Source organism: Faecalibacterium faecis (assembly GCF_040096475.1).
GTDB classification, from domain to species: Bacteria; Bacillota; Clostridia; order Oscillospirales; family Ruminococcaceae; genus Faecalibacterium; species Faecalibacterium taiwanense.
Genome location: NZ_JBBMEP010000012.1, coordinates 1 through 56,689 on the forward strand (window position 1 = coordinate 1; position 56,689 = coordinate 56,689).

General features: G+C 50.7%; 58 protein-coding genes and 3 pseudogenes (1 of these 61 cut by a window edge). 45 read left to right on the top strand and 16 right to left on the bottom strand.

Features of this window, described 5'->3' with window-relative positions:
• The 11 genes and pseudogenes from WMO17_RS07460 to WMO17_RS07510 form a co-directional block, all read left to right on the top strand.
• Window positions 1-375, top strand: a 375-nt coding sequence (locus tag WMO17_RS07460; RefSeq protein ID WP_349137807.1) for a Type 1 glutamine amidotransferase-like domain-containing protein, incomplete at its 5' end; no start/stop codon positions are given.
• A gap of 54 nt (window positions 376-429) precedes the next feature.
• On the top strand, window positions 430-948 hold the full coding sequence (locus tag WMO17_RS07465; protein WP_055264514.1) for a ClbS/DfsB family four-helix bundle protein: 519 nt from the start codon (window positions 430-432) through the stop codon (window positions 946-948).
• Window positions 949-1,195: 247 nt separating this feature from the next.
• Window positions 1,196-1,375: a hypothetical protein gene (locus tag WMO17_RS07470; RefSeq protein ID WP_226845240.1), complete on the top strand. Its 180-nt coding sequence runs from the start codon at window positions 1,196-1,198 to the stop codon at window positions 1,373-1,375.
• The gene (locus WMO17_RS07475; protein ID WP_349137808.1) at window positions 1,368-2,384 is read left to right on the top strand and encodes an AAA family ATPase; all 1,017 of its coding nucleotides are present in this window, start codon (window positions 1,368-1,370) and stop codon (window positions 2,382-2,384) included. The genes WMO17_RS07470 and WMO17_RS07475 overlap by 8 nt, the downstream gene beginning before the upstream one ends.
• 180 nt (window positions 2,385-2,564) lie before the next feature.
• The gene (locus WMO17_RS07480; RefSeq protein WP_055286760.1) at window positions 2,565-3,830 is read left to right on the top strand and encodes a plasmid recombination protein; all 1,266 of its coding nucleotides are present in this window, start codon (window positions 2,565-2,567) and stop codon (window positions 3,828-3,830) included.
• A 118-nt stretch (window positions 3,831-3,948) separates the two neighbouring features.
• Window positions 3,949-4,137 (top strand): transposase, encoded by a 189-nt coding sequence (locus WMO17_RS07485; RefSeq protein ID WP_349137809.1) that lies wholly within the window; start codon window positions 3,949-3,951, stop codon window positions 4,135-4,137.
• Window position 4,138: 1 nt separating this feature from the next.
• Window positions 4,139-5,905, top strand: a pseudogene (locus WMO17_RS07490) (helicase-related protein); the annotation flags it as partial.
• Window positions 5,906-6,424 carry an XF1762 family protein gene (locus WMO17_RS07495; protein WP_349137811.1) on the top strand — a complete coding sequence of 173 codons (519 nt, stop codon included), beginning with the start codon at window positions 5,906-5,908 and terminating at the stop codon, window positions 6,422-6,424. It begins immediately after the preceding pseudogene.
• The gene (locus WMO17_RS07500; protein ID WP_349137812.1) at window positions 6,414-10,451 is read left to right on the top strand and encodes a DUF3849 domain-containing protein; all 4,038 of its coding nucleotides are present in this window, start codon (window positions 6,414-6,416) and stop codon (window positions 10,449-10,451) included. Before WMO17_RS07495 ends, WMO17_RS07500 begins: the two co-directional genes overlap by 11 nt.
• Window positions 10,448-10,702, top strand: a complete 255-nt coding sequence (locus WMO17_RS07505) for a transposon-transfer assisting family protein (RefSeq protein WP_337679615.1) — start codon at window positions 10,448-10,450, stop codon at window positions 10,700-10,702. Before WMO17_RS07500 ends, WMO17_RS07505 begins: the two co-directional genes overlap by 4 nt.
• Window positions 10,695-11,498, top strand: coding sequence for a DUF4316 domain-containing protein (locus WMO17_RS07510; RefSeq protein WP_148871814.1), 804 nt, complete (start codon window positions 10,695-10,697; stop codon window positions 11,496-11,498). Before WMO17_RS07505 ends, WMO17_RS07510 begins: the two co-directional genes overlap by 8 nt.
• 82 nt (window positions 11,499-11,580) lie before the next feature.
• Here the strand turns inward: WMO17_RS07510 and WMO17_RS07515 are convergent, their stop codons facing one another.
• Window positions 11,581-13,188 (bottom strand): relaxase/mobilization nuclease domain-containing protein, encoded by a 1,608-nt coding sequence (locus WMO17_RS07515; RefSeq protein ID WP_337679612.1) that lies wholly within the window; start codon window positions 13,186-13,188, stop codon window positions 11,581-11,583.
• Window positions 13,160-13,552 carry a plasmid mobilization protein gene (locus tag WMO17_RS07520; RefSeq protein ID WP_337679610.1) on the bottom strand — a complete coding sequence of 131 codons (393 nt, stop codon included), beginning with the start codon at window positions 13,550-13,552 and terminating at the stop codon, window positions 13,160-13,162. The genes WMO17_RS07515 and WMO17_RS07520 overlap by 29 nt, the downstream gene beginning before the upstream one ends.
• A gap of 388 nt (window positions 13,553-13,940) precedes the next feature.
• Here WMO17_RS07520 and WMO17_RS07525 point away from each other — a divergent pair, with 388 nt between their 5' ends.
• The 4 genes and pseudogenes from WMO17_RS07525 to WMO17_RS07540 form a co-directional block, all read left to right on the top strand.
• On the top strand, window positions 13,941-14,102 hold the full coding sequence (locus WMO17_RS07525) for a hypothetical protein (RefSeq protein WP_306768907.1): 162 nt from the start codon (window positions 13,941-13,943) through the stop codon (window positions 14,100-14,102).
• Window positions 14,103-14,255: 153 nt separating this feature from the next.
• On the top strand, window positions 14,256-15,911 hold the full coding sequence (locus WMO17_RS07530; protein WP_349137813.1) for a recombinase family protein: 1,656 nt from the start codon (window positions 14,256-14,258) through the stop codon (window positions 15,909-15,911).
• On the top strand, window positions 15,908-17,440 hold the full coding sequence (locus WMO17_RS07535) for a recombinase family protein (RefSeq protein WP_349137814.1): 1,533 nt from the start codon (window positions 15,908-15,910) through the stop codon (window positions 17,438-17,440). The genes WMO17_RS07530 and WMO17_RS07535 overlap by 4 nt, the downstream gene beginning before the upstream one ends.
• A pseudogene (locus WMO17_RS07540) lies at window positions 17,424-18,629 on the top strand (recombinase family protein); the annotation flags it as partial. The gene WMO17_RS07535 and the pseudogene WMO17_RS07540, both read left to right, overlap by 17 nt.
• Window positions 18,630-18,762: 133 nt before the next feature.
• Here WMO17_RS07540 and WMO17_RS13235 read toward each other — a convergent pair.
• The 11 genes from WMO17_RS13235 to WMO17_RS07595 all read right to left on the bottom strand — a co-directional run bounded on the left by WMO17_RS13235 (window position 18,763) and on the right by WMO17_RS07595 (window position 25,122).
• Complete coding sequence (locus tag WMO17_RS13235; RefSeq protein WP_494337416.1) at window positions 18,763-18,909, bottom strand: VirB6/TrbL-like conjugal transfer protein, CD1112 family; 147 nt, start codon at window positions 18,907-18,909, stop codon at window positions 18,763-18,765.
• 81 nt (window positions 18,910-18,990) lie between these two features.
• On the bottom strand, window positions 18,991-19,206 hold the full coding sequence (locus WMO17_RS07550; protein ID WP_005934794.1) for a Maff2 family mobile element protein: 216 nt from the start codon (window positions 19,204-19,206) through the stop codon (window positions 18,991-18,993).
• 94 nt (window positions 19,207-19,300) lie between these two features.
• Window positions 19,301-19,516, bottom strand: a complete 216-nt coding sequence (locus WMO17_RS07555; RefSeq protein ID WP_005934794.1) for a Maff2 family mobile element protein — start codon at window positions 19,514-19,516, stop codon at window positions 19,301-19,303.
• A 131-nt stretch (window positions 19,517-19,647) separates the two neighbouring features.
• Window positions 19,648-21,417, bottom strand: coding sequence for a VirD4-like conjugal transfer protein, CD1115 family (locus WMO17_RS07560; RefSeq protein WP_349137815.1), 1,770 nt, complete (start codon window positions 21,415-21,417; stop codon window positions 19,648-19,650).
• The gene (locus tag WMO17_RS07565) at window positions 21,414-21,905 is read right to left on the bottom strand and encodes a PcfB family protein (protein ID WP_349137816.1); all 492 of its coding nucleotides are present in this window, start codon (window positions 21,903-21,905) and stop codon (window positions 21,414-21,416) included. The genes WMO17_RS07560 and WMO17_RS07565 overlap by 4 nt, the downstream gene beginning before the upstream one ends.
• A gap of 131 nt (window positions 21,906-22,036) precedes the next feature.
• Window positions 22,037-22,942: a DUF6017 domain-containing protein gene (locus WMO17_RS07570; protein WP_349137817.1), complete on the bottom strand. Its 906-nt coding sequence runs from the start codon at window positions 22,940-22,942 to the stop codon at window positions 22,037-22,039.
• Complete coding sequence (locus WMO17_RS07575; protein WP_040647224.1) at window positions 22,939-23,700, bottom strand: phage antirepressor KilAC domain-containing protein; 762 nt, start codon at window positions 23,698-23,700, stop codon at window positions 22,939-22,941. Before WMO17_RS07575 ends, WMO17_RS07570 begins: the two co-directional genes overlap by 4 nt.
• A complete protein-coding gene (locus tag WMO17_RS07580) occupies window positions 23,693-23,941 on the bottom strand; it encodes a hypothetical protein (protein ID WP_040650084.1) in 249 nt (82 codons plus the stop codon). Before WMO17_RS07580 ends, WMO17_RS07575 begins: the two co-directional genes overlap by 8 nt.
• Before the next feature lie 126 nt (window positions 23,942-24,067).
• Window positions 24,068-24,376 carry a DUF6050 family protein gene (locus tag WMO17_RS07585; RefSeq protein WP_349137818.1) on the bottom strand — a complete coding sequence of 103 codons (309 nt, stop codon included), beginning with the start codon at window positions 24,374-24,376 and terminating at the stop codon, window positions 24,068-24,070.
• A gap of 93 nt (window positions 24,377-24,469) precedes the next feature.
• Window positions 24,470-24,784, bottom strand: coding sequence for a recombinase family protein (locus tag WMO17_RS07590; protein ID WP_349137819.1), 315 nt, complete (start codon window positions 24,782-24,784; stop codon window positions 24,470-24,472).
• Window positions 24,781-25,122: a hypothetical protein gene (locus WMO17_RS07595; RefSeq protein WP_349137820.1), complete on the bottom strand. Its 342-nt coding sequence runs from the start codon at window positions 25,120-25,122 to the stop codon at window positions 24,781-24,783. The genes WMO17_RS07590 and WMO17_RS07595 overlap by 4 nt, the downstream gene beginning before the upstream one ends.
• Window positions 25,123-25,146: 24 nt before the next feature.
• Between WMO17_RS07595 and WMO17_RS07600 the strand changes: the two genes are divergently transcribed.
• From WMO17_RS07600 to WMO17_RS07630, 7 genes are all read left to right on the top strand, one after another.
• Window positions 25,147-26,031: a recombinase family protein gene (locus WMO17_RS07600; RefSeq protein WP_349137821.1), complete on the top strand. Its 885-nt coding sequence runs from the start codon at window positions 25,147-25,149 to the stop codon at window positions 26,029-26,031.
• Window positions 26,028-26,423, top strand: a complete 396-nt coding sequence (locus tag WMO17_RS07605; RefSeq protein ID WP_005934733.1) for a recombinase family protein — start codon at window positions 26,028-26,030, stop codon at window positions 26,421-26,423. The genes WMO17_RS07600 and WMO17_RS07605 overlap by 4 nt, the downstream gene beginning before the upstream one ends.
• Window positions 26,424-26,557: 134 nt before the next feature.
• Window positions 26,558-27,463: a recombinase family protein gene (locus WMO17_RS07610; RefSeq protein WP_349137822.1), complete on the top strand. Its 906-nt coding sequence runs from the start codon at window positions 26,558-26,560 to the stop codon at window positions 27,461-27,463.
• Window positions 27,418-27,864 carry a hypothetical protein gene (locus WMO17_RS07615; RefSeq protein ID WP_349137823.1) on the top strand — a complete coding sequence of 149 codons (447 nt, stop codon included), beginning with the start codon at window positions 27,418-27,420 and terminating at the stop codon, window positions 27,862-27,864. Before WMO17_RS07610 ends, WMO17_RS07615 begins: the two co-directional genes overlap by 46 nt.
• A gap of 88 nt (window positions 27,865-27,952) precedes the next feature.
• A complete protein-coding gene (locus WMO17_RS07620; protein ID WP_249236143.1) occupies window positions 27,953-28,264 on the top strand; it encodes a hypothetical protein in 312 nt (103 codons plus the stop codon).
• A 20-nt stretch (window positions 28,265-28,284) separates the two neighbouring features.
• A complete protein-coding gene (gene gloA2 / locus WMO17_RS07625; RefSeq protein WP_249236142.1) occupies window positions 28,285-28,677 on the top strand; it encodes an SMU1112c/YaeR family gloxylase I-like metalloprotein in 393 nt (130 codons plus the stop codon).
• Window positions 28,678-28,712: 35 nt separating this feature from the next.
• The gene (locus WMO17_RS07630) at window positions 28,713-29,255 is read left to right on the top strand and encodes a hypothetical protein (protein ID WP_349137824.1); all 543 of its coding nucleotides are present in this window, start codon (window positions 28,713-28,715) and stop codon (window positions 29,253-29,255) included.
• 310 nt (window positions 29,256-29,565) lie between these two features.
• On the opposite strand, the gene WMO17_RS07635 is transcribed toward WMO17_RS07630, so the two are convergent.
• A complete protein-coding gene (locus WMO17_RS07635; RefSeq protein WP_249236140.1) occupies window positions 29,566-29,907 on the bottom strand; it encodes a helix-turn-helix domain-containing protein in 342 nt (113 codons plus the stop codon).
• 256 nt (window positions 29,908-30,163) lie between these two features.
• On the opposite strand from WMO17_RS07635, the gene WMO17_RS07640 reads away from it, so the two are divergent.
• The 14 genes and pseudogenes from WMO17_RS07640 to WMO17_RS07705 all read left to right on the top strand — a co-directional run bounded on the left by WMO17_RS07640 (window position 30,164) and on the right by WMO17_RS07705 (window position 44,753).
• Window positions 30,164-31,153, top strand: coding sequence for an AAA family ATPase (locus WMO17_RS07640; protein WP_349137825.1), 990 nt, complete (start codon window positions 30,164-30,166; stop codon window positions 31,151-31,153).
• Window positions 31,137-31,646, top strand: a complete 510-nt coding sequence (locus tag WMO17_RS07645; protein ID WP_120121027.1) for a hypothetical protein — start codon at window positions 31,137-31,139, stop codon at window positions 31,644-31,646. The genes WMO17_RS07640 and WMO17_RS07645 overlap by 17 nt, the downstream gene beginning before the upstream one ends.
• Window positions 31,624-33,474, top strand: a complete 1,851-nt coding sequence (locus WMO17_RS07650) for a recombinase family protein (protein WP_349137826.1) — start codon at window positions 31,624-31,626, stop codon at window positions 33,472-33,474. The genes WMO17_RS07645 and WMO17_RS07650 overlap by 23 nt, the downstream gene beginning before the upstream one ends.
• 14 nt (window positions 33,475-33,488) lie before the next feature.
• Window positions 33,489-34,313, top strand: a complete 825-nt coding sequence (locus WMO17_RS07655) for a hypothetical protein (RefSeq protein ID WP_349137827.1) — start codon at window positions 33,489-33,491, stop codon at window positions 34,311-34,313.
• Entirely contained in the window at window positions 34,310-34,675 is a 366-nt protein-coding gene (locus tag WMO17_RS07660; RefSeq protein ID WP_178832583.1) for a hypothetical protein, read from the top strand. The genes WMO17_RS07655 and WMO17_RS07660 overlap by 4 nt, the downstream gene beginning before the upstream one ends.
• 207 nt (window positions 34,676-34,882) lie before the next feature.
• Window positions 34,883-35,872, top strand: a complete 990-nt coding sequence (locus WMO17_RS07665) for a hypothetical protein (RefSeq protein ID WP_349137828.1) — start codon at window positions 34,883-34,885, stop codon at window positions 35,870-35,872.
• Window positions 35,873-35,982: 110 nt separating this feature from the next.
• Entirely contained in the window at window positions 35,983-36,204 is a 222-nt protein-coding gene (locus WMO17_RS07670; RefSeq protein ID WP_349137829.1) for a DUF1972 domain-containing protein, read from the top strand.
• Window positions 36,191-36,343: a hypothetical protein gene (locus WMO17_RS07675; protein ID WP_349137830.1), complete on the top strand. Its 153-nt coding sequence runs from the start codon at window positions 36,191-36,193 to the stop codon at window positions 36,341-36,343. Before WMO17_RS07670 ends, WMO17_RS07675 begins: the two co-directional genes overlap by 14 nt.
• Before the next feature lie 168 nt (window positions 36,344-36,511).
• Window positions 36,512-36,724: pseudogene (locus WMO17_RS07680) on the top strand (NAD-dependent epimerase/dehydratase family protein); the annotation flags it as partial.
• A gap of 578 nt (window positions 36,725-37,302) precedes the next feature.
• Entirely contained in the window at window positions 37,303-38,511 is a 1,209-nt protein-coding gene (locus tag WMO17_RS07685) for a phosphoglycerate kinase (RefSeq protein WP_005945608.1), read from the top strand.
• Between the two features lie 115 nt (window positions 38,512-38,626).
• The gene (tpiA, locus tag WMO17_RS07690) at window positions 38,627-39,397 is read left to right on the top strand and encodes a triose-phosphate isomerase (RefSeq protein WP_005945612.1); all 771 of its coding nucleotides are present in this window, start codon (window positions 38,627-38,629) and stop codon (window positions 39,395-39,397) included.
• A gap of 97 nt (window positions 39,398-39,494) precedes the next feature.
• Window positions 39,495-41,021, top strand: a complete 1,527-nt coding sequence (gene gpmI / locus WMO17_RS07695; protein WP_349137831.1) for a 2,3-bisphosphoglycerate-independent phosphoglycerate mutase — start codon at window positions 39,495-39,497, stop codon at window positions 41,019-41,021.
• A gap of 230 nt (window positions 41,022-41,251) precedes the next feature.
• Window positions 41,252-43,852, top strand: coding sequence for a TetM/TetW/TetO/TetS family tetracycline resistance ribosomal protection protein (locus WMO17_RS07700; RefSeq protein WP_291015252.1), 2,601 nt, complete (start codon window positions 41,252-41,254; stop codon window positions 43,850-43,852).
• 1 nt (window position 43,853) lies between these two features.
• Window positions 43,854-44,753, top strand: coding sequence for an NAD(P)H-hydrate dehydratase (locus WMO17_RS07705; protein WP_120080150.1), 900 nt, complete (start codon window positions 43,854-43,856; stop codon window positions 44,751-44,753).
• Window positions 44,754-44,807: 54 nt separating this feature from the next.
• On the opposite strand, the gene yiaK is transcribed toward WMO17_RS07705, so the two are convergent.
• Window positions 44,808-45,809, bottom strand: a complete 1,002-nt coding sequence (gene yiaK, locus WMO17_RS07710) for a 3-dehydro-L-gulonate 2-dehydrogenase (protein WP_097777548.1) — start codon at window positions 45,807-45,809, stop codon at window positions 44,808-44,810.
• A 444-nt stretch (window positions 45,810-46,253) separates the two neighbouring features.
• On the opposite strand from yiaK, the gene WMO17_RS07715 reads away from it, so the two are divergent.
• From WMO17_RS07715 to WMO17_RS07740, 6 genes are all read left to right on the top strand, one after another.
• Entirely contained in the window at window positions 46,254-48,128 is a 1,875-nt protein-coding gene (locus WMO17_RS07715; RefSeq protein ID WP_294647600.1) for a beta-glucoside-specific PTS transporter subunit IIABC, read from the top strand.
• On the top strand, window positions 48,125-49,579 hold the full coding sequence (locus tag WMO17_RS07720) for a glycoside hydrolase family 1 protein (RefSeq protein ID WP_349137832.1): 1,455 nt from the start codon (window positions 48,125-48,127) through the stop codon (window positions 49,577-49,579). Before WMO17_RS07715 ends, WMO17_RS07720 begins: the two co-directional genes overlap by 4 nt.
• Window positions 49,580-49,618: 39 nt before the next feature.
• The gene (locus tag WMO17_RS07725; RefSeq protein WP_005945634.1) at window positions 49,619-50,455 is read left to right on the top strand and encodes a PRD domain-containing protein; all 837 of its coding nucleotides are present in this window, start codon (window positions 49,619-49,621) and stop codon (window positions 50,453-50,455) included.
• Window positions 50,456-50,537: 82 nt separating this feature from the next.
• The gene (locus tag WMO17_RS07730) at window positions 50,538-51,470 is read left to right on the top strand and encodes an AEC family transporter (protein ID WP_349137833.1); all 933 of its coding nucleotides are present in this window, start codon (window positions 50,538-50,540) and stop codon (window positions 51,468-51,470) included.
• A gap of 52 nt (window positions 51,471-51,522) precedes the next feature.
• Window positions 51,523-51,936 (top strand): SseB family protein, encoded by a 414-nt coding sequence (locus tag WMO17_RS07735; protein WP_337679581.1) that lies wholly within the window; start codon window positions 51,523-51,525, stop codon window positions 51,934-51,936.
• A gap of 39 nt (window positions 51,937-51,975) precedes the next feature.
• Entirely contained in the window at window positions 51,976-52,452 is a 477-nt protein-coding gene (locus WMO17_RS07740) for a pyridoxamine 5'-phosphate oxidase family protein (RefSeq protein WP_349137834.1), read from the top strand.
• 195 nt (window positions 52,453-52,647) lie between these two features.
• On the opposite strand, the gene WMO17_RS07745 is transcribed toward WMO17_RS07740, so the two are convergent.
• Window positions 52,648-53,559 (bottom strand): LysR family transcriptional regulator, encoded by a 912-nt coding sequence (locus WMO17_RS07745; protein ID WP_298637434.1) that lies wholly within the window; start codon window positions 53,557-53,559, stop codon window positions 52,648-52,650.
• Window positions 53,560-53,711: 152 nt separating this feature from the next.
• On the opposite strand from WMO17_RS07745, the gene WMO17_RS07750 reads away from it, so the two are divergent.
• The 3 genes in view from WMO17_RS07750 to pyrB are tightly spaced (at most 6 nt apart) and all read left to right on the top strand, a layout consistent with a single transcriptional unit that may run on beyond the window.
• Window positions 53,712-54,935, top strand: a complete 1,224-nt coding sequence (locus tag WMO17_RS07750; protein ID WP_097775311.1) for an argininosuccinate synthase — start codon at window positions 53,712-53,714, stop codon at window positions 54,933-54,935.
• 6 nt (window positions 54,936-54,941) lie between these two features.
• Window positions 54,942-56,243, top strand: a complete 1,302-nt coding sequence (locus WMO17_RS07755) for an adenylosuccinate synthase (RefSeq protein WP_120080162.1) — start codon at window positions 54,942-54,944, stop codon at window positions 56,241-56,243.
• Window positions 56,240-56,689, top strand: partial view of an aspartate carbamoyltransferase gene (gene pyrB, locus WMO17_RS07760; RefSeq protein WP_044954226.1) — the 5' portion only. Its footprint extends 498 nt past the window's final position; the window shows 450 of its 948 coding nt (coding positions 1-450); the start codon lies at window positions 56,240-56,242; the stop codon falls past the right edge of the window. The genes WMO17_RS07755 and pyrB overlap by 4 nt, the downstream gene beginning before the upstream one ends.

Here is a 56,689-nt window from a genome sequence, read left to right on the forward strand (position 1 = left end):
GTGATATATTTTACCGGCGGAAATTCTTTTTTCCTTATAGACCAGCTCCGTAAAACGGGAACGGATGAGCTGTTGAAAAAAGAATTGGCAAAGGGAAAACTGATGATTGGTGAATCGGCAGGTGCGATTATATGCGCTCCAAGCATCCAATATATCGAGCAAATGGATGAAAAGCCGAAGGACTACTCACAAGAAGATGATGCAGGGCTTGATTTGATTGATTTCTATGTTCTTCCGCATTATCTTACAGCACCATTTAAGAAAGTTACCGAGACAATAATGACTGAATTTTCGGATTTGAATCTATGCCCTATTAACAACCATCAGGGAATTGTAATTGATGGTGAAGGTTCAAAGGTTATTTGCAAAGACTAATTTGAAAAATCCTTTTTTTGAAACTGGAAAATCGGAAGCTGAGGAGATAGACTATTGAGAACATATGAGAATAAAGACGAGCTTAAAAACGAGATAAATAAAAGTTTTGCAAAGTATATTTCAGAATTTAATGATATTCCGGAGCATTTAAAAGATAAGAGAATTGATGAGGTCGATCGAACTCCGGCAGAAAATCTTGCTTATCAGGTTGGCTGGACAACTCTTGTTATTAAATGGGAATCAGACGAAAGAAAGGGTATTCCTGTCAAAACTCCTTCGGATAATTTTAAGTGGAATCAGCTTGGCGAATTATATCAATGGTTCACAGATACATATGCTCAGCTGTCACTGCAAGAATTGAAAGACAGATTGAATGAGAATATCAACTCTATTTATGTAATGATTGATTCTCTGAGTGAGGAAGAATTATTTAAACCACATATGAGAAAATGGGCTGACGAAGCAACTAAAACAGCTGTCTGGGAAGTATACAAATTCATACATGTTAATACAGTTGCTCCGTTCGGAACCTTTAGAACCAAGATTAGAAAATGGAAAAAGATTGCACTATAACTTCCAGTTTGCCAGTATCTTAGACAGAATATGAACAACGAAAAACATCGTAGCAATACGGTGTTTTTTTGTTACCTAAAACCAACAAATTCATACATAACCACAGGTTAGTACAAATACCTTGTGTGATTTTTTGAAAGGCTTAGAACGGGGATTTTCTCCGATTTTCGCCCCTAAAAGATACACAAAAAGGTTTCAAGTATCTTTCCTGTGGTTTTTTTATTTTCAAACGGAAAGGTGGATTGATATGCCAAGAATGAGCAAGAAACGGAAACAAGAATGGGCATTGTTTCTGAATGACCGTAATCGCATTACCTACAACGAACTTTGCAGAAAATGCAGGAATGACTGTAAGCAGAGTTTCCGCTGTATCGTGGTGCTTTGCCCGAAATATTTATCGAAAAGGAGAACAAATAAAAATGATTGAAAATGAAATGACTGTCAGCGTACCTCTTGAAGTTGTCAAGGCAAGCGAAATCGAGCCGAAAGAAGTGAAATGGCTGTGGTATCCGTATATTCCGGTTGGCAAGGTTACGCTGTTGCAGGGCGATCCCGGCGATGGAAAAAGCAAGCTAATGCTTTCCATTGCCGCCCTGCTCTCAAAGGGCGAACCTCTGCCCTTTACCGAAACGGAAGAAAACGAGCCTATGACTATCATCTATCAGACAACGGAAGATGACGCCGATGATACGGTAGTCCCTCGCTTCAATTCGGCTGGTGGGAACGGAGAAAACCTCATCTTCATCAAGGAAGATGAAAAATCTTTGTCCTTTGGGGATAACCGTATTCGTGAAGCGATTGAGATGTACCACGCAAAACTTTTAATTCTTGACCCGATGAGTTCCTATATCGGAGAAAGTTGTTCGATGAACAATGCCAACGAAACACGAGCCGAGTTTAATCATCTGATAGCGGTTGCGAAAGATACAGGCTGTGCGATTGTGATTATCGCTCATATGAACAAGATGAGAGATACCAATCCCCTTTACCGTACTAACGGTTCGATTGACATTGCGGGTGCTGCAAGAAGTATTCTTGCAATCACACGCACACCGAACAAGGAAGTACCTGCGGAAAGATATTTGGTGCAGGTAAAATCCAACCTTGCCCCGACAGGCTCTGCCATTCTGTTTGAAGTATCTGAGAAAGGTGTGGACTTTATTTCCGAAATGGAAATGACAGCGGAAGAAGCGTTCCAATCCCTCGCCCCGAAAATCGGCAGACCCAACGATAAGGAAGTCAAGGCGAAAGCATTTCTGATTGAAATGCTGAAAGACAGAGAAATGCTTTCTTCGGATTGTGAAGAAAAACTTGAAGCCGCAGGGTTCAGGAAATCGACCATTAAAAAGGCAAAGAAGAACGCAGGAGTTATCTCCCGAAAGAAAGGTTTTCTGTGGTACTGGTCTTTGCCGATGGGCGATATACCGAGAGAATAAATGCAGGCTGTCTGCTGATGGGACAGTCTGTTTTTATGATTGAGGTATCAAAGGAGGTCAAGGGGGAACACCCTTGCCCACGACATCTTTGCAGACGAAGTCTGAAAGTGTCATAGTGGGTTACACACATTCAAAGAATGTTGTGTAATGGCTTCGCCCTGCCGAGAAAGGAGAGCAAAAATGGCGAAAAACAACAAGGCGGATATGAGTTGTGCAAGGGTTAAAAAGTACACCGCTTCTGATGTGAGCAAGGCAGAAAGGCACAACGAACGCAAGAATGAAACCTATGAAAATATGAATGTGATTGAGGAACGCATACCCTATAATGTGCATTTCAAAAAGCCTTTTGCCCCGACCTATATGGAACAATTAAAGCAGATGGAAACTGACGGTATGGTGTCGCTTCGAGGGCTGAGGAAAGACGCAACGCTGTTCAATGAGATTGTGATTGATGTGAACACAATGTACTTCGAGCGTAACGGCGGCTACGAATATGCAAAGCAGTTTTACGAAGAAGCATTCCATTTTATCGAGGAAAAATTCGGTGCTGATAATGTCATATCGGCTGTTATGCACGCTGATGAAATCAATGTAGCGGCAACCGAGGAACTTGGAAAAGAGGTTTACCACTATCATCTTCACGCTATGGTTTTGCCTGTGGTGGAGAAAGAAATCCTATGGAGCAAGCGTTGCAAAGATGAAAAACTGCGAGGAACGGTTAAGGAAGTTGTTCATCAAATCAGCCATTCAAAGAAATGGAAATCGGATATTCCGCTGACCGACGAAAAAGGCAATCCGCTTCTCAGAAAGAACGGAAAACCGATGTTCCGAGCTTCATACAGTATTCTGCAAGATGAATTGTTTAACCATATGACGGAGCAAGGCTTCAAAGGCTTTCAGCGTGGCGAATACGGAAGTACAGCAGAACACCTGACTTCCCTGCAATATCAAATCAAGCAGGACAAGGAACGCTTGGAGAAGTTGCAGAAGCGCATTCAGCGTGAACAGATAAAATATGAGCCTGCCCGTAATGTTTCTAAAACCTATAACGAGATTGACCGTATGGGGCAGAAAACAATCACAGGTAAAATGGCAATCTCCAAAGAGGATTATTCTGAGCTTACTGCCCTTGCCAAGGAGGGCATTACAAGTCGTGCGGAAATTAGCGAATTAGAACAGAGTGCCAACTATTACCGACAGAAATATTTTGACTGTGCAAACGCACTCGAAAGAATGAAAACTAAATACAACGAACTGAAAGAAAAGTGCAGACCTTTTCTTCAAGCGTTGGAGCATTTCCCCGAAGTTGCTAAACTTTTTACCGAAAAAGTGAAGCAACTTTTTTCTTTTAAGGAAGCACAGGAACGAGCCGAAAAAGAAGCAAGGGAAAAAGAACGACAGGAGCGTATCAAGGCTCGAAGAAACAAGCGTGGTATGGAAAGATAACCATTTCCATTATACTCACGACTTAATGACTTCTTGATATATTGAAAATCTGCGGTTACTGGGTGCTCTAATGTGAATGCCCAGCAATCAAATTTTATGAAAGAGAGGAACTGACTATATGAAAGAACAGAAATATTCTTATTCACAGCGAATTGGAAAGACAACATTCATCGTAAATGTAAAGCAGTCCGAAAATGCCAAAAAGCCTTTGAATACGGTGTTTCAGGACATCTGCAAGCACGAGGTTTTGGGCGGCTTTTTTACGGACAAATCGTTTAATTTAGAAAATCCACAAAAAGTATCTTGACAAACTCGACCCCGAAGGAACCGGCTACCGTGCGAAAACACGTTTTGCCCGGTTCTTCAATTTGCCGGAGCTGATTTCTCTGTTCAAAGAATCCGCAGATGTGCAGACGGCGGACATGCTGAACCTACCTGTGCCGCAAGCAGAGTACATCAACGAAGTGCTGAAACCGAGCGAAACACAGGAAGAAATGGTAAGTTCCTTTGCAGACCGTGCCGAGGCCGTACGCAATGGAAATGTGAATCCCAGATTCGATAATATGCTCAAAATCACAAACGATGGTCGGAAATTGGCACTCGACCAGCGTCTTATGAATGAGATGCTGCCGGATGAGCCGGAGAGTAAGGTGAATCGCTGCGTGGACAATGCGTTCAAGGTCTGGGAAGAATCTGCCTTGGATAGAGGAACACAGTTGATTTTCTGCGATTTATCGACACCAAAGGCAGATGGCACATTCAACGTTTATGATGATGTGCGGGAGAAGCTGGTGGCGAGAGGTGTTCCCCGTGAAGAAGTGGCATTTATTCACGAGTATAACACGGAAACCAAAAAGGCAGAGCTTTTTGCAAAGGTGCGCGCCGGACAGGTGCGTATCCTGATGGGGTCTACGCCGAAACTTGGCGCAGGAACCAATATTCAGGATCGACTGATTGCCCTGCATCATCTGGATTGCCCGTGGAAGCCGTCTGATCTGGAACAGCAGGAGGGACGTATTCTCCGGCAGGGAAACCGGAATAAGCAGGTAAAAATCTATCGTTACGTCACTGAAAATACGTTCGATTCGTATATGTGGCAAATTCTGGAAAATAAGCAGAAGTTTATAAGCCAAATCATGACTTCTAAATCGCCTGTCCGTGCCTGCGATGATGTGGACGACACCGCGCTGTCCTATGCCGAAATTAAGGCACTGGCAACCGGCAATCCCTACATCAAGGAAAAGATGGACTTGGATATTCAGGTCAGCAAACTGAAGCTGCTGAAAGCCAATCACACCAGTCAGATTTATAGTCTGGAATCCGATATTGCGCGTCGCTATCCACGAGAAATTACTGCGACACAGGGTCAAATCGAAGCACTGAAAACGGATATGGAAGCGGCAAAACCGCTTCTGGCGCAGGACAAAGACCACTTCTCTATGGAAATCAGCGGTAAGGTGTACAGCGAACGCAAGGAAGCAGGTGCAGCCATTATCGAGGCTTGCAAGGCTTTGAAAGCAGCAGGCACCGAGGGCAGAATCGGCAGCTACGGTGCGTTTGAACTGCATTCCCGGTTTGACAACTTCGATAAGGTGTTCCGCCTGTCCATCAAAGGCGTGTGGAACTATTCGATGGAAGTCGGCAAAGACCCGCAGGGTAACATTCTGCGCGTTACCAATGCGCTGGCAGGCATTGAAAGAACGCTGCCGCAGGTGGAACGCAGACTGGAAACCTTGGAACAGCAGTTGGCGCAGGCAAAGGAAGAAGCCAAACGTCCCTTTGCGCAGGAAGCGGAACTGGCTGAAAAATCTGCGCGCCTTGCGGAGCTGAACTCTCTGCTCAACATGGATGAAAAGGGCAGTGAGGATGCGCTGGGAGTGGACGAGGATGCAGCCGAAACCGAAGTTGCAGACAGGCCGCGCCAGCCTGTGAACTATGCAGGCCGCGTTGCAGAGCGCACTGCGGACAATGTGCGGAAACCCTCTGTGCTGGCGCAGCTTCATGCAAAACAGGCAGAGCGCAGCGCAGAACCGCAGAAATCCCAGAAGCGGAAAAGTCACGATATGGAACTGTAAATGAGAGCCGCCCCGTCAGTTTTGTCTGGCGGGGCATTTTTTTTGAAGGAGGGCATTTGCTTGACATTAACACCGATCAATTTGAAAACGGCAAACGCATTTGTGCAGCAGCATCACCGCCACCATAAACCGACGCGGGGACATAAGTTCTCCATCGGCGTATCGGATAATGGTGCGCTGGTGGGCGTTGCTATCTGCGGCAGACCTGTGGCGCGGCGGCTGGACGATGGCTATACGCTGGAAGTTAACCGTCTGTGTACAGATGGAACACCGAACGCTTGCAGCATCCTGTATGCGGCGGCGTACCGTGCAGCACGGGCAATGGGTTACAACAAAGTGATCACCTACATTCTGGATACGGAAAATGGAGCATCTCTGAAAGCTGCCGGGTACACCTGTGAGGGCAGAGCCGGAGGCTTGGAATGGAACGGCGCGAAGGCACCGAAACAGGCTGACCAATATCCGCGCCAGATGAAAACACGATGGGTCAAGAAAAAGGAGGGCTTGCATGGCAGTTGACCGCAAACAGCAGATGAAAGAAATCACGGAACGGCTGGAGCAGGGCGTAAAGGACATTTTTACATCGGAAATGTACACGACGTATCTGCGCACGATGGCAAAATTCCACAATTACAGCTTCAATAATACGCTGCTGATCGCTATGCAGCGGCCTGATGCCACACTGGTGGCAGGGTTTAACGCATGGAAGAATAAGTTCAACCGTTACGTCAAAAAAGGCGAAAAGGGCATCCAGATCATTGCTCCGGCTCCCATCAAGGAAGTGGAAGAACGCGAGAAAATCGACAAGGATACGGGCTTGGCTGTGCTGAACGAAAACGGTGAACCGGAAATGGAACGTGTGGAGTATGTGGTTCCGCGCTTCCGAGTGACGACGGTTTTTGATGTTTCACAGACCGATGGGGAACCGATTCCATCGCTGGAAGTGAACGAACTGACGGCCAGCGTCAAAGACTATGCGCTGCTTACGGCGGCAATCGAGCAGGTATCGCCTGTGCCGATGCGGTTTGATGAAATCGAAGGGGATGCCAAAGGCTATTACAGTGATGCAGACAAAGAAATCTGCATTCAGGTCGGCATGGGCGAGAGCCAGACCATAAAAACGATGATTCACGAAGTCGCTCATGCGATGCTGCATAACAGCGATTTCATGAAGCAGCGCGGCGAAGAAAAAGACAGGCTCACGAAAGAAACCGAAGCTGAAAGCATTGCATTTACGGTCTGCTCGGCTCTGGGTATTGATACGTCCGATTATTCATTTCCATATGTGGCAAGCTGGGCCAGCGGCAAGGAGATGAAGGAACTGAAAGATTCGATGGATACGATTCGATTGACCGCAGCCGACTTTCTGGAAAAGCTGGAAGCGGCAGTCGCGGAAAGGCGCGCAGAGCGCATGACCGCGATGCAGTATGCGGAAAAGCTGATTGCCAATAAGGAGCAGGAAAAAACGATTTTTGATGATGAGCAGCGCAACCTCATTGTGAATTTTGCTTTCAAGCTGGATGACCGGGCTGCAACGGAAGAATTGGTGAACGGTCTGGCGGCGGCACTGGCCGAGGATGACAAAGAAGAAGTCAACCGCCTGATGTACGATGTGCAGGAGAAAATCGAAAATCTCCCGGATGGGATGATTGGTCTTTCCGAAATGCACGACTATGGCTACCTGAAAGATGATGTGCTGCCGCTGACGAAAGAGGGCGCACGGGAATGGCATCGGCTGGGTGAGAGGATTTATCCGCTGTTTCGTGATGGCACAGCAGGCGATTATGTAAGCCAAGAGGAAATCGAGCAGCACGATGGCATTTTCGGCATTAAGGCAGACGCATGGGATGCGATTCTATTGGAACAGCGGGAAGATTATGCAGAGGACGAGTATGCACGCCTGGATTTTCAGCTGACAGTGATAAACCGTGAACAGGCTTTACGACTGTATGACGAGGGTAAGCAGATTTATCTTGTCCGCATCAGCCCGTGGCCGATTCTTGTCACGGCGCGAGAGGAAATTGAGCGCGGAAGTGATACCTTCCAGATTGCAATAGCAGATTTGGAGCAGGAGCGGAACATGACAGAACAGGAAAATATGCTGCTCAATAGCGGCGAAAAGCAGTTCGGTATTTATCAGATCACAGAACGTGACCCGGAACATAACTATCGTTTCATGGGGCTGGACTATGTGCAGAAGAAAGGCATAACGGTTTCCCGTGCAGATTATGACCTGATCTATACCGCGCCGCTTACGGAAAAGGACACGCTGGATGGCATTTATGAACGGTTCAATATCCAGCGTCCGGCAGATTTTACGGGTCATTCGCTGTCGGTCAGCGACGTGGTGGTACTCAATGATGGCAGTACAGTCAAAGCCTACTATGTGGACAGCATTGGATTTGCAGAACTGCCGGATTTTTTCAAGGAAAGGAATCTGGATTTGCAGAAAGAAAACCTTTTGAACGAAGAACTGCAGGAAATCGAAATCTTTGATAAGCCGGGTCTTTTCAGTAATGGCCGACTGCGGGATGAAGATGTGCCGGAGGGCTTATATCGCTATGATCTGCGCGGTTCGGACTACGACCCAGGCCAGCCCATTACAGTGGAGAAAACTGTGGTGGTGAACCATGCGGCATCTGTTCTGATGGCCGAAGAACTTGACCTTGGCGCGGAGGGGCGGCTGGAACTGGGTGAGGAAGGGCTGAACTTCACGGGCGCAGAGTTGACCGTGCGAGAGTTCATGGAGGAACAGCAGCAGAAAAACAATGGACTGATCCACGGCGATTCCGACCATATCGCAGTCGAGGGGCATATCGGCACATGGTACGCTATTGATGAAACGGAGATTGGCGGCGAGAAGTTCTTCCTGCTGGAGCATGAGGAACACGGCGACATGGCGGCTTGTGTTGCAGTCAATGAGTGGGGCAAGTTGGTAGCGGAGGATTTGTGGAACGGCTTCGATGAAGATTTTCAGGAGGCCGTGCAGAAATATTTCTCTGAAAAATGGAATATGCCGAAAAAAGAAGATGTGGTATCGGAGATCATTGAAAAGTCTGTGCCTGTGCCGGACAACAGCGCACAGGATTATTCGGATGTGCCTGTCTACTACGAGCCGTTCAGCTATGCCAAAGAAAATGACGAGGTGGATTTGTACCGTACATCCTATCGGCTGAACAGCGAGTGCAAGCAGGCAATCCATGAAGCGATTGCGGATAATTATGACGGGATGTACCTTGGCGATGGTGCAGTCGATCAGGTGGTGCGGCAGTACGGCATGGAGCGTGTGGGCTACATTCTGGCGAACACGCTGCATCATAAAAGTTGCGATGGCCGCTTTTCTCCCGGCAATAAGAAATGGGCAGAGCAGGTCAGCACCCCGGAACACGATGCAGACCGCATGACCTTCCGCACGGACTGGGTGGTTGACAGCCACCCGGCTATTCTGGATGGCTTTACAACGATGTTCCGGGAAGAACTGGATGCGCAGAAAGAACTGGAACAGGAGCGGCCTTTCGTAAAGCAGTTCTATGTGGTCGAAAATTTGCAGGCCGCGCCTTTGAAAATTGAGCGGTTCGGAAATCTCGACGATGCAATGTCGCAGTATCAGGCACTTCCGAACCATTGCATGAAAGCCTTGGGTGTGGAGAAGAATCCTGATCCTCTGCCGGGTTCGCTGGATATTTTGCAGTGCAGGAACGGCATTGACACCATTGTGGAGGACTACAAAACGGTTCCGGGCTGGGATAACCCGTATATCCAGAATCATGTTGTCCAGCCGTTGCAGGGGGCCTTAGCCGTGCAGGATGTGGAACTGGCCTACGAATTGCCGGATGCCTATTTCCATATCCAGACCTGTGACGATGGCTTCGACTATACCTTATATAATAAGGACTTCACAGAACAGGATGGCGGCATTCTTGAAACGGACGGAGATAAGCCTGTGCAGGAGGCTATGACGGAACTGCTCACAGAGTTCGGCTGCGATGCGGCAGAGGGTAAAGTCATGGATGCGGCAGAACTGCGGGAACAGGCTGATACGGCGGCTGAACAGCAGGCAGAAGGTTTGAAAGAAAAACTCGCTGCAGAAAGACCTGCGCTGGAAGAAACGCTCAGCTTTTATGTTGCGGAGTGTTTGGAGTTTACGTTTGCGGGAGAGTTCCACGACCATCTGACGATGGAAGAAGCCTTGGAAGCCTACGACAAGATTCCGTCTGAGCGGATGAACGCCGACAAGTGCATTGGATTCTGCATCGAGGAAGATGGTGGCTTTGTTGGAATGTATGAGCTGGTCGTGAACGATAAAGTGCAGCGCGAGAACATCAACTCCATCAACTACTTCAGGGATGATAAGCTGGTGCAGCAGGCTATCTCTGATATGGAAAAGCTGATGGCGACACGGCAGCAGAGTAAGGAGCAGGAACGCGGCAATACGAAAAAGTCTGTTCTGGATGCCCTCCGCAGTCTGAAAGCAAAAAAGCAGGAGCAGCCTGCACAGGAACAGGATAAGCCGAAGAAAGCGAAAAAGAAAGGGATGGAGTTATGAGCAATGTACGCTTTGATGAACTGGAATTGATGCTGATGGCGATGTTTGAGCAGAAAACGCTCAAAGGTACGATTCAGACGCTGACGGAAGTTCAGCAGCTTGTGGAAGAGGATGCAGAGATGGCTGTGCTTGTTCAGCAGAGCATCCAGAAGCTGCAGCAGCTGAACGAGCAGCAGTTCAAAGGGCTGGAACTGGAGTGGTATAAACCGGATGAACCGAATCAGAAAGTAGAAAGGGTGGCAGATGAATAAACAGGTCAGAGTATTCCAAATCAAGGAGATTCATCATAAGCAAAGGGCAAAATCTTATGCACAGCAGATAGAGGATGGTTTTCTGATTCATCATCAGAATTACCAAAGTGCTTATAAGGGGCAGGTAGGACCGAGTGAAACACCAGTTACAGTTCGGGGGCGTCTGGAAGAACAAAGGCCAAATACATTTATCGGCCGTCCGTTCGGAGTCAGTGATGTTATGGTATGGGATGAAGAAGAAAAGCGAAAATTCTTCTATGTCGATAAAGACGAGTTGGTTGAGTTTGGCGGTTTTACGGATATAGACTCTGCCGGAAATGTTGTTGCCCTCATGGTTCCCAATTACCAGGTTGATGGAAAAACAGGAACATGGCTCCCGTATGATAGTGAAGTTGTAGAGGGTGTCTGCTTCTTTATGATGCGGAATGAGCAACGCAGAGATGCTGTTTCTCCAATCGTGGTAGACAGTAAAGGTGTATTTGTGACAGAGGCACCGAATGGCTTTGAAAATGTTCGGGCCACTATTACAGAATATGTTCGCCGCGCTGAAAGGAAACAGCAGGATGTGACAGAACATGAAAAGTGCCTGACGAATGGAACGTATGAACGGGCGCGGGAGTCTGGCACAGAGCAGAACTACAATATGATTGATGGTTGTGTCAACAACAACCCGAAAAAGCCGCGTGTCATTGGCAACAGAGTTTCAGTGTTGGATCGGCTGCATATCAAACTGGAAAATCGAAAGCAGAAAGAACAGGGACAGCAGCAACAGCAGGAGAGAACCCTTAAAAACTAAAAATCTGTTTCCGTAAAGCAAGCCAGCCACAGGACTTTCATTCAGAGTGAAGTCTTGTGACTGGCTCTTTTTATGCAGTTTTTTAAAGAGATGGTTCGTGACTGCGTTTAGGATGTGTACGGCTATGTTGCTGTGTATGTCCTGTATCAAGGATCATATCAACATTCTGACAAGCGGTTTGTAGTTCATGGTAGTAGTCCTTGAAATAGGCATAGCTTTCATATTGTACCGCTCGCGTGGAAAGCAGTTTTTCTTTCTCAGCCCGCAAGTCCTTCATAGTGGGAATCGTGCCATCCGGGGAACTGCGTTTTAAGAATTGAGCGGCTTCCTCATATTTGGCAATTTCCTCTTGATGCTCAGAACGGTAAATCTTCTTATTGTTGGCCTGTAGAAATTCTTTATATGTGGCTTTTGTGGAGAGATACTGCCCCAGATAGTGAATCTGTTCATTCAACCGTTTCAAATCGGCATCCGTTGACTTTGCGGTATTGCGGGCATCTGACATTTTAGCGGAGAGTTCATCCCGCGCCTTTTTCAATTCGTCATAGCTGTCATAGCCGTGCTGCTGTATATAGACGATGGTATTTGCCATCTGTTGCAAATTGGAAATCTTGACTTTTTGTGCATAGGCGCGGCTCTGCTGGGCCTTTACGCAGTCTTGCAGATTCACAACCAAACGAAGATTCGATTTGATATAGAGAACGGCAATGGGGTCAGCAACACTCCATTGCTGTTTTTCTCTTTCAGCGGTGAGCGCATTGCTTTCAAAAAGCATCAGAAGATGATTGCGGTCAAAACTGGTTCCCAATGTTCGCGCAGAAATATATTTTTCCCTGTTCGGTAAAAGATAGCTGAATCGCCCACGGTGATCCTTGACAGAAATACCGGATTCAGCTTGAAGCTGTCGGCTGAACTCTTCAAATGATTTTGCACGCTTTGCTGCTGCAGTAATGGAATCCCGCAGTTTGTCCTTTTCGGTTTGAAATTTGGTTCGCATGGGTGTGAAGCCTTCTGCAATAAGTTCGGCGTTCAATTTGTCCAGATTGATCTGCCCGCGCTGTCTAGCATAATATTCCTGCTGCGTGATTTTGTTGACAGATGGGGAGAGCAAATCAACTTGATTGAGATTTTCTCTCATGCAGATGTTCATAAGAGACTGCTGTAAATGCTTCAAGTAATCTTTTGTTAGGTGGTGCTTGTAGCCGGCTTTACAGTCGATGGGACGTTCCATAAAGCTTTTTTGCGGAACATCCAGCTTTCGCAGACTGTTGATTACGATATGTACATGGATATTGCCGCTGCCGTTATGCCCGTCCATGTGGGTACAGACCAATGCCTGATGGCCAGGAAAATTTGTTTTTACATATTCCATGCCGATGGCTTGCGCTCGTTCTCCTGTGAGTCCGCATTCATCTTTATCCGCAGGATCGAAGCTGATGAGATAATGATGTGTCTTGATTTCATCATAATTCTGATTTTTATGGTACTGTGCATTGAGCATTTCACACTCTACATCAAAAAGTTCCGGTTCACAATTTATGCCATCCAGCAGAATATCCCGGCGGAGCACCCAGTTTCCATTTGCATCCAGCAGAGGTTTCTTCAAGACCTCATCGTGCTCATATTTCAAATAGTCGAGTGCCGCACCGTAGTCTGCGCTTTTACCTGCGACGTGTTTTAAGATTGCCACGATAATCACCTGCCAATTCAGCAATATCTTTCCGCATGGAGCGGAGGTCGGTCATGCAACGATTGATCTCTTCCAACATAGCGCGAGATTGGATACCACCGCTGTTAAAGAAGGCTGCAATCTGGTTCAGATTGTTTCCGATATGAGAGAGCTGCCTTGCAAAATCTCGCAGTTCTGCAATGTCGGCAACGATGTTGTAATGAACGTGAAGTTTTTCGGTTATGGCCTGTTTCCTTACATAAACGGCAACGGGATAGCCAGCCTGTTCAGCAGAACACGAAACCAGTGCGTACTCCACATCGGTAAAACGAACCATTACATTCTTAGTCCGTTTGATGCTTTCATCCTTTTTGGGGCGAGCCATAGTGTGATCCTCCTGCATTTTATAGTTGCGAAGCAACTCCCGATAAGCCGTAGGCGTTCGGCTGCGAACACATTCATGTGGAGCCAGATAGCCAAAATCCAAGATTTTGTGCGTACCGTGGGGATGGGGAACGGAATCCCCATCAAGATTGCCGGGAATGAAAAATCACGAAAGTGAGTTTTGAGTTACCATAGGCGAATCTTGCTCTAAGACAGGGAAACCCTGGTGTTGCAGTATAGGCCTTGCCATCAGAAAAAGAAGTGCTTCTATAAATAGGAATCCGCAGCCTTTATTTGGAATACACTTTCCAGATTTTTTTGAATTTCTTTCAAAAACTGTATTCCAAAATGCCCTTCTGGATTCCTATTAGTAAAGGGGGATTGATCCGATGAAGCAGAAAGAGCGACTGGACGAAAAAGTGAAGCAGGAGCGAACGGAGCCTGACCATCACAGAAAAATCATTATTAAGGGCATCACCGTGTATGAATCGTTCCGACCAGAAGGCAGTGAACTGTGGGACTGCCTCTTGCAGAGTATGGGGAAACACTGAAAAAAAGATTTTTTAAAATTGTGCGCTACAGCTTGATTTTCGTGCCGCAGCTTGGTAGAATACAGACGGGTTAAGTAAATATGTGCAATCAAAAGCCATTAACTTTCTGGATTTTACCATGCGAATTGCGTGGAGACAGGAGGTTTAATGGCTTTGTTTTTTTATAAGGAAAAGAATAAGGACATACGAGCAGCAGCCTATCTGAGGTTGTCTATCGAGGACGGAGATAAGGCTGAAAGCAACAGCATCGGAAACCAGAGAGAACTGATCCGGGATTTCGTTGCAGAACGACCAGAACTGCATTTGGTAGGAGAATATGCAGATGATGGTTACACGGGAACTAATTTTGAGCGACCAGGCTTTACGCAGATGATGGAGGACATCAAATCCGGCAAAATCAACTGCATCATAGTCAAGGACTTGTCTCGACTTGGCCGTAACTACATTGAGATGGGAAAGTATCTGGAACAGATTTTCCCAATGATGGGGATTCGGTTCATCGCCATCAATGATAACTACGATAACGCAAACACTGAGAGCAGTGATTCGGATAGCATCGTGGTTCCCTTCAAAAATCTGCTGAATGATTCCTACTGCAGGGACATTTCCATTAAGGTTCGGAGCCAGTTGGACATTAAGCGGCGCAAGGGAGAGTTCATCGGCGGGTATGCAATGTACGGTTACTGCAAAGATGAACGGAACAAAAGCCGGTTGGTGGTGGATGAGTATGCAGCAGATGTTGTTCGTTCTATCTATCGCAGAAAATTGGAAGGCATGAGCGCAAAGGTTATTGCGGAACAGCTGAACAGCGAGGGGGTTCTGGCTCCCAGTGAGTACAAACGGCTGTGCGGATTAAATTATCACAGCGGTTTCAAGGCTGGAACCCATGCAAAGTGGCAGGCGATTCAGGTACTTCGGATTTTGAAAAATGAAGTTTACACCGGAACGATGGTGCAGGGAAAACGGCAGAAAATTAATTACAAGATTAAGAAAATCCGTGACGTAGAAGAATCCGGCTGGATCAAAGTTCCCAATATGCACGAGGCCATCATTCCGCAGAAATTGTTTGACACCGTGCAGGAAGTTTTGAAGCTGGACACCTGTGCATCGAAAGGACAACAGACAGTCAATCTCTTTTCAGGTATGGTTCGGTGCGGGGGCTGCGGACAGAATATGGTGCGGCGCACTGTATCAAAAAATGGAAAGAAGTATGTTTATCTGCACTGCATCACAAATCATAACGGTCTGGGCTGTTCTTCACACCTTATCAGCGAAAGTAAATTAGCAGAAGTGGTGCTGGCTGCATTGCAGGGAAAAATTCAGCAGATCAGTGGACTGGAACAGCGGCTGGATGAAATCAACGAGATTCCTAAAAATCAACGCAGGTTAAAATCGGTAGAAGAGCACATGAAAATGCTTGAACAGGAAGAACAGAAATACCAGACCCTGCGCCGTCAGCTTTACGAAGATATGAGCAGCGGCATTGTCAGTAAGGATGAGTATAAAGAGTTCAGCCGTTCCTTTAACGAAAAAGTCGAAAATATCTGTAAGGCAAAAACGGAAATGAACCGACAGCTGGATAGCCTGAGCAATTTGGATGTGGAACATTTGCCGTGGATCGAAGATTTTAAATCCTATCAAAACTTAACGAGTTTGAATCGCCGTGTTCTGGTAGAACTGGTGGAAAGCATTACAGTCTATGATAAAGAGCACATTCACATCCAATATCGCTTCGACCAGGAAATCCGCAATGTGCTGGAATATTGCAACAGCGTTCCGACAACAGAAACGGAGGGGAGTACAGTATGAAATGTGTAAGCTATACTCGGACGATGCCTTGGAAAAACCATACAGGTGAACTGACGATTGCCGACCAGAATCAGCGTATTGCAGAATACTTAGCTGAACATAAAGAAATGGATTTACAGAAAAAGTATTCTGACCGTAAGGGTGTAGAAAACGCAAGTGCGGCATTTGACAAAATGATTGATGATGGAGCAGAGCGAAAATTTGACTGCATCATTGTAGCATCTATGTATTACTGTGGGCCTGGCTTTCCTGCGGCGCGTCAGTCAATCAAGGAAACTCTCTATGAGACAGGCGTTGATCTGATCGTTCTGGAAGAAGGACTGGATACCAGAACTGCCAGTCGAAAAGAGGTTGAGGACTATTTTGAGGAGAAACGCTGCGAGATGCACGCAGAAATCATGTTTGCATGGAGGAAGAAGCAGGGCGCAGGATTCCGGCTGACCAATTCCGTTCCGTATGGTTATATCCGCAGGAATGGTGAAAGCAACATGGTAAAGGATGAAGAGGTTGCTCCGTATCTGAGCGAAGTTTTTTCCAGATATGCATCGGGACAGAAGATGGGCGATATTGCAAAATGGTTGAATGAACAGAATGTCGAACCACCGATGAGGCACAAAAAAAGAATTCAGGGAAAACCATATGAGGGAGAATCTGATCTGTGGACATCGGATAATCTGAGGGGATTGTTCAGAAATCCAACATATACGGGTGCAACGGCAAACGGAAGCCGTCAGATTATTGCAGAGAACTGCCATGAGCCGTACATGACAAAAGAACAGTTTTATGCGCTTCCTTGCAATATGCAGCAGAGTGAAAACAAAATATCAACTCGGAAAAAATATAAAAAACCGAATCCTCTTGCAAAGCGCATCATTTGTACCTGTGGACGTCCACTTTATTGGCATAAGGATAAGAAAACGGGAGAAGAACTATTCTATTGCAGCTACTGCCGTGCTCATAAGGAGAATGGAAAGGAATTGAAAGCTCCGGCTGCATCTGTATATAAAAAGGTGATAGATGCTATGGAGAGAGAACATCGGGAAGAAGAAAAGATGTACTCCGCAATTCAGCAGGGAGCTGGCAGAAAAGCAATTGAAGCAGTAAGAGCTGATAGTTCGATGCAGATGAAGACCATTCTGGCTGAACTTAATATGGAACAGTTTCGCCGTGTACCGTTGTATGAAAGCTATATGGCTGATGAAATCACGGAAGAACAATATCAGGCTGAAGTGCTGGATTATGAAGAAGCCCATCGAAAGCTGAATGAACAGCTTACAACAATCATGGAAAATACAATGGTATGGGAACGGGCATTGAGTTTGCGAAATCCGTGGATTCAGCAGATGGAACAATATAAGACCCCAGAGGCACTGGATCGTAATTTTGTGAAAAAGTACATTGAACAGGTCGTGGTTACATTTTTAGGCGATAGACAGGCAGAAATCAGTCTAACGATGAAAACAGAGGAATGGAAGCAGATGCTTGAACGGATAGAATTGGAGGGTACAGACGATGGCACGAAAAAGTAGAAAGAATTTGCTCCAACCGGAACAGGCAACGGTTTCAGTGCAGTTCCCGGAATTGGATGAAGAAAAGATACCAACTGCAATCTATGGACGGCTTTCGGTGGAAGATGATGAAGATAACGAAAGCATGGAAACACAGATTGCACTGGTGCAGGATTTTATTAACCGTAGCAGTGAATTAAATTATGTAGATACGTATTTTGACAATGGATTTACAGGAACAAATTTCAAGCGCCCGGCCTTTACCCGTTTGATGAACGATGTGCGGCAGAAAAAAATCAAGTGTATCGTTGTAAAAGACCTATCGCGTTTTGGCCGTAACTATCTGGAAGCGGGATACTATATTGAAACCGTATTTCCATTTCTAGGTGTTCGCTTGATTGCTGTCACCGATCATTTTGATAGTACGCGCAAAGAGGATATGGAAAGCCTGGCTCTCCCGATTCGGAATATGGTCAACACCATGTATGCGAAAGACATTTCCAAAAAGGTGTGGACTTCCCTGCAGCGTAAAAAAGAAGCCGGCTATGCAGTCGGAAGTGATGCTCCGTTTGGATATATTCGGAATCCAGTGACAAAACGAAATGAGATTGACCCGGAAACAGCCTTTTATGTACAGTTGATTTTCCAGTGGGTACTGATGGGCGTAGCGATTTTTGAAATCGCCAGACGGTTGACTCTGCTGAAGGTTCCAACCCCACGGGAGTGGCATCGGAAAATTGTTGAGGGAAAGGAAGTTGTTACTTATAAAAAATGGGGCGAAACCTCGGTACGGCATATGCTGGCAAATCAAACCTATGTGGGAGATACCATCAACAATAAAAGTACACAGAGATTTTTTGCTGGGCAGGACAAACGTGACTTGTCGAAAGAGCAGTGGTATGTGGCAAAAAATACACATCCAGCCATCATTGCAAGGGATGATTTTGAAAAGGTGCAGGAGATTCTGACGAAGAATCAGAAGGTGTTCAAAACAGTAAGAGCTGAATCGGAACAGATTCGCACGGAGTATCAGAATGACCTTGCCGGAATGGTGTTCTGTGCAGACTGCGGCAGATCGATGGATTTTGATAGGCTTCCGCATGGAGCAGAAGAAAGTAAAAAGGTTTGTTACTATATTTGCAGAGCAAGGCAGGCGGATGATAAGTGCATCGGACACCAGATTACGGAAAAGTTGTTGAAAGCTCTGGTAATGGATCAGCTGCATCTGTTTATTGTTCGGCTTAGTGATAAGCGCAAAGTTCTGGAAGAGCTGCGAAAAATCGAAGATATGCAGAATCCTGTCTACCGTGCAAAAAGTGAGATTATGAGCCTGACGGATAAAGTTAGCCAGATAGTCCCCGGATCATCTGGTACACGCCGCCGTTCCAGCCGGACGGAGTTTGCCCGACCTCGGCGGCAATCGTTCCTACCTTCTCGTTGACATCGGTGAACATATTGGTCAGGTTGCTCTCGATCCATCCGATCAGCATATCCTTGAGAGCCTGTTCGATCTTTTCTAAAATGCTGCCCAATATTTCACCACCCTTCGGTTAAGCTGGGCTTGCCGTGGATTAGCCGAACAAACCGGAGAGCAGGGGGATGAGGGTCGTGCCGATCAGCACCACACCGCCGCCAGCCATGAGCTGCTTGATGCCCTGAGACTTAGCGCCGGGGTTGTCGTTGCCGTAGCCTTCCATGAGGTTGACAACACCCCACACCGCAAGACCTGCGCCGAGGGCGATAACAAGCGTCTGGAGAACCGTAACTGCCTGATTGATAAATGCCATACTTGAATTTCCTCCTTAAATCGTTGGTGAATTGTGAAGGGCGAGTGCCTTTTCCAGCACCCGCCCCGATGGTTACTTCTGTGCGGCTGCCGGATTAACCGAACAGACCGGAGAGCAGAGGGATGAGGGTCGTGCCGATCAGCACCACACCACCGCCAGCCATGAGCTGCTTGATGCCCTGAGACTTGGCGCCGGGGTTGTCGTTGCCGTAACCTTCCATGAGGTTGACAACACCCCACACTGCGAGACCTGCGCCGAGGGCGATAACGAGCGTCTGAAGAACCGTGACAGCCTGATTGATGAAAGCCATAGATTTCCCTCCTTGATTTGAAAAAGATTGGTTGTGTATTTTTGAAAATGAGCATAAAAAAAGAAGCCCCGTCGCTGTTCTGCTTTGGGAGCCATCAGGCTTTACCCACTGCGCAGTGCAGCGACGGGGCTTTAATCCGCTTCGACCTCGCCCATATCATAGAGGTCGAATGTGTCATCGGGCTTGACTACCAGCTTGTGCTTCCGGTACTTCTCGATGTCAAAGGTGTTCCGCTTGTCGTAGTCGGAGAGCTGCCGGTACTTTGGATGCTTTGTAATGTCGTATTTGTTACTGAGAAAAGGTCTCACGCCTCGAAGCTGCAAAATACACTTGGCTCCGTCCATGACGGCGATCTCATCCTGAGACATCAGTTCTTTGCCGGTTTTCTGATAATTCAAGCCGTAGGAGTTGTTGTTGGAACGGGTTTCTGAGGTGTTGTAAAGGTCGATTGTCTCCTTGCCCAGCACCTCGCTGATTTCCTTGAGCGTGGATTTCTCCTTACCGCCAAGAAAAAGTGTGCAGTCGCAGTTACCTGTGATGGTGTCAGCCGCATCCTTGTAGATGGTCTTGAGCTGAGACTGGGACTGCAAGATGATTGACGCCGAGATTTCCCGGCTTCGGATGGTGGCGATGAGCTTATCAAACTTCGGGATTTGACCGATGTTCGCAAACTCATCGAGCAGACAGCGCACATGAACGGGAAGCCGTCCGTTGTAAACGTCATCTGCTTTGTCGCAGAGAAGGTTGAAGAGCTGAGAATACATGATTGCCACGACGAAATTGAAGGTGTCATCGGTATCGGAAATAATGACGAACAGCGCCGTCTTCCGGTCTCCGATGGTGTCCAGTTCCATCTCATCGTAGCTCATCAGCTCCCGCAGCTCTGCAATGTCGAAGGGCGCAAGCCTTGCGCCGCAGGAAATCAAAATCGACTTAGCGGTTTTGCCCGCCGCCAGCTTGTATTTGCGGTATTGCTTGACCGCAAAGTGGTCAGGGTCGCGGGCTTCCAGCTCATCGAACATGACATCCACGGGGTTCTTGAAGGTCTCATCGTCCTCTCTGGCTTCCGAGGCATTGATCATTTCGAGCAGGGTAGTAAAGTTTTTCTCGTGGTCGGGTGCCTCGTACCAGATGTAGCCGATGAGAGCCGTGTAGTAGAGCTTTTCCGCCTTGACCCAGAAATCTTCGCCGGACTTATCGCCGTCTCCCTTCGTGTTGACGATGATCGTATTGACCAGCTTGAGGATGTCCTTCTCACTGCGGATGTAGCTGAACGGGTTGTAGTGCATGGATTTCCGAAAGTTGATGGTGTTCAGCGACTTGATGACGTAGCCGCCTTTTTCAAGCATCCTGCCGCACTCTACCAGCACCGTTCCTTTCGGGTCAGTCACAACATAGCTGCTGTGCATCTGCATCAGGTTTGGCTTCACGAAAAAGCGCGTCTTACCTGAGCCGGAACCGCCGATGACAAGGATATTTTTGTTGCGGGCGTATTTCGGCTGCTTTGGACGGCTGTTCATGGTCAGGAACTCCGTCTGCGTCAGAATGACATTGTTGGAAAACTCCGGGTCCATGTACGGCTTGATGTCCTCCGGCTTACCCCAGCGGGCAGAGCCGTACTCTTCGCCCTGCCGGAATTTCTTGCGGTTCTTACCCTTGACGTAAACTGCCAGCTTGAGCAACACGCCAGCCGACAGACCAATGAGCAGATCAACGGGATGAAAGCTGGGAAGCGGATTTGCAAAGGCTGTGCCGAACACGGCAAAACCGTTTGTCAGCTTGTCGATGAACGCTGTGCCGGGTGCAAGGCGGAACACAGCGGCAATCTTATCCGCAAAGTAGAAGGCGAAGACATACGGAAGATTCAGAAGAACGAGCTTCTTCACATCGGGCTTGTTCACAGCTCCACACTCCGATCCTTGGTCTTGACCTTAGCTTTCTCTTTGTGCTGCGCCTTGCTCTGTGCTTTCTCCTGATCCAGCTTGTGCCGGATGGACGGCTGTTCCTTCTGCTTGACAGTTTTGGCAGAGAACTCCTTGAAGGCGGCGGTCATGACATCAACGTCCCGTCCTTTGAAAAAGACAAGGTAGCTGGGCGGCTCAACGGAAACGTCCTTCTTGAGCGCAAAGTCCAGACCGTATTTGCTGGCAGTCCGCTCGAAAGACTTGATGTTGCCATCCGTCACTTCAATGTTGGAGATTGCGGCGTTCTGGCTCATCAGATGCTTGATGGACTGCTTGCCGCGATAGGTTTTGGGCTGCTGCATCTGCTTCTGCGCCTTCTCGATCTCCTGCACGAACTTGTCCAGTGCCTTTTTCAGCACCTCGGCTGAGATTTTGCCGCCCTTGATCATGATTGCAACAACTTTGGTGTTGACTTCATCCTGCATTGCGGCGTTTACCTCCTTTCCTTGGAATGATTATTGGGACTGCTGCCGAAGCTAAGGCGGCACAATCCGGCGATGGATGATTTTCATTTGCACTTGTCCTCCTTTCCGAGCAATGCTCACGATGGTATTCATTAAAGAGTGCCTTCACAAAGGCTATAATCGTAGGTCTTCGGCTTCTTTGACCCTGCCGATCTGTCCTGCCCGTAGAAATCATGATTGACGAGCGCGGAATAGTAATTGTCTATCGTCAGAGAGGCGTTATACAGAGCGGTTAAAAGGTATGCCCGGATATTGCGGATGTCTGACGGGTTCTTGTTCATTGCTTCCAGAACGTACTCTATGTGGCTGCTATTCAGCTTGAGAAAGCGGGACTTAACCACTTGCTGCGGCATATCCTCGCCATTGATACGGATGGTCGGAGCGGTAGAGCAGACGGCATCCAGCATGATGTCCATGATCTCCCGGAAGCGGTCTTTATCGAACTTCGGATCCTGACAGAGAATGTTGTAGTCAAGATTCTCTTTGATAATCTCTTCATACTCGCTTCGCTCATCCATCCTGTCCATCCCATCAAGATTGATGGATTGATAGTTCTTTGAGAGAGTATTTCTTTCTTGGGTAATTACTTGATCAGTATTTATTTGTGCGGACTTATCCCCGCGTGGATTATCCACATCTGGCTTCTCCACACATGGATTTTCCGTGTGTGGTATTTCCCGTTCTGGCGTGGACTCCTGCGGCTCTTCGTATATCTCAAAGATTGTGCTGCTCATCCTGCCTTTACCGTCTCTCTGCCGGTGCCGGACAAGGTAGCCGTGCTTTTCAAGCTCACGGAGCGCGGAGAGAATGGCATCCGGACCTTCCTTGCAGATTGCAGAAAGTCCCTTGGTTGAGAACTTCCAGCCATCATTGAACGAGAGCATCTTTGAGAGAAGACCGACCGCCTTGAGTGACAGGCTCTTGTCTCGGAGGTGGAAGTTCGCCATGACGGTATAGCCACGATTTTTATTTACGCGATAGACTGCCACGAAAATCACCTTGCCATCTTGGAAAGCAGTTCTTCGCCGCACTTTTTCTGGAACTTCATTCGGATGACCTCCTTGCCCTTCGGCGTGAAGTAGGTCTGAGAACCGGTGTAGCAGAACGTCACAAAATCGCGGACGATGAACAGTCCGGCATTGCTGTCCTTGTTGTAGGGAAGTAGCTGCCCGGAAGGAGAGCGGAACAGGTACTTTTCTTTGAGAAGGAACTGGACGAACTTGCGCTCCGGGATTTTCAGTTCCTTCGCCGTCGTTCGGATATTGGTGCAGTCATCCGGATTGATGAAGGCGTCGTAATAATCAGCTTTGGGCTTTGCCGTGATCAGCTCACACTCAAGAGCCTTTACGCGATTCTTTTCCAAAATCAACGCCTGAGCAAACTCTACAATGACCGCAGGTTCCTTCTGAATGCGTTCCAGAAGGGAGTCCGTCATGTAGCCGCCGGTCTTGCGAATGGTAGGAATGACCTCATCAAATACCCACAGTTCAAACTTTTCAGCCGCAGGAAGTTTGCTGCGAATAATTAGCCGATAAACGTCTCCTTCCGGGATGAAGTTGATACTCTGAACTTTCCCGCTGATAGGGGTAGAACGTTTCGTTATAGCCCTGCAATGGTCGTTGACCGCCTTGTTCGGGTTGGTGTAACCGAGTGCCTTTGCAACATCTGCTGCACAGAACAGAACTTTTTCTCCTTCGAGGATCGTTCTTACCTCACCAAACTGTTCATTCTTGAAGATTTCGATTTTGTTATCCATGACTGGCTTCCTTTCCGGCATCAGATGTGCCACTTTGATTTTTGAGGGTTGAAACGGGATTGCAGCAGTAGGGACACTCCGCAAACACGCAGGACTGATATTTCCAGAAGGGACGATGAAAGCGGCAGCTTCGGCACTCAGGGAGAATGCCATCCACACCGCTGTCATAATGCTCAAAGCCGGGTGTGGTCTGCATCAGCAATTCCAGTGCTTGCAGATCACCGGCTGTCATGCGTTTCATACTTAAAAACTCCTTTCTTTCGCCGCATCGCCAGCAAATATTGCGGCTTTTGGGCAACAAAAAAAGAGGGTTTGCTTCTTACTCCAAATTGGAGAAGAAACAAACCCTCTTCGTTTACGATGTAGTTCAGATGATTTCGCGGATGGTATGAATGACACCGAGCAGCAGCCCGATGAAGAAGGCAAGTCCTCCGATAAGACCGCCTATGATTAAGTTCAATGCGAAGATGCCGACTGAGCCGGAGATACCGTAGCCGCTGGGAACGAGCCAGAGGCACATCCTCCGGATGCCGAATGGAAAGCCGACGCAGATCCACATAAGGAAGTAGTCACATACGCCGTCAGGCATATAGATCGGCTTGAGAAATGACGCGAGGCAGAACGCAAGCGCGATTGGAAGCAGAACCTCCTTCAAGAAGACTTTGATAGCACCCACTATATCCTCCTTCTGCCGGAAGTGTGCAGCAGCACCCTCCGGCTTGCTTGATTATTGTGAAAGTCCTTTGTTTTCGGTCAAAAAAAGAAGGGACTAAGCCAGAATGCCTTGATTTTCAAGGTCTTTCTGATTTAGTCCTATTATCGCACAATAATCTTTTACGATAATGGTATCAATCTCGCCACTGCGCACACCATCCATCATTTTCTGAAAGCCCGGTCTGTCGAAATTGCTGCCTGTGTAACCATCATCCACAAAATCCATCACAGGCAGATTTTGCAGACTCTCTTTGTGGGAAATATACCGCTGGATCAGTTCTTTCTGGTTTTTGATGCTGTTGCTCTTGTCTTTTCCATCTTTACCCAAATCACCGTCTGCCCTTGAAATGCGCTGATACGCTGCAATCATTTTCCCGCACTCTCCTTTCCAAGGTCCGCAAACACATCTTGAAATCCAAATACAATGCGAATCCGCTTATCTGCACTCACTTCGATTCTCTGCACAAGGGATTTTACCAGCTGAGCATCAAATCCAAAGTCATCCAGATGCTCTTCCAAGTTGGAAGTCATATTCAGATATTCTCTGATCTGTTGTTCTACTTCCACCTTTTTGGCTTCTGCTCTCTGCAGTGCTGCTCGCAGGCCGTCATACTGTTTGGAATAATCTTCCCGAATCAATTGATAATCTTCAGAATCCACCACGCCTGCCACATAATCTGCATAAAGCTGTTCTCTTTTCTTTGCCATCCCGACAAGAAGAAGTTCAGTAACATGAGCGAGAAAATCAGTTGGGAAACCGTGATGGTCTACAACATCCTCAAAAACCTTGTTTACACCGGAACGCTGGTCAGCCGCAAGATGAAGTCCTGTGGTGTCGGCTCAAAAAAGCGTGTTGTCAATGAGCCGATCATCGTAGAAGGTACGCATGAAGCGATTATCAGCAAGGAAGACTTTGAGCTTGCTCAGAAGGTCATTCGAGGTGGAGGACGGAATCCCACGCGCAAGCAGCATGACTATCCGCTCAAGGGACTCGTCCGCTGCGGTAACTGTAAACGTGCTATGACACGCCGAAAGAACAAGGCTGGCATTCGATACTTCCAGTGCATTCACTCGGTCAACAACGGAAACACAGACTGTCCGGTTGGCAGGAGCTTTCCGGAAATGGATATTGAGAAGGTTGTCTTCCATGCCCTTACTCAGTTTCTTGCTTTGGCACAGAAGGAAGCAATACAGAACCGCGAAGTCGGTGATCTGCGGAAATCTGCCATCAAGGAATGTGCTGATAAAATCCGCACTCTGCAAAAGCAGAACGAGCAGAACAAGGCGTCCAAGCTGAGGCTCTACGAGAAGTATGCAGCCGGAAGCATCACGAAGGAGGCGTACATTCAGCAGAAGGCGGCAGCGGATGTGAAGATTGCTGAAAACGATGGAGCAATCCAGCGCAGTCACGAGCGGATGAAGGAGCTTGACTCCGAGACCGCCTGTTCAGATGAAAAGCTGGATGCGGTCTGCGAACAGTACGCCGACTGCAAAGCTCTGACCTATGAGCTGACCCACGCATTCATTTCTGCGGTCTACATTTACGATCTTGACAACATAGAAATCGTCTGGAAGTTCAAGGACTTCCTCACTACATCAGAAGGAGAAGCCAAATGAAAGTATTTCTTTATATCCGCGTTGCCTGTGCGGATCAGCTTGCGGCAGCAGACCAGCGGGAAGAGCTGGAACGCTATGCGAAGGACAAAGGCTATGAGGTGGCTGCTGCTGTGGCGGCAGACGGCATCTCCGGCGTCCATACGGAAGGTATCATGAACTTCCTGCTGAACGAAGCAAAGCGTCAGGACATCGGTACGATCCTCACCCGCGACACCTCGCGAATCAGCCGGGACACTTCCTCTTTCATGAGGTTTGAGCGAAAGTTCCGGGAGAACGGCATCCGGTTCGAGTATCTGTCCAAGCCTGACAACGAGCTTCCGGTCACTCCGATGATGGAGGCGTTTGAAGCGGCGTATAAGAAACGTCGCACAAAGAACGGCAAAAGAGCATAGAGAAAACTCAAGCCGTTCATGGGTGGTTGTCCACCTATGAACGGCTTGTAAATTCTCAAAATTTTTTTAGTCCCTACTTGACACAAGAAGACCTGTCTCGTTTTGGACGCGATTACATTGGTGTGGGCGAATACATGGAGCAGATTTTTCCACTACTGGGTGTCAGGCTCATCTCCGTCAATGACAACTATGACAGCAGCAATTATAATGGTACAACCTTGGGGATGGATTTGGTTGTCAGCAACCTGGTAAACACCATGTACTGCCGAGATGCAGGAAAGAAACTTCGGACAGCCAACCGAGTGAAGTGGCGCAAGGGTATTTCTACAGCGTCTGCTGCACCGTTTGGTTATCAGTTTGACCCGAATAGAAAAGGATCATATATCATTGACCCTCCAGCGGCAAAAATTGTCCGTCGCATTTTTGACCTTGCGATTCTGGGATTGGGAACGCGAGAAATAGCGATGGCATTGAATGATGAAAATGCTCCTGTGCCGAGTGTTTATAACCGGGAGCATAAGGCGTATGGAAAAGAAACGACTTACACGATTGCACCTGTGATTCTTTGGGATAGTTCTCGCGTCTGGAAGATTCTCACGGCTTATGTGTACACCGGAGCGATGGTTCTGGGAAAAAGTCAAAGATTGATTTCCGGCAAGAAAATCATTCGCATTGTTCCAAAAGGGCAACAATACATTACGGAAGGAACCCATGAAGCTATCGTCAGCCGGGAAGAATTTGAAAAAGCGCAGCTTGTCATAAGAAATAACGGACATAGAGTAGTGATGGGAAGCGTGGATTTTCCCCTTAAGGGAAAAATTCGATGCGGTAATTGCAGACGAGTCCTGGGATATGACTACAAACAGGCTTCTCCCATATTCTGGTGCAGAGAGGGAATGGAACTTATCGGTCAGACCCAATGTTCATCGGAAATATATCAGGCCAGTGATATTGAAAATGCAGTGTTTCAGGCATTAAAAAAGAACTTTCTCTATTGGACTCACTCTATAGTGATATTAAAAAGGAAGAACAGAGCTTAAAAGAAGCCAGTAGAAAGGCAAGCCGCCGAAAAACTTTGATGGAGCAGGAACTGAAAAATCTGAAAGGTGAGAAGATGCGGATGTATGAGGAGTACGCGGCAGGAACGCTCTCCCTGGACAATTATAAGAGCAAAAAACTGGAATGCGATAGGAAGATTGCAGAAGTGCAGGACAAAATCGAACAATTCAAAGCGGAAGAATCTGTCAAGAGCGTTGTTCCAGGGACGGTGCGGGCAGCAGCAGAACAGGCAGAAAATTTTCTGCACGGCACGAGACTTACGGCAAGCATGGTGTCAGCCTTCATTGAAAATGTTTATGTGCATGAGGGTGGGCGTATCGTAGTACGGTTTAAATATGAGCAGAGTATACAGGATGCCGTGAGAGCATTACACACAGAATGAATTTCAAAAAGGCGAAGTTGCCCATGATACAACATCAAAGAGTATGTTATAATATGGGCAACAGACCAACCGGAAGGAGAAGGACGAAATGAGTATAACCCGAAAGCTGGCAAAACTGATATTGACCTTATTGACCCTGCCGCTACTCGTCGTAGTATGGCTACTGAAATGGTTCGTGACGTTCCTTCATTGCTGTTCGGCATGGATATTCTATCTGCTGGGCAGTGTGCTGCTGGCAACAGCAGTGCTTTCGTTCCTGATGAAACAATCGCAGGGGATAGAAGCACTTCAAATGCTGATCGGTGGATTTGTGATTTTTATGATTCCGCAGGTGGTCGGCAGTGTGGTGGTATTTTTGGAACTGGCAACAGCAACGATTCGGCAAGTATGGTACATATAAGGAGAGGTGAAACCTAGAAAATGAAATTAGCAGCGATTCATCATGTAGCAATCATCGTTTCAGATTATGAGAAATCGAAAGACTTCTATGTGAATAAGCTGGGATTTGAGATTGTACGAGAAAACTTCCGTGAAGAACGGAATGACTGGAAACTGGATTTGCGTGTTGGTGAGGGTGCTGATGCGATTGAGCTGGAGATCTTCGCAGAGCCGAACCCACCTAAGCGCGTGAATCGACCGGAAGCCTGCGGACTACGGCATTTGGCGTTCCGGGTGGATGATGTGGAAGCCACTGTAGCAGAACTGGAACAGATGGGGATAGGATGTGAACCGATTCGATTTGACAGCTACACCCAAAAGAAGATGACATTTTTCTTTGATCCAGATGGTCTGCCATTGGAACTGCATGAATAAATGCTTGGAGAATAACAATAGGATGGTGAGCAAAATTGGCAAGATGGGAACGAGAAGGGATTCCGCATAAAGGATGGAAAGAAATAGGAATAGAAGATTTGGGTGAGGATTTAGAATTTGGCGATGACGTAGAATACGAACAGTGCGAAATGTGTGGACAAGAGAAAATACGCTACGTTCACATTTTACAGCATTCTGATTTTAATGGCGAACTGCGTGTGGGATGCGTATGCGCAGAACACATGACGGACGATTATATCAACCCTCAAAAGTCTGAGAGAGAACTAAAAAATCGCTTGAATCGCAAGAAAAATTTTATGCGCAGAGAATGGCAGGAACGCGCGCAAGGAAAATATGTGCTACGGTATAAGGGCGAAAATATAACGATTATGAAAAGTAAGTTTGGAGCAGGTTGGGGTGTTCTCTATGGAGGACAAAGTGTGTTTCGATATAATAATCGTAGAATTGATGATTTTCATACGGCTAGGCTAATTGCATTTGACCTTTTTGATGAGCAATATGAATCCAGAGGAGAAGTTCAGCCATATTGGGATGGTATGCGCTGGCTTTATTATTAAAGCTGTACGCTGATGGAAAAGTAAACAAAAGGTAACACCCGTCTAGGTGAGAGGATGTAAATCTTCTCGACTAGGCGGGTGTTTCATTCCGTAGGAATGGGAAGGTTACAGATTGAAAAGGTCTAACTAGCTACCGAGCAGCTATGCAGAAAAGTGGTTGCAGCGACTTCTTGATCTAAGGTGGATATCGAGTTTCAGCTACCACAAACGAAGGCTCACATAAACCACAGACAGCACCCAGGAGGATTCGAGGGTGCGTCTGCAGCTTATGCGGGCTTTTTTTATTTTGTGATTTTAATACGGATGGATGTTAAATTCCAAAGCTGACAAGAGTGGCCTTTAACTCCCTCGCCGTGCGGATAATGATTTCCTGCTCAGTTTCGTTGCAGTCTAATAAGAGGCGATGTAAATCGGAATCAGAGGAAGAAAGAGAATAATCGAGGCTGTCAACCAGTAACGCATCGACAGAAATATGTAGAGCATTGGCGAGATCAACCAAGATTGGCAAACTGGGGGTCTTGACTCCGTTTTCAAGATAGGCAATATATTCACGACTACAGTTGGTCAAATCGGCAAGCTTTTCCTGAGTCATGCTGAACTTTAAACGATAAAAACTGATTCGTTTACCTAAAGCAATGCGATTAACGGACATAGAAAACATTCCTTTCTTACGCCCGCATAAGACATTACCATTATTTACGCTTTTAGTCGTAATAACAAGAAGAGAATAATGAGTTCAGAGTACATAAGTGTTCACCCTCATCAATCGTGTATTCTGAAAGCAAAATGTAAACCACCTGTTTACATTCTGGAGCACGTGTAAACAGGTGGTTTACAGAAAAAATCATCTGAAAAGAGTATAATAAAAGCATGAAATCAAGCTGCGAAAATAAAGTGGGGAAAACGAAATGGAACGGCTGCTGACACTGTATAGCGAAGTTCAGTCAACGGATGTACGGTGGCTGTGGTATCCCTTTATTGCAATCGGAAAAATCACACTGCTGCAGGGTGATCCCGGCGATGGAAAATCTACCATGATGATGAATCTGATTGCGGAACTTTCAACAGGAGGTAAGACCCCGGACGGATGCAAAATTGGTGCGCCGCAAAAAGTGATTTATCAGTGCTCAGAGGATGGCGTTTCAGACACGATAAAGCCCCGTCTGGAACGCTGCGGAGCAGACTGCGGGAAGATCGCTTTCATCAATGAAGAAGTCTATAACGGCCTTACATTGGACGATGAGCGCATCCGTCAGGCAATCATTGAATTCCGGCCTCGATTGGTCGTGATCGATCCGATTCAGGCTTATCTTGGCAGCGATTCGGATTTGCAAATCGCAGGCAGAGCGCGGAAACTCATGCGCCGCCTTGGAATGTGGGCTGCTGGTTACGACTGCGCTATCGTTCTGATTGGACACCTCAACAAAAAAGAAGGCTCCAAAGGGCTGTACCGCAGCCTGGGAAGCATTGATGTTGTGGCAGCAGCACGAAGTGTCCTGCAGGTGGAACGGGATGCCGAGAACCGTGATATAAGAATCGTACATCAAATCAAAAACAGTCTTGCGCCTACGGCAGAAGACATCCGCTTTTCCATTTCTGCCGACAAGGGCTTTCGATGGCTGGAATGCAGGCCACAGCTTTTTGAAAAACAACAGCCGGACGCCGAACCTAAATTTGATACAGAGCAACAGAAAGCTGCCTACTGGATCAAGCATTTTCTTGAAAAAGGCGATATGAGCGCGAATGAAATTTATTGCCGTCTGGACAATGAGGGTGTCAGCAAACGAGTGGCACGGATGGTAAAAACAGAAATGGGAATCCACTGCTACCAGAAAAAGCGGAGATGGTATTGGAGTGTTCAGCCGGAAGAAGGTGCTGTGAATGGACCACAGGTATAAAGTTGGCGGCTATGTGAAACTTGCAAAATTGTGGGAGCGCTCTAAGGATGCAGCAGTAGCCTATCACAGTTCCTACTATGCTGAAAAGTTTAAAACTGATAGCGATAAAAAGCTGGTTGGTGTTTATATTGACATCACAGGGAATAAGGAAATTTATAAACGCCCGGAAATGGTGCATCTGCTCAAAGATTGCAAAAATGGTTCCATAAATCTGATTTTCTCGCAGACAAGGGCCTATCTTGCAGCAAATACCTGTGATTTCTGTTTTTTGCTGAAATATCTGTTTGACTTGCCGATGCGAGTGGATATTGTTACAGACGATGATGACCAGAGAATCGACACCATTCTTGACGTTGATAACCAGCGGCAGAGTCTGAAAGATTTGGCTGAAAAATATACATCGATCCGAAGGAAAGATTATCTTGAGTGGAGAATCCGACTGGAACATGAAATGACAAAGGCTGAAAAAAATGAACGTGGAAGGACAGTATAATCCAAAAGACGTAGAGTGTATTCCGGTAGAAAACCTTGAAGTGCTGCCGAGTGGGGCAGACTGGCAGAGCCGACATCTGGAATCTGAAAGGCGAAAAGCAGAGATTCGTGACAGAATCCATAAGCAGACAGAACAGGGGCAGAAAACGGCAAAAGATTACTTTCGTCCGGCGAAACCGACACCGTCGATTTACGACAGCGACCTGAAGCGTGTGGCGGTTTATGCCCGTGTCAGCACTTCCAGCGAAGAACAGATTTCTTCCATTGAAAACCAGACTCTATATTACACCAAAAAGATTGCAGAAACGGAAAACTGGAATTTGCAGGATATTTACAGCGATGAAGGAAAATCGGGTACTTCACTGCGGAAACGGGATGCGTTTAAGCGCATGATGCGAGATGCCAAAGACCAGAAGATGGACTTGATTATCTGTGCCAGCATTTCGCGGTTTGCGCGAAATTTTTCGGATTGTATGACGCAGATTGCAGCATTGAAAACCATGCACCCGGCACATCCCATTGGCGTGTACTTTGAAACTGAAAACATCTACACGCTGAATCCAAGCAGCCAATATAGTTTGGACATTCAAGCACTTCTGGCAGATTGGGAATCGGGCAACAAGAGTCGCCGGATGATCCTTTCGTATGACCAGCGTATTATGACAGGCCAGTACCCGGTGGCCGACCTGATGGGATATCGGCATACGAAGGATGGACGGTTGGTAATTGAGCCGGAAGAAGCAAAGACGGTGCGGTTTATTTTTCTGGCGTTTATCCAGGGCTATAACTACGATCAGATCGCGGCAGTGCTGACACAGAAAAAGCGCAGCACCCTGCGCGGTAGGCAGGAGTGGAACGGCATGATGGTGGCAAACATCATGAAAAATGAACGCCGCTGGGGTGATCTGGAAGCTAGGAAGAGCATTGTGGTAGATTACAAACTGGGCAAGGTCACGAAGAATAACGGCAATCGCTGCTCTGCCTATGTCCCGGAACATCACGAAGCGATTGTTTCCCCAGAAATCGCACGAGCTGCACATCTTGTGGCATCCAGCAGCAAAAAGTGCGGGGTGCAGGATATTGTGGTAATCCGGCAGGGAGCATTGAAAGGCTTTGTGGGCATCCATCCGAACTGGAGCGGCATCAATGCTGAAAGTATCCGCAGCCTTTGCCTGAGCACCTATCTGCCGGAAGAGGTGATGAAACTGAACGATATAGCAGAGATGAGGGCTGGGGCAACACTGGGAAAGGCACTTCAATCTGAATATATGACGGTTTCAGGTACTTGCTTTATCAACCAGAGTAGCCCGGTTATGACGATTTCTAAAAATGGAATCCGTTTCAGCAAGGCCTGCCATAGCCGGTTGGACGACTGCGAGTATGTGGAACTGCTCTATCATCCGATTCTGCAGGTCGTGATTTTGCGAAAGAGCGATCATGGCTCTTCAACGGCGATGCACTGGCAAGATGACAATGACGTTCATAGTGCCTTTTCAGCCAGAGCATTTTCTGGACTGGTCTTCCAAACATTGAACTGGAGAAGGAATTGCCGCTACCAGTGCCGTGGTATCTGCCGGGGTCAGGGAAATGCAAAATTTCTGATTTTTGAATTAGATGAGTCCCGGATTTTGACTGGGAAAAATCAGTATGAACAAGAAAATTGTTCGATGAATCTGAAATGCCGGTTATATCGGAGTAAATGGGTTCAGAGCATTACAGTTAATGATGTGATGGAATCTGGCCAAGTCGTAGAAAATCCCATGATTGGTGCAATTCCAAGCAAAAATGAAGTTCAACGTGAACTGGATGATCTTTTGATGTCGATGTAGGAGGAACTTATAGAATGGAAGAAAAAAGCAGTGCGCAGGAACTGAGCGTTCGGGAAATCTCCTTGATTCGTGAACTTGCACAGATACGGAAAGAACATAAAAGAGAACTGGAGTACGAAAAGTTCGATGGCTATGAACTTCCGCCGCGCACCCAGTTTTCCATGCTGAATAAACCTGCAGTGAGCATAAAATATGGTGTTATGAAATTTAATATGGCATGCATTCGGCTTTTTGAAGGAATCAAGTATGTCCTTCCGATTTTGCACCCTAATAAGAAGCGGCTTGCGTTGATTATGTGCCCGGAAGAGGACAGCGCGTCTGTTGAATGGGCACGACAGAAAGGCGAAAACTGGGTGAATAAGGATATTACATCATTGGAATTTGTAGAAAATATCTTCAGGCTCATGAACTGGAATCGGGAATGCCGTTATAAAGTGCTTGGACGAGTGGCTAATTCAGATCAGGGCCTTTGTATGTTGTTCGATCTGGAAGAAGCAATCATGTTCACACCGAAGCCACAGGAATATGCGGACCCGCTTACTGGCGAAATGAAGAAAAAACAGATGAAATTCTTCCCGGATACTTATAGGAATCGCATCGGAAAATCTTATAATGACTACATTGCAGATCATCAGATGAACATGTTTGAGGATTTTATTGGATATCAGGGGTCAGCAGTATTGGATGAGCCAGTACGGGAGGAAGATTCATTTTCAAAAGAGTCGATGTCCCAAGAAAGCGAAATCTCTGAAAATATATTACTGCCGGATTTAGCAAAACAGTCTGAAAGTATAGAACAGCAGAGCGGTGAGATTGCTGAGAGAGGAATGCCAACATGAGTTCTGAGCGAATTATGAATTTGCTGGTGACGATTCCGGCGGAAAGTCGGAGAATGAATGTGGGGAAAGATGTTATCCGTATTCTTGGAAGTCCGGCCTATATTTGCATTTTGCAGAGGAAAGATCGGCAGTCTATTGCAATTACGCCATGTGCTGCCGAACATCCAATGTCCTTTAAGGTCCCGGACAGGCTGCTGACCGACGGACAGTGCCGGATGAGGATCAATGGAGTACAGTTCGTCCAGGCGTTATTAGAGGCAAATGGTCTTGCTGCAGGGAAAGACTATCAGTTTAAGGGAAGGTATGAAGCTGAGAAAAACGCAGTTATCATATCGCTTGAAAAAGATGAACGGGAATGTTAGAAAAGACGGAAAAATCTGGAATACAGGTGTGGCACTATTGAAATATTTTGCTGGCCTGAATTCAAATCAGAATGGGCAATATGGACAAATCTATGCTGAAAAGTTTACATCTGCCTGCTTGATATGCAAGGTGTTTTATGGTAAGATGAAAGCACAATAGGGATAGTATATGCTCCTGTTGACCCTGCTGTAAGGAAGTGAATGCCGATGGAAAATCAGCTTGCTCATGCGATAACGCAGACGGAATACGATTTGAGTTATGATAAGGCTGCCAAGAAGCTGCTGGCCAACAAACAGATTCTGGCGCAGATTATGAAGAACTGCGTGAATGAGTACAGTGCCTGCTCCGTAGACGAAATTGCAGAGAAGTATATCGAAGGAACTCCAGAAGTGGGTACAGTTGGCGTTCATGTTGATGATACAAACAGACCCAAGAAAACTTCTGACGTAATTGCTGGTAGCAATAATGAGGATTCTACGCTGACTGAGGGAACCATCAATTATGATGTTCGGTTCGATGCAATCGCACCAGCATCAGAAGGTTCTGCTGAACAGAAAGATGTGATACGTCTTATTATTAATGTGGAGGCGCAGACGGCTTTTAATCCGGGATACCCGTTGACAAAGCGAGCAATCTATTATTGCAGCAGGATGATCTCCGCACAGCATGGTCCGATATTCACGAACTCGGAGTATGGGAAAATCCGAAAGGTGTACTCTATCTGGGTTTGTACACACCCAACCAAGGAGTTCCAAAACACTCTGATTCGTTATTCTATCCGACCAGAGCAGTTGATTGGAAACGCTGTTGAAAAATCGGAAAACTACGACTTGATGAGTGTTGTAACGATTTGTCTTGGAGAACCGGGTACGGAAAACTATACAGGTATTGTGAAATTTATGGATGTGCTGCTCTCTTCTTCCAGAGCAGCTACTGAGAAAAAGAAAATTCTTGAAGAAGAATTTGGCGTTGCAATGAACGAAGAACTGGAAAGGGAGGTGCTTGTTATGTGCAACCTTAGTCAGGGCGTAAAGGCCGAAGGTAGAGAAGAAGGCATCAACATTGGTGAGATGCGGATGCTGGTTAAACAGGTAAGAAAAGGCCGTGTGACGATTGAAGAAGCAGCGGAAGATGCTGGAATGACAGTAGAGGAATTTAAGAAAGTGATGGAAAACACCCCGCTGCAGGCGGTCTAAGATAAAAAGCATATAGAGTAAAATGTAAAGCCCTACAAGGCTCAGATCGGTTCGATACCGATTGAAAGCCTTGTAGGGCTTATTTTTTTGGCGTTTTTTCAATTTTATTTGTGAAAAATGTTGTCCAAGACTTGACATCGGCCGGCATTGATTGGCAGCGCGAGAAATGGCAATCAGGACTTGGTTCTAAGTTTATCCACCAAGGCGAAAAAAATGCTGCGAAATATGCGGACGAGGTCATTGTTCTGAGCAAAGGCGTGCAGGATTATTTTAAGGAAACTTATGGAAGAGAAACGCACTTTATCCCTAATGGCGTGAATGAAAAACTATAAAATCGCTGTGGCCGGCACGGGATACGTCGGGCTTTCCTTGGGAGTGCTGCTGGCGCAGAACCATCAGGTAGTGGCAGTCGATATTGTGCAGGCTATGAAGGTGTCTACCATAAAGTTTCAGTTGAAGCGAAATAAGTGAGTAGCCCATGACAGGTCTACATAAAAGATTCAGTGGTGGTCGGAAGATGATCACTGTGAGAAAAATGATAACTACAGTGTGATGAACACACTGTTTGATATAGATAAACCCCGCCGATGTATTGCATCGGCGGTTAGATATAAAAATTTGTGAGAGGAATATAGCGGAATGAAGTTTTTTATAACGGGCGTAGGCGGTCAGTTGGGTCATGATGTGATGAATGAGCTATTGAAGCGTGGTCATGAAGGCGTCGGTTCGGATATTCAGGAAAACTACAGCGGCGTGGCAGATGGTTCTGCAGTAACAAAAGCACGGTATATGGCCCTGGATATTACTGATAAGGACGCTGTAGAGAAAGTAATTACAGAAATAAATCCAGATCAAGAAGAACGAAAAGAGCAGCCAACATAGAAGTCAGAATTTTCTTTTTTCCCCTTTAGCAGAGATGGCTTCTGAGACCAAAATGTGACCCAGTAGGGCACATTTTAAGGAACAAGTGACCTGCTGGGTCACAGAAAAATTATCTGATATCCATGAATATGTGGGGGGGTGACTCCGGATTTTCTGGATGTATTGGAGGAAGGCTTCAAAGAATTCTTTGAAAAAGAAGTGTCGAATAATCCTCTGAAAGCAGAATATTTTCAGGAAGTATAAGGCGAGCGGCTATGCTGGTGTGAAAGCAATTTTTGAGCGGGATCAGCGGAACCAGAAGTTCATATGGGGAATGTATGACCGCATTTGCGGAATGTTCTGCCGGAAAACACGGTAAAGCTGCGGCTTTCGGTCAAAATACACACATTTCCGTGCATCAGCGGCAAATGTTTGTTAAACTATTATCTATTTTGCAACCTTGCAATGTGCACGGTTTTTGTTTATAATAGTAGAGTAACGGGGCAAGATCCCCCGAATGCGAGCGAAACTCTAGTTCAGAAATTAAAACTTGAGAGGAGTTTATTACCATGGGTTTAGGTAAGAAGACGATCGACGATCAGAACTACTGCGGCAAGAAGGTGCTTGTCCGTTGCGATTTCAACGTCCCGATGAAGGACGGTGTGATCACCAACGAGAACCGCATCAACGCAGCTCTGCCCACCATCCAGAAGCTGGTCAACGATGGCGCAAAGGTCATCCTGTGCAGCCATCTGGGCAAGCCCAAGAACGGCCCCGAGGCAAAGTTCAGCCTGGCACCCGTTGCTGTGGCTCTGAGCGCAAAGCTGGGCAAGACCGTTGTGTTTGCTGACGACGACAACGTTGTGGGCGAGAACGCAAAGGCTGCTGTTGCTGCCATGAACAACGGCGATGTCGTTCTGCTGCAGAACACCCGCTTCCGCAAGGAAGAGACCAAGAACATGCCTGAGTTCAGCGAAGAGCTGGCTTCTCTGGCTGATGCATATGTTGACGATGCATTCGGCAGCTGCCACCGTGCACACTGCTCCACTGCAGGTGTCACCGACTTCATCAAGGATACCGCTGTTGGTTACCTGATGGAGAAGGAGATCAAGTATCTGGGCAACGCTGTGAACGATCCCGTTCGTCCCTTCACCGCTATTCTGGGCGGCGCAAAGGTCGCAGACAAGCTGAATGTTATCTCCAACCTGCTGGAGAAGGTCGATACCCTGATCATCGGCGGCGGCATGGCTTACACCTTCGTCAAGGCTCAGGGCTACGAGGTCGGCAAGAGCCTGTGCGACGATTCCAAGCTGGATTACTGCAAGGAGATGATGGCCAAGGCTCAGGAGAAGGGCGTGAAGCTGCTGCTGCCCGTTGATGCTGTCTGCATCAAGGACTTCCCCGATCCCATCGACGCTCCGGTTGAGACCACTGTTGTTCCCGTCACCGCGATCCCGGCTGACATGGAAGGCTGCGACATCGGCCCCGAGACCATGAAGCTGTTTGCCGATGCTGTCAAGGCATCCAAGACCGTTGTGTGGAACGGCCCCATGGGCGTGTTCGAGAACCCCACTCTGGCAGCTGGCACTCTGGCAGTTGCCAAGGCTATGGCTGAGAGCGATGCTACCACCGTGATCGGCGGCGGCGACAGCGCAGCAGCTGTGCAGCAGATGGGTCTGGGCGACAAGATGACCCACATCTCCACCGGCGGCGGCGCTTCTCTGGAGTATCTGGAGGGCAAGGAGCTGCCCGGCATCGCAGTCATTCAGAACGCATAATCTGATCCCGGCATCATAATGGGTGCGGCGGCTTTAGCGCCGCCGCATCTTTTTGTTTGTGCAGAGCTTTCTGCACGATAGCACGATAGAAGGTAAATAAAGGAGATAGAGTATCATGGATAAGGCAAAGCGTAAGGCTATCATTGCAGGCAACTGGAAGATGAACAAGACTGCCTCCGAGGCTGCTGTTCTGGTGGACGAGCTGGTCCCCGCAGTGCAGGACGCAGGCTGCGAGGTGGTCATCTGCACCCCGTATACCGATCTGGTCACCGCTGTGGAAAAGACCAAGGGCACCAACATCCATGTGGGTGCTGAGAATGTTCACTTCGAGAAGTCCGGCGCTTTCACCGGCGAGATCAGCGCTGACATGCTGGTAGATCTGGGCGTGGAGTACGTCATTGTGGGCCACTCTGAGCGCCGCCAGTACTTCGCCGAGACCGACCAGACCGTGAACAAGCGCGCTCTGGCTGCTCTGAACGCCGGTCTGAAGGTCATCATCTGCGTGGGCGAGAGCCTGCAGCAGCGCGAAGAGGGCGTGACCGAAGAGCTGGTGCGTATGCAGACCAAGATCGCTCTGCGTGATGTGACCGCTGAGCAGATGGCAAATGTTGTGATCGCTTACGAGCCCATCTGGGCCATCGGCACCGGCAAGACCGCTACCGCCGATCAGGCTGAGGAAGTCTGCGGCCAGATCCGCAAGGTGATCGGCGAGGTGTACGGCGAGGCAGTTGCCGAGGCTACCACTGTCCAGTACGGCGGCAGTATGAACGCCAAGAACTGCGAGGAGCTGCTGAGCAAAAAGGATGTGGACGGCGGCCTGATCGGCGGCGCATCCCTGAAGGCTCCCGACTTTGCAGTGATCGTCAACGCAGCCACCAAGGGCTGATCGACGGTTTAAATCAGCTGTTTCAGCGCCCGGCTGCGCCGCATTTTCAGCGCTGTGCCGGGCGCTGATTTGTTAAATTCAAAGGAGATTCAATTTTATGGCAAAGAAACCTGTTCTTCTGTGCATCATGGATGGCTTCGGCTGGGTGCCGGAGGAGACCTTCGGCAACGCCGTGGTCGCCGCAAAGAAACCCCACCTCGATGCTCTGATGGCAAAATATCCCATGACCACCATCAACGCTTCCGGTATGGCCGTCGGTCTGCCCGAGGGCCAGATGGGCAACTCTGAGGTTGGCCACACCAACATGGGCGCTGGCCGCATCGTGTACCAGCAGCTCACCCTCATCACCAAGTCCATCAAGGACGGCGAGATGCTCCAGAACCCGGTTCTGGTCAAGAACATGAAGGCTGCCATCGATGCCGGCAAGGCCATCCATCTGATGGGTCTGGTGGGCACCGGCGGTGTGCACAGCCACGCAGACCACTGGTTCGGCGTGCTGGAAATGGCAAAACATCTGGGTGCAAAGAACGTTTACCTGCACTGCATCACTGATGGCCGTGATACCGACCCGCACTCCGGCAAGGGCTTCCTGGCCGACCTGCAGGCCAAGCTGGACGAGCTGGGCATCGGCAAGATCGCCAGCGTCTCCGGCCGTTACTACGCCATGGATCGCGATAACAACTGGGATCGTGAAGAGAAGGCATATGCTGCCTTTGTCTACGGCGAGGGCAATCATGCCGCCAACGCTGCCGAGGCCATCGAGGCATCCTATGCAGCAGACAAGACCGACGAGTTCGTTCTGCCCTGCGTCACCTGTGAGGGCGGCCGCGTGCAGGATGGCGACACCGTCATCTTCATGAACTTCCGCCCCGACCGTGCCCGCCAGATGACCCGTATCTTCTGCGACGATGCGTTCACCGGCTTTGAGCGCCGCGGCGGCCGCAAGCAGGTGAACTATGTCTGCATGGCCGAATACGATGCCACCATGCCCAACTGCGAGGTCGCCTATCCGCCTGTGGAGCTGAAGAACGTTCTGGGCCAGTACCTGTCCGAGAATGGCAAGACTCAGCTGCGCATTGCCGAGACCGAGAAGTACGCTCATGTCACCTTCTTCTTCAACGGCGGCGTGGAGGCTCCCTACGAGGGCGAGGACCGCTGCGTGATCCCCAGCCCGAAGGTCGCCACCTATGACCTGAAGCCCGAGATGAGCGCCCCCGAGGTTGCTGCCGAGTGCGTCAAGCGCATCGAGAGCGGCAAGTACGATGTGGTGATCCTGAACTTCGCAAACTGCGATATGGTCGGCCACACCGGCGTGTTCGATGCTGCGGTCAAGGCCGTGGAAGCCGTTGACACTGCTGTGGATCAGGTGGTCACTGCTGTGCTGAATGCAGGCGGCTGCGCCTTCATCACCGCCGACCACGGCAACGCCGAGAAGATGATGAACCCGGACGGCACCCCCTTCACCGCACACACCACCAATGTGGTGCCCTTTGTGGCTGTTGGCTGCGGCGATGTGAAGCTGCGTGAGGGCGGCTGCCTTGCCGATATCGCTCCCACCATGCTGCCGTATATCGGTCTGCCCGTGCCTGCTGAAATGACCGGCAAGAGCATCATTGTGGAGTAATTGACCGTTAAAATGGCCGACGCGTTCGCTTTGGCTATGAATAGCGGAATTGTTATTCTTATATTTACAGCTCTGGAAAATCTGCGGATTTTCCAGAGCTGTTTTTTCACGTGAAAAGCCGATAAGATAAACTGCGTTTTTGGGTTTCGACCCCATTCTAAATCAAAAACTTTTCTTTTTTTCCCATCCGTGCTACAATAAAAATGAATTTTTGATTGTAGGAGAAGCGGATGGAAACAACGCATAAACAAATCGTTCTGGGCATCCTTGCCCATGTGGACTCCGGCAAGACCACCCTTTCGGAAGCCATGCTCTACCGCTCCGGCGCGATCCGCAAGCTGGGCCGCGTGGATCACAAGGATGCCTTTCTGGATACCGACACGCTTGAAAAAGCGCGCGGCATCACCATCTTTTCTAAGCAGGCCCTGTTGACAGCGGGCAATACGGATATCACATTGCTGGACACCCCCGGCCATGTGGATTTTTCCACCGAGACAGAGCGCACCCTGCAGGTGCTGGACTATGCTGTGCTGGTGGTAAGCGGCACCGACGGCGTGCAGAGCCACACCGAGACGCTCTGGCGGCTGCTGCGGCGCTACCATGTGCCCACCTTTGTGTTCGTGAACAAGATGGACCTGCCCGGCAAGAGCAGGGAAGAGCTGCTCGCCCAGCTGAACCACCGTCTGGGCGAGGGCTTTGTGGCCTTTGATGTGCCGCAGGCCGACCGGGACGAAGCACTGGCTCTGTGTGACGAAAACCTGATGGATCGGATGCTGGATGCCGGGCAGTTGACCGATGCGGACCTCATCCCGGCCGTTGCACGCCGGCATGTGTTCCCGTGCTGGTTCGGTTCGGCGCTGCGGCGTACCGAAAACGATGCACTGGAAAGCGTGGACGCTCTGATGGACGGCATCGACCGCTATACCCGTCCGGCTCCCGCGCTGGATGCCTTTGGCGCCAAGGTGTTTAAGGTGTCGCAGGATGAGCAGGGCACGCGCCTGACATGGCTGCGCGTGACTGGCGGCGAACTGAAGGTAAAGGCCCAGCTCTCCGGCGAAGCAGATGGTGAGCCGTGGGAGGAAAAGGCAAACCAGCTGCGGCTGTACTCCGGCGTAAAGTATACGCTGGCGGAAGCCATCGGCCCGGGGCAGGTGTGCGCCGTCACCGGCCTGACCAAGGCGCGCCCGGGCGAGGGCCTTGGCGCGGAACGCGACAGCGATGTGCCGGTTCTGGAACCGGTGCTAAGCTATCAGGTGCTGCTGCCGGAGGGGGCTGATGTGCACGCGGCACTGGGCAAGCTGCACCGGCTGGAAGAAGAGGAGCCGCAGCTCCATGTGGTATGGAACGAGACTTTGGGCGAGATCCATGTGCAGCTCATGGGCGAGGTGCAGCTGGAAGTGCTGCGCAGTTTGCTGGCAGAGCGCTTTGGCCTGAACGTGGAGTTCGGCCCCGGCGGCATTCTGTACAAGGAGACCATCACGGAGCCTATGGAGGGCGTGGGCCACTACGAGCCGCTGCGCCACTATGCGGAGGTGCATGTCAAGCTGGAGCCCCTGCCCCGCGGCAGCGGGATGCAGTTTGCCGCCGACTGCCGGGAAGAAGTGCTGGACAAGAACTGGCAGCGCCTTGTGCTGACCCATCTGGAAGAAAAGCAGCACCTTGGCGTGCTGACCGGTGCGCCGCTGACGGACGTGAAAATCACCCTCATTGCAGGCCGCGCCCATCTTAAACACACGGAGGGCGGAGATTTCCGGCAGGCCACCTATCGCGCGGTGCGGCAGGGCCTGATGCTGGCCAAAAGCCAGCTGCTGGAGCCATGGTATGCCTTTCGGCTGGAAGTGCCGGTGGAGAACCTTGGCCGTGCCATGACCGATATCCAGCGCATGGAGGGCAGCTTTGACCCGCCAGAGAGCGGGGAAGAGGCTGCTGTGCTCACCGGTTTTGCACCGGTGGCCACCATGCGCAGCTACCCCATGGAGGTGGTGGGCTATACCCGGGGCCGGGGACACCTGACCCTGACGCTGGACGGCTACCGGCCCTGCCACAATGCGGCGGAGATCATTGAAGCCGTGGGCTACGAGCCGGAGCACGACCTTGACAACCCGGCAGATTCGGTGTTCTGTGCCCATGGCGCGGGCTTTGTGGTGCCTTGGGATCAGGTGCGCAGCCACATGCATGTGGACAGCGGCTGGGGAAAAAGCAAAAGCCCGGAGCAGGAGACGCAGGCCGTGCCCCAGCGCCGGACAGCGGCTTACCGCGCAACACTGGAAGAGGATGCCGAGCTGCTCAAAATCTTCGAGCGCACCTATGGCCCCATCAAACGGGACCCGCTGGCGGCATTCCGCCCGGTGCAAAAGCGGGAACGCCCGGATTTTGATGCCCAGCAGTGGGAAATCCTGCCCGAATATCTGCTGGTGGACGGCTACAATATCATCTTTGCGTGGGATGAGCTGAACGCCCTTGCAAAGGACAGTCTGGAAGCGGCCCGTCACAAACTGATGGATATTCTGTGCAACTATCAGGGCTACCAGAAGTGCAATCTTATTCTTGTATTCGATGCCTATCGTGTGCCGGGCAGCCCCGGCAGCATTGAGCAGTACCACAATATCCATGTGGTCTACACCAAGGAAGCCGAAACCGCCGATATGTTCATCGAGCACGTTACTCATGAGATCGGCAAGGGGCGGCGGGTGCGTGTGGCTACTTCCGACGGCATGGAGCAGATCATCATTCTGGGCCACGGCGCGCTGCGTGTCTCCGCCCGCATGTTCCATGAGGAAGTGCAGAATGTGGAAAAGCAGATCCGCAAACTGGTGCAGGGGGAAGCATAAAATGTCAACCGAGATCACATCCGAATTTGTCTGGCACAACATCCCGCCGCGCCCGCGCGACAGCCACAAGGGCAGCTTTGGCACCGTATTGGCTGTGGCAGGCAGCGCATATTACCGAGGTGCGGCCCTGCTGGCTGCCGAGGGTGCGCTGCGCACCGGTGCGGGCATTGTAACGCTGGCCAGCGTGGAGCCGGTATTGGCAGCTGCGGTGGCCCGCCTGCCGGAATGCTGCCTGTGTCCCTGCGTGGTGGGGGCCGAAGGCGGCATCTCACCGGAGAGCATTCCACAGCTCCAGCGCCAGAAGGCGACGGTGCTGCTGCTGGGCCCGGGCCTTGGCGGTACAGCCCAGAGCACAGGCCGCGCGGCCGAAACACGCACGCTGGTGCAGAAGCTGCTGCCCGGCTTTGCAGGCAGCGCGGTGCTGGATGCGGACGGCCTGAACGCCGCCGCGCAGCTGCTGGCCGAGGGCAAAACGCTGCCGCACCCGGCGGGAGAGCTGATCGTGACCCCGCACCCCGGCGAGATGGCCCGGCTCACCGGGCTTTCGGTGGCGCAGATCAATGCGGACCGTGAAAATACTGCCTGCCAGTATGCAGAAAAATGGAACGCTGTGGTGGTACTCAAGGGCTGCCGTACCGTGGTGGCTGCACCGGATGGCCGCGTGTGCACAAACCCTACCGGAAACCCAGGCCTTGCCCGGGGCGGCAGCGGAGATGTACTGGCCGGTATGACGGCGGCCCTGCTGGCCTGCGGCCTGCCTGCATACGAAGCTGCGGCCTGCGCGGTGTATCTGCACGGTGCCGCTGCTGACCGTGCCGCTGCTGCGCTTGGCGAGTACGGAATGCTGCCGCATGATATCTTGTCCCAGCTGGGCCGGATATTTGCGGAAAACCACAGATAAAAAGAAAAGGGGTGTCTCTCTGTCTGCCGAAGAGACACCCCTTTTAACATTGCATCACATCGCCAGCACTTCGGCCCACTTTTCCTCGGCTACCGGGATGCCAAGCTCCATGTTTTCCTTGCGGCTGCGGTGCTCACCCATGCCGGGGCAGCGCACCTCACGGCCCGGCTCTGCAGGCTCACTGGATGCCACATCGGCGGCAATGGCATCAATGACGGCATCGGTGAGGTCGGCGGACTGGAACTTTGCAGGATCAATGGCGATCATGATCTGGGTCAGGCCCACTTCATCGCCAAAGGTGCCGATCGTTGCCACCGAGTTTGCGCCCGTCAGGATAGTACCGATCATATCCAGCAGGATGGAAAGACCGCTGCCCTTCCAGTAGCCAATGGGGATCATGCGGCGGGTCTCTTCAATGGCAGCGGGGTCGGTGGTCAGGCTGCCGTCTGCATCGTAGCCGCCTACCACAGGCAGCTGTTTGCCGGCCAGACGCATCGTTTCCAGCTTGCCGTAGCTGAACTGGCTCAGGGCACAATCCACCATGATGTGCTCCCCGTTCGAGCGCGGCACGGCCAGAATGAGCGGGTTGTTGCCGATGTGGTTATCCTTTGCGCCCCATGCAGGCATGTTGGGGCAGGTGTTGGACCAGCAGATGCCGATGCAGCCCGCGTCTGCGGCCTGCCAGCCGTAGGTGCCGCCGCGCATCCAGTGGTTGTTGTTGCCCAGCGCCACCATGCCAATACCGAACTGATGTGCCAGCTCTACGGCACGGTCCATGGCGTGCTTGGCGTTCAGAGGGCCAAAGCCGCGCTTGCCGTCCCAGCGCTCCATGGCACCAAAGCTGGCAATGCACTCGGCCTCAGCGGCGGGATCAATCTCGCCCTTGCGCAGGTATTCCACCACGCGGGGGAAGCGGTTCAGCCCGTGGCTGAACACGCCAGCCAGACTGTTCTGGGCAAAGATCTCGGCCGCTTCATGGGCACGCTTTGGGCTGAAACCGTATTTGGTCAGGACCCGCTCAAATTCGGCCAGCATCGTCTCGTAAGCAATGCGCATGGATTGTACCTCCTGTATGTAAAAAGTAATAAACAGATCGTTACACTTATTATAACAAGCGGCGGCGCGGTGCGCAAGATGTGCGGCCGGCATCAGTGCAGGAGGTGAAAGGAGTACACGAGCACACACCGACAGCTATGTGAAAAAACAAATGAATATACGAACTTCATAATTTTTTAAGAGTTATTTTGTGAAAAAGTCATATTGAAAAACGAAAAGAGGATTGATATACTAATACCACAATATCCAGTTGGACATGTTACTGGTAATGCAGGCAGGATCTGATGGAATGACGAATACCTTTTCTTTTGGGTGAATTGTAGCCAGATACTATGATTCCGGGAGAAATTGTACACGGGGTCATTCTGTTGGGTCTTTTTTCTTTTGTCCGCTTCGGCCGGGCGGCAGGGAAATGCCACCACACACAAGATAAAGGAGAACAAAATGAAGAACTACAAGCAGACTGCCTCCGACGTGCTGCGTCTGGTTGGCGGCGAGAAGAACGTTGTGCAGGTCGAGCACTGCTCCACCCGCCTGCGCTTCACTCTGGCAGACACCTCCAAGGTGGATGCTGCAGCCCTGAAAAAGACTGCCGGTGTTATGGGCGTTATTTCCAGCGGCCCGCAGTGTCAGGTGGTCATCGGCAACGATGTCATCGAAGTGTACGATGAGCTGCTCAAGCTGGGCACCTTCAACGCAGGTCAGGCTGCAGCTCCCGCTGCCCCCAAGGGCAAAAAAGAGATCGGCGGCATTATTCTGGACTACATGGTCGGCATCTTCCAGCCGCTGGTCCCCGCCATTGCAGGTGCAGGCGTTCTGAAGGCTCTGATGGTGCTGCTGAGCACTCTGGGCCTGATGAGCAGCGGAGATATCGCCTATAAGGTGTTCGTCGGCGTGGCAGATGCAGCTCTGTACTATCTGCCCGTCATGGTCGCCTTCACCACTGCAACCAAGTTCAACTGCAACAAGCTGGTGTCTGTGGCTCTGGCTGCTGCCATGATCCACCCCAGCGTTTCCGCTCTGCTGGCTACCGAGGGCGGTGCTTACTTCCTCGGCATCAAGCTGCAGAACATCGCTTATGGCGGACAGGTATTCCCGGCCATCCTGACCGTCATTTTCATGTCCTTTATTGAAAAGTGGGCCAACAAGTGGTGCCCCAAGGCCATCCGCGTGTTCTTTGTGCCCATGCTGTGCTTTGGCATCGGCTTCCCTGTGGCACTGGTCGTCCTCGGACCTCTGGGCTACAACATCGGTGCCCTGCTGACCACTGTGATCCTGGCTCTGTACAACACGCTGGGCTGGCTGGCCGTTGCTCTGCTGGCTGCCGTGCTGCCCTTCATGATCTCCATGGGCATGCACAAGGCTCTGGTCCCCTACGCAGTTGCTTCTATTTCTGACCCCGGCTTTGAAATGCTGTACATGCCTGCTTCTCTGGCACACAACATTTCCGAGGGCGGTGCCTGCCTGGGTGTTGCTCTGAAGACCAAGGACGAGAACCTGCGCGCTACCGCGATCTCCGCTGGCATCTCCGGCCTGTTCGGCATCACCGAGCCTGCTCTGTACGGTGTTACCCTGCAGCACAAGAAGGTCATGATGTCCGTTGTGGTCTCCAGCTTCATCGGCGGTCTGTTCGTTGGCCTGATGAAGGTCAAGGCATTCGTTGCCATGGGCCCCGGTCTGGCTGGCATGGCCATGTTCGTTGACCCGGATAACGGCAAGAACATCCTGTGGGCTGCAGTTGGTCTGGTGATCTCTGTTGTGGCCTCCTTCGCATTGTCCTTCTTCCTGTATAAGGACGAGACCCCCGCAGAGGATGAGACCGCTGCACCCGCTCCCGAGACTGCTGCAGACGCAGCAGCTGCGGATTCCACCATCAGCAGCCCCCTGCAGGGCAAGGCCATTGCTCTGGAAGAGGTCAAGGATGAAGTTTTCTCCCAGAAGATCCTGGGCGACGGCATTGCCGTGGTGCCCGAGAAGGGTGAGCTGTACGCTCCCGCTGACGGCGTGATCGAGTCCGTGTTCGGCACCAAGCACGCCATCTCCATGAAGACCAATGCCGGTGCTGAACTGCTCATGCACATCGGCATGGACACCGTCAAGCGCGATGGCAAGGGCTTTGATCCGCAGGTCAAGGACGGCGAGACTGTCAAGAAGGGCCAGCTGCTGATGAAGTTTGACCTTGACGGAATCAAAGCAGACGGTTATGATGTAACTACCCCCATCGTCGTGACCAACGCCGATGAGTTCACCATCAAGACTGTGGCCGAGGGCGCTGTGGTGCCCGGTGCCGCACTGCTGAAACTGGAGGCAAATAAATGAGTTTCCCCAAAGGATTTTTCTGGGGCGGCGCTGTTGCTGCGAACCAGGTAGAGGGCGCATGGAACGTGGATGGCAAAGGCCCCAGCGTGGCCGATGTTGCCACCTACAAGCCCAACACCGACGTGAAGGATTACAAGTCCCATGTTGCCATGGACGACGCACACATTGCTGCCGCCATGGCCGACCCGGATGATACCTATTATCCCAAGCGCCGCGGCATCGACTTCTACCATCATTACAAAGAAGACCTGAAGCTGTTTGCCGAGATGGGCTTTACCATGCTGCGCGTTTCCATTGCATGGACCCGCATCTTCCCCACCGGCGAGGAAGCAGAGCCGAACGAAAAGGGCCTGCAGTTCTACAGCGACCTGTTCGCTGAGATGCACAAAAACGGCATCGAGCCGCTGGTCACGCTGAGCCACTACGAAATGCCGCTGGCACTGGCCACCAAGTACAATGGCTGGGTGGATCGCCGCGTGATCGACTGCTTTGCAAAGTTCTGCCATGCGTGCTTTGAGCGCTACAAGGATCAGGTCAAGTACTGGCTCACCTTCAACGAGGTGGACAGCGTCATCCGTCACCCCTTCACCACCGCCGGCATCATCCCCAGCCGCGTGCCCGAGGATAAGATGCTGGAGACCTGCTATCAGGCCCTGCACCACCAGCTGGTGGCCAGCGCTATGGTAGTAAAGGACTGCCACGAGATCATCCCCGGCAGCAAGGTGGGCTGCATGCTGACCAAGCTCACCACCTATGCCCGCACCTGCGCACCCGATGATGAGCTGGCTACTCAGGCAAAGAATCTGGAAAACCTGTTCTACGCCGATGTGCATGTCTGGGGCGAGTACCCCCGCCTGATCCTCAAGATGTTCGAGCACAAGGGCATCCACGTGGAAATGCTGCCTGAGGATGCCGCCACCCTGAAGGCAGGCTGTGTGGACTTTGTTTCCTGCAGCTACTATATGACCATGACCGAGTCTGTGGACCCGAACGCAGAGCGTACCCCTGGCAACACCGTGCTGGGTGTCAAGAACCCGTATCTGCCCTCCACCGACTGGGGCTGGCAGATCGACCCCAAGGGCCTGCGCTACAGCCTGATCGAGCTGTACGACCGTTACCGCAAGCCGCTGATGGTGGTGGAGAACGGCATGGGTGCCAAGGACGTGGTGGAGGCCGACGGCTCCATCCACGACCCCTACCGTGTAGAGTACTTCCGCCAGCACATCAGCGAAATGGGCAAGGCCATCGATGAGGGTGTTGAGATGTGGGGCTACACCACATGGGCACCCATCGACCTGATCTCTGCATCCACCAACCAGATGTCCAAACGCTATGGCTTTATCTATGTGGATCAGGATGATATGGGTAACGGTACTCTGGCCCGCAGCCGTAAGGACAGCTTCTACTGGTACAAGAAGGTCATTGCTTCCAACGGCGAAGATCTGGACTAAGCGGCAGTCTTAAGGTTTCAACGGAAGGAGGAGGGACCGATGCACATTCAGAAGGTGCTGAACAGCAGTGTTGTGCTGGTGCAGGATGACAGCGGCGAGGAATCCATCCTGCTGGGCAAGGGCATCGGCTATGGCCGCAAGGCGGGCGAGCCCATTGAACGGCAGCCCTCAGACCGCGTGTTCCTTCCATTGTCCAACCCGGACGCACAGCCTATGCTGGAGCTGTTTTCCAGCATTCCGGCATCCTATCTGGAATTGACGCAGGACATTGTGGACGACGCAGAGCAGTCGCTGGGAGTCAAGCTTTCGGCGCACATCTATCTGCTGCTGACCGATCACCTGCATTTTGCAGTGGAGCGCCAGCAAAAGGGTCTTGTGGTGACCAACCGCATCTTCTGGGAAATCAAGCATTTTTATCCCAAGGAGTACGCGGTGGGCCAGCGCGGCCTGCAGAAGGTAAAGGCAAAGCTTGGCATCGAGCTGCCGGACGAAGAGGCAGGCAACATCGCCTTCCATATCGTCAACGCCCGGCAGGACCCGCAGGCCGGCTACGATGCCATGCGGGCAGCGCAGCTGATCGGTGAGCTGTCCAACATTGTCACCTACAGTATGCACTGTCCGGTGAGCACCGAGAGCATCCACTATGCGCGGTTCGTGAGCCACCTGCAGTATTTTGCCGAGCGGTTCTTCTCCGGCAAACTGATGGACAGCGAAGACGACTTTTTGTTCCAGCAGATGCAGCAGAATTATCCGGCAGCGGTGACCTGCGCGGAAAAAATACGCACCTTTGTGCTGCGCAAGTACGGCGTGTTTTTGCCCAACGAGGAAACCGCCTATCTGGCGCTGCATGTGGCGCGGCTGACGAGCGGCAAATAAAATCAGAAAAAGGGGAGAGCTGCCTTGCGGAAGGCGGCTCTCCCTTTGGGTTTTGAAAAAGGGAAGGGAAAAGGAAAAAACAATGGAGATAAGTCTGTTATTGATGCAGCAGATCGCACAGCTGTTCCTCATTCTGATCATGGGCTATGCTGTGGTCAAGGTAGGGCTGCTGAAGGCCAGCGACAGCCGGGTGCTCTCAGTGGTCATGGTCTATCTGGTCACGCCCTGCGTGATCATCAACGCATTCCAGATCGACGATACGCCGGAGATCCGCAAGGGACTTTTGTACTCCATGGCTATTGCGGCGGCTATCCATGTAGTGCTACTGGTGCTCAGCGCCCTGCTGAGCCGCCCGCTCAAGCTGGATGCCGTGGAACAGGTGAATGTGATCTACAGCAACGCCGCTGCACTGGTGATCCCGTTGGTCAAGGCTCTGATGGGCGATGCGTATGTCATTTACTCCTGCGCATTCATCATTGTGCAGCTGGTGCTGCTGTGGACCCACGCCAGTTCCCTTTTGCAGGGCAGCAGTGCGCTGGACTGGAAAAAGGTGCTCACCAATATCAACATGATCGCCATTGCAGCCGGTGCACTGCTGTACTGGTTCCGTGTGGTGCTGCCTGCACCGCTGCAGAATACCATGAGCACAGTGGGCAACATGATGGGACCGATGGGCATGCTGCTGGCCGGTATGGCCATTGCAGAAAAGCCGCTGCGGGAGGTGTTCTGCACCCGCCGCAACTATCTGCCCACAGTGCTGCGTCTGGTGGTATGCCCGCTGGTGGTTCTGGTGCTGCTGTGGGTCTGCCATGCATCCAGCTGGGTGGCCGACGGCAAGAACATCCTGATGACGGTCTACCTTGCCGCCATCACCCCTGCCTGTGCTACTGTTACCTCCATGGCTCAGCTCTATAACCGCGATGCGGCGCATTCCAGCGCGCTGTATGTGCTGACCACTCTGCTTTCCATTGTGTCTATGCCGGTAATGATCGGCCTGTTCGATCTGCTGCTGTGATGAGCTGCGCTTATTCCCTCTGCCAAAATACAATAGAAAGGAACCAACCTCAATGAATCAACCCAGAGACAAGGGCCTGAACGGCAACGAAAAGATCGAGCAGGCGGTAGCCGCCCTGCAGCAGGAGCCCACACAGGAACAGCTGGCCCACACCCTTACCGTGATCCGGCGGCGCATAAAGGAGCATGGCCAGCTTGTCGTGGCGGTGGAGCCCAATTTGGGCAGTGAACAGATGCAACTGCGGGCCATCCGGACGGCCGATGGCGCAAGCTGGTGGTATGCATTCACCAGCTTTGAGGAAGAACTGAAGGGAGCCGAGCCGGTGCAGTCCACCTTTCTTGTGGATATGGACAAACTGTTTGATGCAGCGCTTGCCGTGCCGGAGATCAGCGGCATCATCCTGAACCCGTGGAACCGCACCATCCAGCTGGATAAGACCCTCATCCGCATTATCAAGGGTGCATGAGTGCGCACCGCAAACCTGCGATACATGGAGGAAACAAAAATGTTCAGACCCATGAGAAGAGCCAGCCGCGCCATCCCGGAAGAAGCTGCAAAGCACCTGCTGCAGCAGTCCCGGCGGGGCGTGCTGGCAGTGAACGGCGACAACGGCTATCCCTTTGCGATCCCGGTAAATTATTACTACGATCAGGAGCACGACAAAATCTACTTCCACGGTGCAAAGTCCGGCCAGAAGGTGGACGCGCTGAAACAGAATGATAAGGTATGCTTTACCGTTTACGGCAACGAACACTTTGAGCCGGTCGACTGGGCACCTTATGTGCAGAGCACCGTGGTGTTTGGCCGCTGCCATCTGATCGACGATGCCGCTGCTACCGAGGCCCGCGTGCGGGAGCTTGGCATGAAGTATTACCCCGGCAAGGAAGAGGTGGAAAAGGAAATTGCGCTGGACATCAAGGCCGTGCAGCTTTACGAGATTACCATTGAACACCTCACCGGCAAACAGATCCAGGAAAAGTAAAAATAAAACAGGGGACTGTTGCAAAATAAAAATGCGATAGCAACTTGCACAAAGAAATAGCACAAAATCAAAAACCCGGAGCCTTTTTTAAGCCGTTTTGGCTGTGAAAAGGTTCCGGGTTTTGTGCATTGGTTTTTCAGAGAGCTATTTTGCAACAGTCCCGTATAGATCAGTTTGCAGGGAAAGGCCCGGCGGTTATCTGTGTTCCGGGCATTTGGGGGCCGCCTTGGTCAGCATCTGCTGGAACTTGCGGGCTGCCGTGTTCAGCGGACGGTGATGGTCGTACACAAGGCAGATGGAGCGCTGAGGGATGATCTCCTGCAGATGCAGCTGCACGATCTCACCGCGGGCCAGTGCATCCTGTGCCATGGGCTGGGGCAGGAACGCAATGCCCAGCTCACTTTTGACAAGGGTCAGCATCTGGTCGGTGGTGGCAGCCTCGGTATCCGGCTTCAGCACCGCACCGTGATCCAGAAAGAACTGCCGGTAAAAGGCGCGGGTCATGCTTTCGTCGCTCAGGGAGATCAGCGGATAATTGTTCAGCTCCTTCAGCGAAAGGTTCTGGCTGGAAAGGGCAGTAAAGGTCCTGCCGCCCACAAGCACCTCATAAAAGGGCTTCAGCTCCACCATTTTCAGGCCGCTTTCCACCTCGGCAGGGGTGGTGATGATGGCAAAATCCACCTCGCCGTTTTTCACGGCCTGCAAAGCCTGCGGCGTGGAGTGGTTGGAGATGCGCAGGCGGATGCCGGGATAGTCCGTGTGGAAGGCGCGCAGCTTTTCTGCAAGGTAGATGTTCAGCGCAGTTTCGGTAGCGCTGATGCTGATCGCACCGTGTTCCAGCGTGGCGCTGGCGCTCAGCTCTTCTTCTGCATCCTGGATCTGCACCGCCGCAGATGCAATGCGGGAGTAAAGCAGTTCACCCTCCGGGGTAAGGGTAACGCCGCGGTTGGAGCGGATGAACAGCACGCAATTCAGCTGGCTTTCCAGCCGGTTCATCGAGTGGGTGATGTTGGGCTGGTTGTTGCCCAGCACCCGCGCGGCTTTGGTGAAATTCTGATATTTCGCGACATAATAAAAGATTTTGTAATATTCCCAGTCCACATACATAGCGGCGTGCCCTCTTTCATGTCAATTTTGTATCGTGATCATGTGCAGGATACTTTTTACACATTCTCTACTTGCTAGTATAATAACACCGCAATCAAAAATTGCAAGAGGAAATTCAAAAGTATAAAGTGGTTTGAACGGAGGCGGTTCTTATGTCTGAGATCAAAAAGGTCGTGCTGGCCTATTCCGGCGGTCTGGATACTTCCATTATCATCCCATGGCTGAAAGAGCATTACAACAACTGCGAGGTCATTGCAGTGTGCGGCAATGTGGGCCAGAAGGGCGAGCTGGAAGGTCTGGAAGAGCGCGCCAAGGCAAGCGGTGCTTCCAAGCTGTACGTAGAAGATCTGACCGATGAATTTGTGGAGGATTACGTCATCCCCACCATGCAGGCCGGGGCCGATTACGAGGGCTATCTGCTGGGCACCAGCTTTGCACGACCCATTCTGGCAAAGCGTGTGGTGGAGATCGCCCGCGCCGAGGGTGCAGATGCCGTGTGCCACGGCAGCACCGGCAAGGGCAACGATCAGGTGCGCTTTGAACTGGCCATCATGCACTTTGCACCGGACCTGAAGATCATCACTCCGTGGCGTGAGTGGGACATCCAGAGCCGTGACGAAGAGATCGACTATGCCGAGGCACATCACATCCCGCTGAAGATCAACCGCGAGACCAACTACTCCAAGGATAAGAACCTGTGGCACCTGAGCCATGAGGGCCTTGACCTTGAGGACCCGGGCAACGAGCCGCAGTACGATAAGCCGGGCTTTTTGGAGCTGGGTGTCAGCCCCAAGACCGCACCGGACAAGTCCGAGTTCGTGGAGCTGGCATTTGAAAAGGGCGTGCCGGTGAGCCTGAACGGCGAAAAGATGAAGCCCGCCGTCCTCATTGCCAAGCTGAATGAGATCGGCGGCCGCAATGGCATCGGCCTGTACGATGTGGTGGAGAACCGTCTGGTGGGCATGAAGAGCCGCGGTGTGTACGAGACGCCCGGCGGTACCATTCTCTATAAGGCTCATGAGGTGCTGGAAACTCTGACTCTGGATAAGCTCACTGCCCACAAAAAGCGCGAGCTGGCCATCACATTTGGTGAACTGGTCTATGACGGCCAGTGGTTCAGCCCCCTGCGCAAAGCTCTGAGTGCCTTCGTCACCTCCACGCAGGAAAACGTTACCGGTAAGGTGCGTCTGGAGTTGTACAAGGGCAACATGATCAATGCCGGTGTCTGGTCTCCGTATTCCCTCTACCGTGAGGACATTGCAACTTTTGCTGCCGGCGGCGACTACAAGCAGAGTGATGCTACCGGTTTTATCAGCATCTATGGTCTGCCCACCAAGGTACAGGCTATTGTAAATAACGAAAAAGAAGGTAAATAAGAAGTTATGCTTACCGCAGTTACTGGTATCAATTGGGGCGATGAGGGCAAGGGCCGCGTCATCGATCTGTTAGCCGAACATGCCGATGTTGTTGCCCGCTATCAGGGCGGCAACAATGCCGGCCACACCGTTGTAACGGAGCAGGGCAAGTTCATCCTGAACCTGCTGCCCTCCGGCATCCTGCACCCGGACGTTGTCTGTGTACTGGGTGCGGGCATGGTGATCGACCTCGACCATCTGGCCGGAGAAATGGATGCCATTGAGGAGCGCGGCGTAAAGGTAGGCTCAGAAAACCTGAAACTTTCAGATAAGGCCACCATCTCCATGCCGTGGCACAAGGTGCAGGACGGCTTGGAAGAGGACCGCCTTGCCCAGAAGGGTGCGGCCTTTGGTTCTACCCGCCGCGGCATTGCCTACGCCTACAGCGACAAATACCGCAAAAAGACCCTGCGTCTGGGCGATCTGCTGCATCTGGACGAAAAGCGCGTGCAGGACCGCCTGCACATGATCCTGGAATCCAAGAATCTGGAGCTGGGTGGCTGCTATCATCAGGAACCCATGAGCTACGATGCTCTGCTGGAATGGTGCCGGATGCAGGCCGGACAGTTTGCACCGTATATCTGTGATGTGGGTGCATTTTTGCAGCAGGCTCACGACAGCGGCAAGCGCATCGTGCTGGAAGCCCAGCTGGGTGCCATGCGCGATATCGATTACGGTATCTTCCCGTTCACTTCCAGCTCCAACACGCTGGCTGCCTATGCGCCGCTGGGCGCAGGCATTCCGAACTGCCGTCTTGACCATGTGGTGGGCGTGCTGAAAGCCTACTCCACCTGCGTGGGTGCAGGCCCCTTTGCCGCCGAGAACGCCATGAGCGAGGATTGGAATGAACAGCTGCGCAAGGCAGGCGGCGAGTATGGTGCGGCCACCGGCCGTCCGCGCCGTGTCGGCCCCTTCGACTGTGTGGCCAGCCGCTACGGCCTTACCTGTCAGGGCGCAGACAAGATCGCCCTGACGAAGCTGGATGTGCTCAGCAGCATGAAAGAGATCCCGGTGATCACCGGTTACACATTGGATGGCGTGCAAGTCCCCAGCTTCGACCCGCTGTCCGACCTTGACCGTGTAGAGCCTGTGGTCACTATGCTGCCAGGCTGGAACAAGGATATCTCCGGCTGCAAGAGCTGGGATGAGCTGCCCAAAGAGGCCAAGGCTTACGTGGAATTTCTGGAAAAGCAGCTGGGCCATGAGATCCAGTTCGTCTCCACCGGAGCCGAGCGCGAGAAGTTCGTGCTGAAAGGAGAATGGCTGTGAGACACTTTATTGAGCCCAACAGCTTTTCTCTGGAAGAGCAGCTGGCCCTTCTGGATCTTGCCGACCGGATGGAGGCCGACCCGGCACCCTATGCCCACCTGTGCGATGGGCGCATTCTGGCAACGCTGTTCTACGAGCCTTCCACCCGCACCCGCCTTTCGTTTGAATCGGCCATGCTGCGGCTGGGCGGCAAGACACTGGGCTTTGCAGGGGCACAGCTTTCTTCCGCCAGCAAGGGCGAGACGGTGGAGGACACCGCCCGCGTGGTGAGCAATTACGCCGATGTGATTGCCATGCGCCACCCCAAAGAGGGCGCACCGCTGCGGGCATCCCTTTCTGCACGTGTGCCGGTGATCAATGCAGGCGACGGTGGGCACGCGCATCCCAGCCAGACGATGATCGACCTCATGACGATCCGCCAGCGCAAGGGGCGGCTGGATCATTTG

What these genes read in the sequence shown, in the direction of transcription:
- WMO17_RS07470 (WP_226845240.1), top strand. Translation starts at nt 1,196, where the DNA reads ATGCCAAGAATGAGCAAGAAACGGAAACAAGAATGGGCATTGTTTCTG.
- WMO17_RS07475 (WP_349137808.1), top strand. Translation starts at nt 1,368, where the DNA reads ATGATTGAAAATGAAATGACTGTCAGCGTACCTCTTGAAGTTGTCAAG.
- WMO17_RS07480 (WP_055286760.1), top strand. Translation starts at nt 2,565, where the DNA reads ATGGCGAAAAACAACAAGGCGGATATGAGTTGTGCAAGGGTTAAAAAG.
- WMO17_RS07485 (WP_349137809.1), top strand. Translation starts at nt 3,949, where the DNA reads ATGAAAGAACAGAAATATTCTTATTCACAGCGAATTGGAAAGACAACA.
- WMO17_RS07495 (WP_349137811.1), top strand. Translation starts at nt 5,906, where the DNA reads ATGAGAGCCGCCCCGTCAGTTTTGTCTGGCGGGGCATTTTTTTTGAAG.
- WMO17_RS07500 (WP_349137812.1), top strand. Translation starts at nt 6,414, where the DNA reads ATGGCAGTTGACCGCAAACAGCAGATGAAAGAAATCACGGAACGGCTG.
- WMO17_RS07505 (WP_337679615.1), top strand. Translation starts at nt 10,448, where the DNA reads ATGAGCAATGTACGCTTTGATGAACTGGAATTGATGCTGATGGCGATG.
- WMO17_RS07510 (WP_148871814.1), top strand. Translation starts at nt 10,695, where the DNA reads ATGAATAAACAGGTCAGAGTATTCCAAATCAAGGAGATTCATCATAAG.
- WMO17_RS07520 (WP_337679610.1), bottom strand. Translation starts at nt 13,552, where the DNA reads ATGGCTCGCCCCAAAAAGGATGAAAGCATCAAACGGACTAAGAATGTA.
- WMO17_RS07525 (WP_306768907.1), top strand. Translation starts at nt 13,941, where the DNA reads ATGAAGCAGAAAGAGCGACTGGACGAAAAAGTGAAGCAGGAGCGAACG.
- WMO17_RS07535 (WP_349137814.1), top strand. Translation starts at nt 15,908, where the DNA reads ATGAAATGTGTAAGCTATACTCGGACGATGCCTTGGAAAAACCATACA.
- WMO17_RS13235 (WP_494337416.1), bottom strand. Translation starts at nt 18,909, where the DNA reads ATGCTGATCGGATGGATCGAGAGCAACCTGACCAATATGTTCACCGAT.
- WMO17_RS07550 (WP_005934794.1), bottom strand. Translation starts at nt 19,206, where the DNA reads ATGGCATTTATCAATCAGGCAGTTACGGTTCTCCAGACGCTTGTTATC.
- WMO17_RS07555 (WP_005934794.1), bottom strand. Translation starts at nt 19,516, where the DNA reads ATGGCTTTCATCAATCAGGCTGTCACGGTTCTTCAGACGCTCGTTATC.
- WMO17_RS07565 (WP_349137816.1), bottom strand. Translation starts at nt 21,905, where the DNA reads ATGCAGGATGAAGTCAACACCAAAGTTGTTGCAATCATGATCAAGGGC.
- WMO17_RS07575 (WP_040647224.1), bottom strand. Translation starts at nt 23,700, where the DNA reads ATGGATAACAAAATCGAAATCTTCAAGAATGAACAGTTTGGTGAGGTA.
- WMO17_RS07580 (WP_040650084.1), bottom strand. Translation starts at nt 23,941, where the DNA reads ATGAAACGCATGACAGCCGGTGATCTGCAAGCACTGGAATTGCTGATG.
- WMO17_RS07590 (WP_349137819.1), bottom strand. Translation starts at nt 24,784, where the DNA reads ATGATTGCAGCGTATCAGCGCATTTCAAGGGCAGACGGTGATTTGGGT.
- WMO17_RS07595 (WP_349137820.1), bottom strand. Translation starts at nt 25,122, where the DNA reads ATGGCAAAGAAAAGAGAACAGCTTTATGCAGATTATGTGGCAGGCGTG.
- WMO17_RS07600 (WP_349137821.1), top strand. Translation starts at nt 25,147, where the DNA reads ATGAGCGAGAAAATCAGTTGGGAAACCGTGATGGTCTACAACATCCTC.
- WMO17_RS07605 (WP_005934733.1), top strand. Translation starts at nt 26,028, where the DNA reads ATGAAAGTATTTCTTTATATCCGCGTTGCCTGTGCGGATCAGCTTGCG.
- WMO17_RS07610 (WP_349137822.1), top strand. Translation starts at nt 26,558, where the DNA reads ATGGAGCAGATTTTTCCACTACTGGGTGTCAGGCTCATCTCCGTCAAT.
- WMO17_RS07620 (WP_249236143.1), top strand. Translation starts at nt 27,953, where the DNA reads ATGAGTATAACCCGAAAGCTGGCAAAACTGATATTGACCTTATTGACC.
- gloA2 (WP_249236142.1), top strand. Translation starts at nt 28,285, where the DNA reads ATGAAATTAGCAGCGATTCATCATGTAGCAATCATCGTTTCAGATTAT.
- WMO17_RS07635 (WP_249236140.1), bottom strand. Translation starts at nt 29,907, where the DNA reads ATGTCCGTTAATCGCATTGCTTTAGGTAAACGAATCAGTTTTTATCGT.
- WMO17_RS07640 (WP_349137825.1), top strand. Translation starts at nt 30,164, where the DNA reads ATGGAACGGCTGCTGACACTGTATAGCGAAGTTCAGTCAACGGATGTA.
- WMO17_RS07645 (WP_120121027.1), top strand. Translation starts at nt 31,137, where the DNA reads ATGGACCACAGGTATAAAGTTGGCGGCTATGTGAAACTTGCAAAATTG.
- WMO17_RS07650 (WP_349137826.1), top strand. Translation starts at nt 31,624, where the DNA reads ATGAACGTGGAAGGACAGTATAATCCAAAAGACGTAGAGTGTATTCCG.
- WMO17_RS07655 (WP_349137827.1), top strand. Translation starts at nt 33,489, where the DNA reads ATGGAAGAAAAAAGCAGTGCGCAGGAACTGAGCGTTCGGGAAATCTCC.
- WMO17_RS07660 (WP_178832583.1), top strand. Translation starts at nt 34,310, where the DNA reads ATGAGTTCTGAGCGAATTATGAATTTGCTGGTGACGATTCCGGCGGAA.
- WMO17_RS07665 (WP_349137828.1), top strand. Translation starts at nt 34,883, where the DNA reads ATGGAAAATCAGCTTGCTCATGCGATAACGCAGACGGAATACGATTTG.
- WMO17_RS07675 (WP_349137830.1), top strand. Translation starts at nt 36,191, where the DNA reads ATGAAAAACTATAAAATCGCTGTGGCCGGCACGGGATACGTCGGGCTT.
- WMO17_RS07685 (WP_005945608.1), top strand. Translation starts at nt 37,303, where the DNA reads ATGGGTTTAGGTAAGAAGACGATCGACGATCAGAACTACTGCGGCAAG.
- tpiA (WP_005945612.1), top strand. Translation starts at nt 38,627, where the DNA reads ATGGATAAGGCAAAGCGTAAGGCTATCATTGCAGGCAACTGGAAGATG.
- gpmI (WP_349137831.1), top strand. Translation starts at nt 39,495, where the DNA reads ATGGCAAAGAAACCTGTTCTTCTGTGCATCATGGATGGCTTCGGCTGG.
- WMO17_RS07700 (WP_291015252.1), top strand. Translation starts at nt 41,252, where the DNA reads ATGGAAACAACGCATAAACAAATCGTTCTGGGCATCCTTGCCCATGTG.
- WMO17_RS07705 (WP_120080150.1), top strand. Translation starts at nt 43,854, where the DNA reads ATGTCAACCGAGATCACATCCGAATTTGTCTGGCACAACATCCCGCCG.
- yiaK (WP_097777548.1), bottom strand. Translation starts at nt 45,809, where the DNA reads ATGCGCATTGCTTACGAGACGATGCTGGCCGAATTTGAGCGGGTCCTG.
- WMO17_RS07715 (WP_294647600.1), top strand. Translation starts at nt 46,254, where the DNA reads ATGAAGAACTACAAGCAGACTGCCTCCGACGTGCTGCGTCTGGTTGGC.
- WMO17_RS07720 (WP_349137832.1), top strand. Translation starts at nt 48,125, where the DNA reads ATGAGTTTCCCCAAAGGATTTTTCTGGGGCGGCGCTGTTGCTGCGAAC.
- WMO17_RS07725 (WP_005945634.1), top strand. Translation starts at nt 49,619, where the DNA reads ATGCACATTCAGAAGGTGCTGAACAGCAGTGTTGTGCTGGTGCAGGAT.
- WMO17_RS07730 (WP_349137833.1), top strand. Translation starts at nt 50,538, where the DNA reads ATGGAGATAAGTCTGTTATTGATGCAGCAGATCGCACAGCTGTTCCTC.
- WMO17_RS07735 (WP_337679581.1), top strand. Translation starts at nt 51,523, where the DNA reads ATGAATCAACCCAGAGACAAGGGCCTGAACGGCAACGAAAAGATCGAG.
- WMO17_RS07740 (WP_349137834.1), top strand. Translation starts at nt 51,976, where the DNA reads ATGTTCAGACCCATGAGAAGAGCCAGCCGCGCCATCCCGGAAGAAGCT.
- WMO17_RS07745 (WP_298637434.1), bottom strand. Translation starts at nt 53,559, where the DNA reads ATGTATGTGGACTGGGAATATTACAAAATCTTTTATTATGTCGCGAAA.
- WMO17_RS07750 (WP_097775311.1), top strand. Translation starts at nt 53,712, where the DNA reads ATGTCTGAGATCAAAAAGGTCGTGCTGGCCTATTCCGGCGGTCTGGAT.
- WMO17_RS07755 (WP_120080162.1), top strand. Translation starts at nt 54,942, where the DNA reads ATGCTTACCGCAGTTACTGGTATCAATTGGGGCGATGAGGGCAAGGGC.